A 57,273-nucleotide genomic window follows, 5' to 3' on the forward strand; every position below is an offset into this window, starting at 1 on the left:
GATCCCGAACTCCTGCTCGTACTGCCGCGCGAGGCCCTCGCTCACGGTGGTGACAGAATCCGCCCGTGTGACGTGACGCCGCACGACCCATCGCACGATCGGAGCGATACGGCGATTCCACGCCGCCACTTCTTCGCGCTGTCGCGTCGAGTACTCGTGCAGATCCGCATGAAGGCCGATGCGGGCGACCTTGCGTCCGATCGGCACCGTCTCGTAGTCGTTCGCGAGGACGACATCGAATGAGCGCCCGCGCAGGGCTCGGTTCGTCCACCTGACCGCTTCGGTCGTCCAGTAGGCGAGGCCGCGAAGGCGGGCCCGGACGAACACGGCGTTCCGAGCACTCGCCCGTGCGTCGTCCGGGATGCGGATGTGCTCGACGACCCCCTCCGGGCGGTCACCGTATGCGCACGTCGTGACGTCGAAGTCGTCCCGCAGGAGCGCGACCTGCTTCAGCACCCGGGCGTCCGAGACGATCGGCGTGAAGCTGAGGATCAGGAGGCTGGGCCGCCCGCCCGGGCGATGAGCCGAAGGCTCCCCGCTCACGTGGTCGACTCGCTCACGGGGCGTCCACCGCCACCGACGAACCGGCGCGCGCTGACTCGAGGGCCGCCTCGACGACGGCGAGCGTGCGGAGGCCCTGCGCCATCGTGACGACGTCGCTCGGCTCGCCGAGCACGGCGTCGCGGAACGCCTCGTGCTCGACACGCAGCGGCTCACGCTTGGGGAACGCGTAGCGGATGACGTCCCCCTCGGAGACACCGCGGAAGACCTTCATGGACTCCCACTCGAGGGGCACGGTGCCGTTGGAGTGGAACGTGAGGTCGCCCGTCGAAGTATCGGCGACGAACGCACCCTTCTCACCCGTCACGACGGTGACGCGCTCCTTCATCGGGCTGAGCCAGTTGACGAGGTGGTTGACGATCACGCCCGATGCGAGGCGGCCCGTGACGGCGATCATGTCCTCGTACTCGCGGCCGCTCTTGAACGTCGTCTGAGCGAACACGTTGACGTAGTCGCTCTGCGCGACCCACGCCGTCAGGTCGATGTCGTGGGATGCGAGATCCTTCGACACGCCGACGTCGGCGATCCGCGACGGGAAGGGGCCCTGCCGCCGTGTCTGGATCTGATAGACGGATCCGAGTTCGCCCGCCTCGAGGCGACGGCGGAGTTCCTGGAGAGCGGGGTTGAAGCGCTCGATGTGGCCGACCGCACCCACGAGCCCCGCGGCGTCGAACGCTGCGACCATGCGCTCCCCCGCCTCGACGGTGTCGGCGATCGGCTTCTCGACGAGCGTGTGGACGCCCGCGCTCGCGAGCTTGAGCGCAGCGTCCTCGTGGTAACGAGTCGGCACCGCGACGACCGCGATGTCGACGCCCTCGGCGATGAGCGCATCGATGTCGGGAAGGATGCTGAGCTCGCCCGCGACGCCGTGCGGATCGCCACCGGGATCGGCGATCGCGACCAGTTCGACGCCATCGAGCTCGCGAAGGACGCGAGCGTGATGGCGACCCATCATCCCGACGCCGAGAAGCCCTGCACGCAACGTCATCAGGCACCCGCTCCCGCGACCGCGTTCACGGCCGCGACGATGCGGTCGAGGTCGACCTGCGTGAGCGACGGGTGCACGGGAAGAGACACGACCTCGCGCGCCGCGACCTCGGTCAGCGGAAGATCGAGGCCCGGCGCATACGGAGCGAGCGACGGCAGCCTGTGGTTGGGGATCGGGTAGTACACGCCGCTGCCGACCTGGTGCTCGTCCTTCAGTGCCTTCACGAATCCGTCACGGTCGTCCGCGACCCGGATCGTGTACTGGTGGTAGACGTGGACGGCGCCCTGGGCGACCGGCGGGACGACGACACCGGAGAGGTTCGCGTCGAGGAACGCGGCGTTCGCCTGACGACGGGCGGTCCAGGCATCCACCTTCGTCAGCTGGACGCGGCCGATCGCCGCGTGGATGTCGGTCATGCGTGCGTTGAAGCCGACGACCTCGTTCTCGTACTGGCGTTCCATGCCCTGGTTGCGCAGGAGCTTGACCCTGCGTGCGAGTTCGGGTGTCGCGACGGTCACCATGCCGCCCTCACCGCTGGTCATGTTCTTGGTCGGATAGAGCGAGAACATCGCGAAGTCGCCCCACGTGCCCACCGGCCGCCCGTCCAGCGCGGCGCCGTGCGCCTGCGCCGCGTCCTCGTAGAGCGCAACGCCGCGCTTCTCGGCGATTGCCGACAGCTCGCGCAGGCGCGCGGGGTGCCCGTAGAGGTGGACGGGGAGGATGCCGCGGGTCTTCGACGTGATCGCGGCTTCGACCGCGACCGGGTCGAGCGTGAAGGTCTCGGGCTCGATGTCGACGAAGACCGGGGTCGCTCCCGTCAACGCGACCGAGTTTCCCGTCGCCGCGAACGTGAACGAGGGCACGATGACCTCGTCGCCGGGGCCGACGCCGGCGGCGAGCAGCCCGAGGTGGAGTCCTGACGTGCCGGAGTTCACGGCGACCGTCGGGCGACCCTGCACGAAGTGCTCGGCGAACTCGCTCTCGAAGGCGGCGACCTCGGGGCCTTGCGCGACCATCCCGCTGCGAAGGACCGCGTCGACGGCGGCGCGCTCGTCGTCACCGATGATGGGCTTGGCGGGGGGGATGAACTCCAGAGTCACGGAGCAACCTCTCTCAACAGTCCGTCGACCTCTTCGTAGGAGTCGTCGGAGACGGGGCAGTACCAGCGACCGTCGCGCTCGGTCAGCGGGTGGCCGGAGCGGCCGACCCATCCGATCCTGCGCGCAGGCACGCCGGCGACGAGTGCGTGGGCGGGCACGTCCTTGACCACGACGGCGCCGGCCGCGACGGTCGCCCACTCGCCGATGGTCACGGGGGCGACGCAGGTGGCGCGCGCGCCGATGGATGCGCCGCGCTCGATCGTCACGCCGACCGGCTCCCAGTCGTGCGCGCTCTTGAGCGTGCCGTCGGGGTTGATCGCACGCGGATACGTGTCGTTCGTCAGAACGACGGCGGGGCCGATGAAGACGCCGTCTCCAAGCTTGGCGGGCTCGTAGACGAGTGCGTAGTTCTGGACCTTGCAGTTGTCGCCCATGACGACGCCGGTGCCGATGTACGCCCCCCGCCCGATCACGCAGTTCTCGCCGAGGACGGCGTCCTCGCGCACCTGGGCGAGGTGCCAGATCGAGCTGCCGGCACCGATCGCAGCCGAGGGAGAGACATCCGCGGTATCGACGATGCGGACATCAGAAGAGTGGGACACGTCAGGGCTCCTTGCGCAGGCGGATCTCTGCCGCACGCGGTGAGAAGTCTATCGGGGGCTCGGCTGTGCGCCTGCCGAGGAAGGTCAGCGGGTTCGACCGCGCGAGCGCGACTCGCCGATCTGATGCAGGATCGCTGCGCACCGCCGGGCGACGGCCGCAGCCGACACGTTCCGTCGCGCCCAGTCGGCGATGCGCGATCTGGTCGCGTCGTCGGGATCGGCGGCGGTGGCTTCCACGAGTGCGTCGGCGACGGCTGCGGCGTCGTACTCCCGACTCCAGCCGAGTCGCTCCTGCGCGATGAGGGAACGGACGGGGTCCGGACCTGCGTACAGCACGGGGGTCCCGACGGACATGGCCGAGTACGCCTTGGTGGGAACGGCGAAGTCGTAGCCGATGCGCGGCCGCAGCGCGCACAGCGCGACGCGCGCGGCGCGGAGGCGACGGGCCGCACGCGCCGCAGGCTCGGACGGCGCGAACGTGACGAGATCTGCGACCCCGAGATCGTCGGCGAGCGCCTGCAACAGCGCCCATTCACCGCCTTGACCGATGAAGTCGATGCGTACGTCATGGCCGGCCGCGCGTGCGAGGGCGAGCGCCTCGACGAAGATCGTCGCCCCATGCCATTCGCTCGCTGTGCCGACGTACACCGCATGCGCGAGACCCGGCAGGGGCGTCGATTCGGGGTCGAAGACGGTCTCGTCGACGCCGTGCCCGACGACCTCCGTGTGCGCTCGGGGAGCGAGTCGCGCGATCTCCTCCGCGACGCCGTCGGACACGGCGAGGCAGACGGCGGCGCCCTCCATCGCGAATCGCTCCATCCGGCGCACGACCCGCAGAACGAGGTCGGAGGCGCCCGTCGACGCGGCAGCGAGAGACCAGACGTCCGCTGCGTAGTAGACGTAGGGCGTGCGGCGCAGAGCGCAGGCGATGCGCTGGAAGAAGCCCGTCGTGGGCGGCGGTTCGACGACCACGACGTCGGAGCGCGGCGAAAGCAGCGTGCGGAAGAACGCCGGCGCATCGAAGCTCAGGTACGGCAGATAGCCACGCACGTACCCGGCGCGATCTCGTAGCACCGGCCAGCGTGACACGCGGACCCGTGGAGCGGTCGACACGGCCATGTCGCGGGGCGGTCGGACCGTTCTCACCAGGACGTCGTCGCCCTGCGCCGCGAGTTCGTCTGCGAGCACGCCGAGACGCTGCGAGGCGGCAGCAGGCTCGGGCGCGAAGATGCGCGAGACGATGGTGATCCGCATGACCACTCGATCCTAGGCGGCGGGCCCGTCGAGCCCCCCATCCGAGCCGGACCAGGGCGTCGCGGGCCGACGCCTGACACGCCGAGGATTCCCAGGCCCTGGCCCCTAGACTGTAGGGGTTTGTCCCCCGCAGACCCGGAGCCACCCCTTGACCCAGTCCTCAGATCTGTTCGCGAACGTGCCGCGGACGGAGTTCGAGACCCCCGGCCGCAGCCGTGGGCTGCTCGACGCCCTCCGGTGGCACTATCTGCTCCGGCTGCTCGTGCGCACCGGCGTCACGACGCGATACCGCAACTCGGTTCTGGGATGGACGTGGTCGTACGTGCGGCCGGCCGCGCAGTTCCTCGTCTTCTGGGTCGTCCTCGGGCTCTTCCTCAATCTCGAGCGCGGCATCCCGAACTACGCGATCTACCTGTTCTCCGGCATCGTGGTCATCAACCTGTTCAGCGAGGCCTACAAGAACGCGACGACCTCGATCGTGGGCAATGCCGCACTCGTGCGCAAGGTGTATCTGCCCCGACAGCTCTTCGCCGTCTCGGCGGTGTTCGTCGCCTTCGTCCACTTCCTCCCGCAGGTCGGACTGCTCCTGGTGGTGTGTCTGTTCCTCGGCTGGATCACCCACATCTCGCTGCTGTCGATCCTTGCGGTGATCGCCGCGATCGTGATCGTCCTGATTTTCGCACTGGGACTCGGCCTGCTCTTCGGGGCCATGAACGTGCGCTACCGCGACGCCGAGAACGTCGTGGAGCTGCTTCTCCTCCTCGCCACCTGGGCATCTCCCGTCCTCTACTACTGGACGATGGTGCGCGACGCATTGGAGACGCTGGGCTGGCCGGCGTGGGTGCTCGAGATCTACCTCCTCAACCCGATCACGCAGGCGGTGGAGCTCTTCCACTACGCCTTCTGGTATCCGGTCACGACGGCGGATCTGCCTCTGCCTCCCGATCTCGCGATGAACACGCTGTGGACGCTGTTGATCGCGCTCGTCACGCTCTTCATCGGGCAATCGGTCTTCCGCCGCCTCGAGGGAAGGTTCGCCCAGGATCTATGAGCACCGTCACCGACCGCCCCAGCATCATCGTCAAGGAGGTCCGAAAGGACTTCACGCTCAACCACGCGTTCTCCCTCAAGGACACCGTCGTCTCGTGGGTGCGCCGTCGCAAGACCACGAGCACCTTCGAAGCGCTCAAGGGCGTCGATCTCGTGATCGGCGAAGGCGAGTCCGTCGCGATCCTCGGGCTGAACGGGTCGGGCAAGTCGACGCTGTTGAAACTCGTGTCCGGCGTCATGCAGCCCGACGCCGGAGAAGTGCTCACCCGCGGTCGCGTGGCAGGTCTGATCGAGGTCGGGGCAGGCTTCCACCCCGAATTGTCTGGTCGTGAGAACGTCTTCCTGAACGCGGCGATCCTGGGCATGAGCCGCAAGGAGATCGAAGCACGGTACGACGAGATCGTCGCCTTCAGCGAGATCGAACCGTTCATCGACCAAGAGGTCAAGCACTACTCCTCCGGCATGTTCATGCGGCTCGCCTTCGCGGTGGCGATCCACGTCGAACTTGACGTCCTGCTCGTCGACGAGATCCTCTCCGTGGGCGATGCGCCCTTCCGCGAGAAATGCCGCGTCAAGTTCGAAGAGCTGATCGCGGCGCGCAAGACCCTCGTCGTCGTGAGTCACGATCTGGACATGGTTCGGGAGCTCTGCACCCGCGGCATCGTGATCAGCAAGGGCGAAGTCGTCTTCGACGGCGACATCCTCGAGGCGACTGCCCTCGTGGACAGCTGACATGGGCGGCTGGTTGTCCGCATCCGGCGCGATCGCGGTCGCCGTCGCCATACTGCTGCTGCCCGGCCTGCTCTTCGGACTTGCGTTGCGCCTGCGGGGGCTCGCGCTCTGGGCGCTCGCGCCCGCAGCATCGATCGTCATCCTGACCGGCGTCTCGCTCCTCACGGGGCTCGCGGGCATCCCCTGGCGGCCGTGGGTCGCAGTGACCGGCGCCGTCGTCGTGGCGGCGATCGCCTTCGCCGTGTGCCGTGTGCTGCGCCTCGGGCGTGTACCTGTCGAAGCGAAGACAGGATCGGCATTGGTGTGGACCGGCATCGCCATCGGCGCGGCTCTGACGACGGCCCGCATCGGGCTGTACATCGGAGCCCCGGACGCGATCTCCCAGACGAACGACGCCAGCTTCCACTTGAGCGCGCTCCGCTTCGCCGTCGAGACGGGGCTCGCTTCGCCGCTCCAGCTGGCCGAGGTCATCGGTGCGTCGACGTTCTACCCGTCTGCGTGGCATGTGGTGGCCGCTCTCGTCGCACAGGTGGCGATGGTCCCGGTAGAGGTCGCCGCGAACGTGACGAGTCTCGCGATCGTGGCGATCGCCTGGCCGCTCGGCATCGGGTACCTCGCACGGGCGACCGCAGGACCGGTCGCCGGTGCCGTCGCAGCCGCGCTCTCCACAGCACTGACCGCCTATCCGCTGGTCATGATCCAGTGGGGGGTCCTCTACCCTCAGCTGCTCGCTGTCGCCCTTCTCCCGGCGGCGCTCGCGTGCCTCGTGGATCGCAAGGGCCTCTTCGGGGGGCACGGCTCACGCGGAGGAAGGATCACGCGTGTCGTCGTACTCTCGGCGATCGGCCCTGCCGCGATCGCGCTCGCCCAGCCCTCGGTCCTCCTCGCGTGGTGCGCGGGTGCGCTCGCGCTCGCGATCTGGCAGGTGATCGCCGTCGCGAAGGCTCTCGCGCCCCGTGGGCGTGCGCTCGCGGTGGCCGGCCTCGTCGTCGCCGCAGCGGCCACAGCCCTCCTGTGGTGGTTCTTCGGCCGGTCGGTGGGCGTGGGCTGGCCGCCGACGACCGGCAAGGCGACCGCCGTGCTCGAGGTGCTGACGGGCGGGATGCTGGGCTACCCCTGGGCAGTCGGGGTCAGCATCCTCGCCCTGATCGGAATCACGGCATCGCTGCGGCGAAGAGAGCTGCGCTGGATCGCGACGCTGTGGGCGCTGCTGGCCCTCCTTTACGTCGTCGCGGCTGCGATCGGCAGTCCGGCATTGCGCGGCCTGCTCGTCGGCCCGTGGTACGAAGACCCCTACCGGCTCGCTGCGCTCCTCCCCGTCGCGGTCCTCCCCCTCGCCGGAGCGGGGGCGGCGGTGCTGGTCTCGTGGGCTACCCGAGCCATCGGCGCGCGGAGAGCGACCGCGCAGTGGACCGCGATCGCTGTGGTCGGCGCGATCGGGGTGGTATCCGTGGCGGTCGCGCCGCAGATCGCACGGCGTGACGTCTTCGCCCACCGGATCGATCCCAACCTCTACAGCACGACCGCGGAGTCGTTCCTGTCGGTCGACGAACTGACGCTGCTTCGCCGGCTCGACGTGATCCTGCCCGCCGACGCGGTGATCATCGGCAATCCCAGCACCGGCATGGCCTTCGGATACTCCGTGAGCGGCATGAACGTCATTCCGCGCACGTGGACACCGCCATCGGGAGCGGCCTACGCGACGCTCTGGACGTCATTGCGCGATGTCGAGGACGACCCCGCGGTGTGTTCGGCCCTCGAGCACTTCGGGGCGCGATACGTGTTGGACTTCGGGGCCGGGGAGGTGTACCCGGGTCGATGGATCATGCCGGGATTCACAGGCCTCGCCGGTCAGCCCGGATTCGAGCTCGTCGATCAGGAGGGCGAGGCGTCGCTCTGGCGCGTGACCGCCTGCGACTGATCGTCGGCGGTCGCATCCTGCGAACGCGGAACATCCACCCGATGCGCCCGCGCGTCGGCTTCGAGCAGGGCGATCTTGCGTGCGAGAAGCGTGAGCTGACGCTGCAGCGCGAGGTTGCGGCGATACTGCGTGAACACGATGATCAGGAACACGATCACGAGTGCGTACAGCAGGAGGTCCGTCCCGCGGCCGACGCCCACGAGCCGCGCCACCCACGACAGCCACTGCGGGAACAGCACCGACAGGATGGCGGCGATCACGAAGAGCGCGAAGATCATCCGCCGCACCGCGAGATGGCTGTCGCTGCCCGTGCGGCGCATGACGAAGTAGCCGAGGACGATGATCGCCAGGATCAGCAGAATCTGGATCCACATCAGCGGACCACCAGATCGACGAGGATGTTCACGGAGTTGAGCAGGCTCTGACCCTTCGCCTTCGAATAATCGGTGTAGAGGAGCTCCACCGGATACTCCCCCGACGGCAGATGAGTGCGCGCCAATTGCAGGACGATCTCGGTCGCATGCGCCATGCGGTCCTGGGCAAGATGGACGCGTGCCGCCGCGTCCCGCCGGATCACTCTCAGCCCGTTGTGCGCGTCTGTGAGGCGCGTCCCCGTCGTCATGTTCGTCACCCAGACGGCGGTCTTCAGCACGGCCGCCTTCGCCCAACCGGGCTTCGTCCGGTCATCGAGGAAGCGCGAGCCGTACACGACCGCGAGGTCGTCCCGCCGCGCGAGCTCGAGCATCCCGGCTGCGTCCTCGATCCGATGCTGCCCGTCCGCGTCGAACGTGACGATGTACTCGCAGGTCTCCTGCGCCAGCGCGTACTCGATGCCCGTCTGCAGGGCGGCACCCTGCCCCAGGTTGAACGGGTGGCTGACGAGAGTCGCGCCGGCTGCCTGCGCTGCCGCCCCGGATCCGTCGGTCGATCCGTCATCGACGCACACGACGTGCATGAACGACTGCCGCAGTTCGGACACGACACCGCCGATGACGGACGCCTCGTTGTAGAGCGGGATGACGACGTACGCCGTCGGATCGGCGCCGGGGCCCGATACCGCGCGCGACGTGTTGCTCACGCTTCTATTGTGTCAGGTGCGGGAAGGAGTCGCGTGTGGTCCGCGTCCCGGCGGATCAGCCGATCCAGGTCATGCCGCGCCACCCCGTGCCGATCTGCTTCGAACCAGACCAGCCACCTCGTCCGTTGCCCGAATAGAGCAGAAGTGCGCCGGTCGTCGAGCGCGCGAGGACGTCGGTGCCGCCCGTGCCGTCGAAGTCGCCGGGACTCAGCAAGAGCGACAGCGCAGACCACTTCGTGCCTATCCGGGTCGCCGTACGCCATTGACCGGCCCCGTTCGTCGGATAGATCCACAGATCGCCTGCCGTCGTGCGGGCGACGAGGTCGGGCGCCTTGTCGCCATCGAAGTCACCCGCATAGAAGAGCGAGTCGATCGCCCCCCATCGCGTTCCGATGATCTGGGCGTCTGCGGCGAATCCGCCCGCACCGTTGCCCCGGTAGAGCAGGAGATCGCCGTTGGACGAGCGCGCGATGACGTCTATTCGTCGATCGCCGTCGAAGTCGATGCCGCTCGTGACGAGATCGAGCCCCGCCCACCCGCGCCCGATCTGCACGGGCGCCCGGAATGTGCCGTCGCCGTTTCCGGCATGCAGTTCGAAGACGCCCGCAGAGGTGATGCGACCGATATCGGGGATGCCGTCGCCCGAGAAGTCACCCATGGTCAGCGTTCGTGAACCGACACCCCACTGGGCATTCACGACCGTGCTGCCCAGCCACCCACCGCTTCCGGAGCCGCGGTAGAGCACGAGCGCGCCGCCTGACGTGAGTCCGAGCACATCCGGCGCGAGGTCGCCGTCGAGGTCGCCTGCACCGGCGGGGAAGACTCGAACTCCGTTCGGGAGGCCGCCCGATCCCGCAACCCCGACCATGCCCGCCCAGCCGGTGCCCACGCGGACTCCGGGCTTGATCGCGCCGTTGCCGGCCCCTCGGTACATCCACAGTTCGCCGCTCGTGGTGCGCGCCAGGACGTCAGGGATTCCGTCGCCGGTGAAGTCCCCGGGGCTGAACACCGTGGTCATCTTGCCCCAGCCCGTGCCGATGCGCATCGAAGAGCTGAAGCCCCCGCGCCCGTTGCCGAAGAACACCATGAGCTCGGACGCCGCGTTGCGGGTGAGGACATCGGGGAAGCCGTCGCGGTTGAGATCGACCCCGCCCGCGACGAGCGACATCCCCGCCCAGCCCTTCGCGACCAGGACCGGCGCCATGAAGCGACCCGCCGTGGTCCCCCGCCAGAGGAAGAGACGTCCCGAGGGGGCGATGGTGAAGACGTCCGGGATGCCGTCGCCCGAGAAATCGCCGGCCGCCACGACATGCCCTGCCGTGGACCAGTCGACATCCAGCCGCCTCGGCGTGCCGTAGAGCTTGCCGCCATCGCTCGACTGAAGCCACGCGACCCCGGCCGCGTCGATGCTGATCAGATCCCGGCGCCCGTCACCGTCGAGGTCGCCCACCGGGACGATCTGCTTCGTCCCGGCCGGGAGCGTCGTAAGGACGACCGGGTTGCCGAATCGACCGCCCAGGCCGTAGGGATAGCCGCGGACCGTGCCGTCGGCCGAAAGCGCCGTGACGAACTCGGAGCCGTCGATCGAACTCAGCTCCGGCACCTGTCCCGATCCGAACCAGTCCGTGAAGTACTGATAGAAGTTGCGGTTGCCGTACGACGAGCACGCGTTGTTCGCGGCGGCGTAGCCGGCCGCGAGGGCGGCGGCGTTCGGCTGGTACGGCGTGTAGTAGTACAGGTTGGCGGTCGCCTGGTTCTGGATGTAGACCGGCGTGGAGCCGCAGGCCACATTCGGGTGATAGCGAACGTTCCAGGTCTTGCCGGGCGCGTACCACGTGAAGTACTGGCTCGTGCCGGGAGGGTTGGCGTACCGCTTGAACTGCCAGGCCGCGCCGAAGACCTGGTTGAAGAAGCCGTAGTACCTCGTGTCGCAGGCTGCCGTGTCGGGACATCCCTGCCCCATCGCGATCGTGTACCGCGATGTGCTCGGCCAGGTGTGGGTGACGAGCGACTGCTCCTTCTGCAGGGTCGCCAGGATGACCTGCGGATTGATCCCGCAGGCCTGGGCCACCTTGAAGATGATCGTCGAAGCGCGCTCGCGGACTCCGCCGCTGTAGGCCCCGCACATCGCGTCGGCGACGGTCGTGCGCGAGGTGTCGAACCAGTCCTTGAGGCACACGTACCCCGACTGGCAGGACGGGACCTTCCCGACGAGGAAAGCCTGGATCTGCGCCTCGGACATCGAGTTCCTGTCGAAGAACACGGCGTCGCTGATGATGTTGCCGGGCTGGAACTTGGAGAGGTCGGCCGTCTTCACCGGGCCCGAGACGGCCGTGGGCTCCGATGCGACCGACGGCGGCGCGATGAGCCCCGACAGGAGGATGGCGAGCACGCCGAGCACAGCCGCGAGTCGGGTCATGCGAACACGCGGCACGCCCCCCGACGCCTGCCTCATGTGACCAGTGTTGCTGAAGTGACGCGTGAAGTCCAAGATCCTCGCCGAAAACATGCGTGTCGATTACAGCTCAGCGTGGAGCTGCCACACCCGATCGGCCGCTTCGCGCCACGAGAACGCGCGCCCGCGATCGGCCGCGAGCACTCCCAGACGACCGGCGGACTCGGCCGAGGAGAGCCCCTCCGAGAGCGCAGCCCCGAGCTCTTCCGAAGAAGAACCCAGCGCTCCCCCGTCGAGCACGACCTCGCGGTTGACCGCGGTGTCGGCGGCGAAGACGGGGACGCCGAGCGCGAGCGCCTCGACGATGCGCCACGGGAACGCCGTGCGCCGCGATGGTGCGACGAGGGCGACGGCGGCACCGAACGCGGCCCCGCGATCCGGAGCGTCGAGAGCCCCCCTCACGTGCAGACGATGCTCCGGGATGCCGGCGGCCGACGCGAGATCGGCGACGGCCGGCTCATGCCCGTCCTCGACGTCGATCACGACGACGGGCAGATCCAGAGACGACGCCGCCACGGCGGAGAGGCCCGTCGCGAGGTCGTCCGTCGGCATCGGTCCGGCCGCGACGAGGACGAACCCCTCGGGCAGATCGAGGCCCCGTCGGCGTCCCACTTCGTCGGTCGGAACGGCGAAGCCGATCGGCGCGGCGCCCGCGATGACGCGGATCCGTTCGCCGAGCTTCGGTGCGATCTCGCCGAGGCGCGACGCGTGGGCGTGCGTCGGCACGACGACCGCGTCGGCGTGCTTGAGAGCGCGCTTGAGCATCGCCTTCTGCCACGTCGCGACACCGCGGGGCAGCTCGTCGGGCGCCTCCCAGGCGCGGAGGTCCCACACGGTCACGACGGTCTGATCGTTGTCGTGCACGCGGTCGTGGCGCACGAGGGGCGCGAACAGCGACGGAGAGTGGATCATGCCTCCGCCGATCCCCGTCGGCGCACCGAGCTGCAGCGCGGTCGCGAGCTCGCGCCGCGCGAAGGCCGTCCGCCGCACATCGGCGAGGCCCGCGACATCCATCTCCGCTGTTCCGGCCGGCACGATCGCGTCGACTTCGCAGCCCGAGGGCGCGGCGATCACGAGGGCACGGGCGAGGTCGCGGGATGCCTCGGCCAGCGCCGCATCGGCGGGATTCGGGTCGAGCACGACCCTGAGCGTCGCCACCATGCGTCAGCCCGCCGGAGTGGGCGTCGGGGTGGGCGGATGCAGCGCCGTCTGCACGAGCTCGCGCACGTAGGCCCAGTCGGCGTCCTCCTGATCGATCCCGTTCGCCGGCACGAGCTCGATCGCCGTGACCGGCTGCTCCTTGGCCTTGACGCCGAGTTCGGCGAGGTAGGGCACGAGAGACTGCGGCAGATCGGTCTGGATGAGGTTCGCGCCCGCCGCGAAGACCTCCTGGAAGCGCGTGAGCACGACCTGAGGGGTGAACTGCGCGAGGATCGCCTGCTGCAGGATGCGCTGGCGCTCCATGCGGTCGAAGTCGCTGGTGGTGTACCGCGACCGCGCGTACCACTGGGCGGTGTCGCCGTCCATGTGCTGGGGGCCCGCCTCGATCCAGCCGATCGCCCAGTCATCGGCGGGCTGGCCCTGGTATGCCGGTCCCCAGCCCTTCGGGAGCCGCTCCGTGACGGTGACGTCGACGCCGCCCAGCGAGTCGACGAGCGCCGCAAAGCCGTGCATGTCGAGGAAGACGTAGTACGGGATCTGGATGCCGAGGATGCCCTCCGCGGCATCCTTCGTCGCCTCGATCGCGGGCTCGGAGCCGTTCGCGACCGCATCCGGGTAGAGCGCGTTGCCGTCCTGGCAGACCTCGACCTCGGTGCGCAGCTGATTGATGCCGCTCCCCCAGCCGCAGTTCGGGTCGGCGTGGCTCTCGTGCCCGTTCGGGTACTTGTCCAGCATCGGACCTTCCGCGAACGGGAAATGCGCGAGGTCGCGCGGGATGCCGGTGATCGTGGTGCGTCCCGTATCGGCGTTGATCGACACGACCGAGATGCTGTCGAAGCGCATGGAGTCACGGCCCTCGCCCGAGTCCGCGCCGAGCAGCAGGATGTTGTAATAGCCGTCCGACGGGGGCACCGACGGGCCGCTCGCTCCGAAGATCGCGCCGAGCGTGTCGCGCGCTGCGCCGGTGAGATTCGCGGCGTAGGCGGCCGACCCCGTCGAGACGACCAGGAGCACGACGGCGAGCCCGAGGATGCCGAACCGGGAGCCGGTGCCGGTCTTGACGAGCCGCACGAGGCGCAGCGTGTCGATCGTGAGGACGGCCCACAGCACCGCATAGGCGATCAGGAGCCCCTGCGCGAGCAGCAGCGGCAGAGGCCGAAGGAGCGAGAGGAAGTCGGGGATCCAGGCTCCCGTGGCGAAGCCCAGGAGCGCCGTCGGCGCAAGGAGGGCGCTCAGCAGCAGGATCACGGCGACGACCCACATCGTCAGGGTCGCGCCGAGACCGATGCGGCCCAGACGCCGATTGCCCGCGACCGCCTGCGCGGAGCCCGGGATCAGGAAGTTCAAGAGGACGAGCCACCACCCGCGCCGCGACATGAACGCGCGGGACCGGGTGTCGGGATGCCGGAACGGCCGCTCGTTCACGAGCTGCATCCCGCGATCGGCCGGCGACGGCACCCGCGCGGGGGCCATCACGCTCACAGGGAATCCTTCAGCCGGAGGTTCTTCTCCTCGACCTGGGCCTCGAGATCCGCAGCGTACGACTCGACGGCGTCGGCGAGGGCGGCATCCGACGATCCGAGGATCCGCGCAGCGAGCAGGCCCGCGTTCTTCGCACCGTTGATCGAGACGGTCGCGACCGGGATGCCGGCGGGCATCTGCACGATGCTCAGGAGCGAGTCGAGCCCGTCGAGCGTCGCGAGCTGGACGGGCACGCCGATGACGGGAAGCGCGGTGACCGACGCGAGCATGCCGGGAAGGTGCGCGGCGCCGCCGGCCCCCGCGATGACGACGCGGATGCCGCGTGACCGTGCTTCGCGGCCGTAGCGGATGAGCTTGTCGGGCGTGCGGTGGGCCGAGACGACCTCGACCTCGTGCGGTACGCCGAAGTCGGTGAGCACCTGCGAGGCGTCGCTCATGACCCGCCAATCCGAGTCGGAGCCCATCACGACCCCGACGAGGGGCGCGTCGGAGGAATGCAGCGGCGGCGTCACCTGATCAGGGTAGGCCGCGCGGCTGGAAGAACCCCGCAACGGCGCGCTAGTCGAGGAAGAGGGATGCCGCCGCCCGCGCCTCGTACGCGACGTCGTCGAGGTCGGCTCCGGCGACGTTGACATGGCCGACCTTGCGGCCCGGGCGGGGTGCCTTGCCGTACGTGTGCACCTTCGCCGACGGGTGGCCGGCGAGTGCCGCGGGGATGCGCGCCTCGAGCGGCCCTTCGGCGGGACCGCCGAGGATGTTGACCATGACCGTCCACGGCTCGCGCGAGGCGGTGTCACCCAGCGGCAGATCCAGCACCGCGCGCAGATGCTGCTCGAACTGGCCCGTGACCGCGCCGTCCTGGCTCCAGTGGCCGCTGTTGTGCGGCCGCATGGCGAGTTCGTTGATGAGCAGGCGCTCGTCGGTCGTCTCGAACAGCTCGACCGCGAGCATGCCGGTCACCCCGAGGCCTTCCGCGATCGCGAGGCCGATGCCCTCCGCGACCTCGACGAGCCGCTCACCCGCGTGCGGAGCGGGCGCGATGACCTCGGCGCACACTCCGCCGCGCTGCACCGTCTCGACCACGGGGTACGCGCGCATCTGCCCGGACGGGCGTCGTGCGACCTGCTGCGCGAGCTCGCGCGAGAAGTCCACGAGCTCCTCGACCAGCAACGCGCCGCCGCGAGCGTCCTCGGCCAGTGCGGCGAACCAGTCCTCGGCCTCGGTCGCGGCCGACACGACCCTCACGCCCTTGCCGTCGTATCCACCCCGAGGGGTCTTCACGACGGCACGACCGCCGTGGGCGTCGAGGAAGACCTGCAGCTCCTCGGGCGTCGAGACGGCCGCCCAGTCGGGCTGCGGCATCCCGAGCTCCTCGAGGCGCGCGCGCATGACCAGCTTGTCCTGCGCGACGGCGAGCGCTCCCGGTCCCGGGTGCACACGGACCCCGGCCTCGACGAGGGCGGCCAGGACGTCCTGCGGGACGTGCTCATGGTCGAATGTGATGACGTCGACGTCCCGCGCGAAGGCGAGCACGGTGTCGGCATCGCGGTAGTCGCCGACGGCCGAAGCGGCGAGGGCTGCCGACATCCCCTCCTCTTCGGCGAGCACACGCAGCTCGATGCCGAGCTCCGTGGCGGGGGCGATCATCATGCGGGCCAGTTGCCCGCCGCCGACGACTCCGATGCGCAAGGTCATGGCATCCATCATCCCAAACCGGGAGCTGCGGCTATGACGTCGGCAGGGGCGGGGGCGGCGGAAGCGGCGGCTGCGCGTCGCGGTGCGCGAGGATCTGGTTGACCTCGACCTGGTCGATGAGCGCTTCGTGCACGAGGCCGACGCTGGGCACGTTCGCTAGGCGCAGCGGTGCGTCGACGCCGTTCGAGAGCACGAGCGTGCCGGTGCCCCACATGCGCTGCAGGATGCCGCGGCGCAGTTCGATCGTGTAGCCGCGCACGTGCCCGAGCTCGCGCCGACGCGTGGCGAAGATGCCGGAGCGCTCGATCACGCGGCGCGTCGTGATCGTGTACACGTGCGTCCACCACGAGAGGAACGGGATCAGCACGAGGAGGAGGACGATGACGGATGCCGCGGCCACCAGCATCCAGTTCTCGAAGCCGCTCGGCAGATTGCCGTAGAAGTACCCGACGGCGCCGGCGACGGCGATGAGCACGAACGCGCACCACGAGAGCCTGCGCGCGTGACCGCGGAATCGCGCGACGCGGAGCTCCTGCGTCGGTGCTCCCGGCGCCGGGAGCACCGGTCGCCCGCCGTAGCTCGTGGGCTGGCTCATGCTCCCATTGTGGGGTGCCGCACCGACGAACCCGGGTGCGACGTCCCGGTTCGTCACGGAACGGACGTCGACGCGCGTCTCAGCGCACGTGCACGACGTCGCCCGCCGAGACGGCGGTCTCGTTGCCCAGGGGCTCCACCACGACGAGGCGGCCGTCCTCGTCGAGGCGCTGCGCACGCCCTGCGAGCAGCTCGCCGCCGGGCAGGTGCACGACCACGTCGTGCCCGAGCGTCGAGCACAGCGCTTCGATCTCGCCGCGAACCCCGGCGACGCTCGCGTTGCCGATGGCCTCGGCGAGTGCCGAGAGCTGCTCGTCGAGCGCCGTCAGGTAGTCGGCGACGAGGCGGTCCTCGTCCGCCTCGAGACCCGCGGCGGCGAAGGAGGTCGCCGTGTCGACGGGGAGGTCGGCAGCCGTCATCGAGGTGTTGACGCCGGCGCCGATGACGACGGAATCCGGATGCCCGGGCACCACCTCGGCGAGGATGCCGCACAGCTTCTTGCCGTCGAGCAGCACGTCGTTCGGCCACTTGAGCGTCGCCGAATGCCCCGTCCCGCGCAGCTGCCCCGAGATGGCCCGCGTCATGGCGGCACCGGCGATGAGCGGGATCCATCCCCGCGCCGCGTACGCGATCCGGGGCACGCGAACGAGCGTCGAGACGGCGATCGCCGTCCCGGCGGGCGCGACCCACGTGCGGTCGAGCCGCCCGCGGCCCGCGCGCTGATCGGTCGTCAGCAGCACGGAGAGATGGGGCCAGGCATCCGGTGCCTCGGTCGCGTGCCGCACGACGTCGGCGTTCGTCGAGTCGGTCGTCTCCGCGACCTGCACGCGCGGACTCACTGCCGCCGTGAGCGGGTACCCCTCTGCGGGAATCGTCATGGCCACACGCTACCCGTCATGCCGCAGCGGACAGGGGATGCCGCGGGCCTTTGTGCGATCCCTCCAACCCGGGAAGGAGCCCCGTGGATAGGGTGGAATCCGTGACCGACCAGCCCGATCTCTTCACGACCGCCGGCAAGATCGCCGACCTCCGCGCGCGCTACCAGGAGGCGGTCCTCGACGCCGAGGCCGCCGCGCAGACCAAGCAGCACGCGAAGGGCAAGGGCACGGCGCGCGAACGCATCGAGCTGCTCGTCGACCCGGGCAGCTTCGTTGAGCTCGACGAGTACGTGCGCCACCGCACGACCGCCTTCGGCATGGACCGCTCCCGCCCCTACGGCGACTCCGTCGTCACCGGCCACGGCACGATCCACGGCCGCACCGTCGCGGTGTACGCGCAGGACTTCTCGACGTTCGGCGGCTCGCTCGGCGAGGTCGCCGGCGACAAGATCATCAAGGTCATGGAGTTCGCCCTGCGCAGCGGCATCCCGATCGTGGGCATCCTCGATTCGGGCGGCGCGCGCATCCAGGAGGGCGTCGTCGCGCTCGGCAAGTACGGCGAGATCTTCCGCCTCAACACCCGCGCGTCGGGCGTGATCCCGCAGATCTCGATCATCATGGGACCGGCGGCCGGCGGCGCGGTGTACTCCCCCGCCCTCACCGACTTCGTCGTCATGGTCGACAAGACGAGCCAGATGTTCGTGACGGGGCCCGACGTCATCAAGACCGTCACCGGCGAGGACGTCGGCATGGAGGAGCTCGGCGGTGCCTACACGCACAACACCCGGTCGGGTGTCGCGCACTACCTCGCCGAAGACGAGGACGACGCGATCGACTACGTCCGCACCCTGCTCGGGTTCCTCCCCGACAACAACCTCGCCGAGATCCCCGGCTACGAGCCGGTGTTCGAGTTCGAGACGACGGATGCCGACCGCGCGCTCAACACCGTCATCCCGGACTCCCCCAACCAGCCCTACGACATCCACGGCGTCATCCGGCATATCGTCGACTCCGAGGACTTCCTCGAGGTGCAGCCGCTGTTCGCCCCCAACATCGTCATCGGGTTCGGCCGCATCGAAGGCCGCAGCGTCGGGATCATCGCCAACCAGCCGTCGCAGATGGCGGGCACGCTCAACATCGAGGCGGGCGAGAAGGCGAGCCGCTTCGTGCGGTTCTGCGATGCCTTCTCGATCCCGATCGTGACGCTCGTCGACGTGCCCGGGTACCTTCCGGGAACCGATCAGGAGTGGACGGGCGTCATCCGCCGCGGCGCGAAGCTGCTCTACGCCTACGCCGAGGCGACCGTCCCGCTCGTGACCGTCATCCTGCGCAAGGCCTACGGCGGGGCTTACATCGTCATGGGCTCGAAGCAGCTCGGCGCCGACATCAATCTCGCCTGGCCGACCGCCGAGATCGCCGTCATGGGCGGCCAGGGCGCGGTCAACATCCTCTACCGCGGCGAGATCAAGAAGGCCGAGGAGGCCGGGGAGGATGTCGCGGCCGTGCGCACGCGCCTCGCGAACGAGTACACGTACAACGTCGCATCCCCCTTCCTCGCCGCCGAGCGCGGCGAGCTCGACGGCATCATCGAGCCGGCCCAGACGCGTGTCGCGATCGCCAAGGCGCTGCGCGCCCTGCGGGGCAAGCGGGCGACGCTGCCGCCCAAGAAGCACGGGAACATCCCGCTGTGAACCCCGACGAGCGACCTGTCGCGATCGAGGTCAAGCGCGGCGAGCCCACGCCCGAGGAGCTCGCGGCGCTCATCGCCGTGGTCACCGAGGCGTACAGCGGCGAGGCCGCCGCAGCCGTCGCCGAAGAGACCCCCGCGCGATCGGCGTGGTCGGTGTCGCAGCGGGCGCTGCGGGAGCCCCTCCGGCGCGAGCTCGGCTGGGTCCGCGGGTGACGGGCCTGTCCCCCGAAATACCTACAGACAGCCTTCGCACCGCGATCTGATACTGGATGTGCTGGAACGCATTCTGCGTTCGGTCGACCTGCACCGCCGCAAGACGGTGCCCAGGATCGGCCACGCGAGCGGTTTTCGGGTAATCGCTCGCGAGGCGAGGGGCCGGCGTCACGCCGCCCCTCGCCTCTCACCGTCTTCCGCTCTCGCGACCGGTCCCCCTCCCCCGCACCGGTCACGGGAGCGGTGCGCCGTTGCGAGGCGTCAGCCGGTCGGCCGGGCGATCTCGCGCCACAGGTCGACGGCATCCTCGTCCGAGAGTCCGCCGTCGGACTCCGAGCGACCGACCACGGTGACGGCCACGCTGTCGTGCGGCGCCGTGCGGATGTACAGCCGATCGGAGTCGGAGGTGCGAAGGGTGTCGGCGAGCTCGGCCCGGATGATGGCGAGGGACGCCTCGTCCATCCCGTCGAGCCCGCCCTCGTCGAGCACCGTGACGGTCGCGCCTCGGCGACGGGCCAGCTCGAGCTGCGCCCGGACGGCGTCGTCGAGCAGTCTCGGGCCGCGCAGCTCGTCGCGCAGGCGCCCCTCGGCGATGCGCGCCTCGAGTCGGTCGGCGTCGTCGAGCACGCCGCGGTTCGCCACGGTCCGCGTGAGGACGGGGCCGGCGATCGCGAGCGCCTCCTGGACCTGCACGCGCCGCTCGCGCTGACGCACGACCTGCGAGGCCTGCCACGCGGACGCCGCGGTCTGGAGGTTCGCGAGCTGCGACGTGTCGCGCGCGGCGCGGTCGAGCGAGAGCACGAGCAGCTGGGCGACGAACACCCACACGATCGACCCGATGAGTCCGAGGGCGAGGGCGTCGAGCCCCATCCACGCGATCGAGCCGACCACGAGCAGCACCGTCCCCGACCACGCCATCCACGGGCGACGACGCGCCATCACGATCGTCATGAGGGCGCCGATCCCGCCGAGATACCAGGTCGCGTACGACGCGGTGTAGGACCCGGGGCCGGCGGAGTACGAGATCGCGCTGGGCACGATCGCGGCCGTCACGATCGCGAGGATCCCCGCCGCACGGGGCAGCCGGGACTGCCGAGGCGTCGGATGCGCCTCGCGATCGGACTTGCGCGGCTGCCAGAACGTGCACAGCGTCGTGGCGACGAGGTACAGCGCGAAGGTGGCGAAGATGATGACGGGATACTGCGGCTCGTCATCCCCCCACGACAGACCGCGTGCCGCGAGGTACACCGCGAAGGCGACGGCGAGACCCGACAGGATGTTCCGAACGCTGATCATGCGTCCTCCAGGTAGGCGTCGCGTCGTGGGCGCCACTCGAGCCGCACCGTCGTCCCCTCGGCACCCGACTCGACCTCCGTCGAACCGCCGACGGCGGCGACGCGCGCGATGATGGATGCCCGGATGCCGAGGCGATCGTCGGGGACGGCGTCGAGGTCGAAGCCGCCGCCCGCGTCCCGCACCTCGATGTGGATGCGCTCGTCGTCGGCGTACAGCGAGGCCTCGAGGCCCACGCCTCCCGCGTGCTCGACGGCGTTCGCGACGGCCTGGGTCGCCGCCAGGACGAGCGCGCGGGAGATCCTCCCGGGCACGTCGAGGTCGCCCGAGCGGATCTCGACATGCACGGCGATCCTCGTTCCGAGCTCACGCGAGGCGGCCTCGATCGCCTCGGCGATGCTCTGCGCCGAGCGCACCTCGTCGCTGCCCTCGCCCGCATCCTGCTCCGTGTTGGCGAGCCGCGTCAGCGCCTCGCGCGCCATCGCGACCGCCAGCACGCGACCGCGCGGGGTGTCGGACCGCTCGGCGGCAATGAGCGCGGCCAGGACGCTGTCGTGCATGAGCGCCGCGACGGCGACGCGCTCCTGCTCGGCGGCATTGGCCGCGGCGGCGCGCGAGTAGGACTCGACGGCGCGCGCGCGGGTCTCGTCGACGCCGATCGCGACCGAGCGGAAGACCCAGGCGAGCGCCAGGAGGACGCCGCCGAAGATGAGCGAGAACGACACCTCGATGATGACGTAGTACCAGAGGTCGGTCGCGAAGCTGTCGGCGATGAGCCGCACGAGGCCGTAGAGCAGGGGGATGAGCATCGTCGCGGCGAGCTGGATCGGCAGAGGGAAGGCGAGCACCGCCGCGAGCGTCGCGATGTTGACGATGTGCCACGGCCAGGGCGCGATCGAGAGGTCGACCTCGGTCCCGGCGGCTGCCGTGGGCCACAGCGCGAGGACGCCGATGTAGCAGAAGACGAACAGACCAGCGGTGAAGCGCACGCCGCGACCGACGAAGCACGCGATGATCATGAGCGCCAGGGGCGCGAAGGCGGCGACGATCAGCGGCTCGTGCCAGCCCGCCTGTTCGATCGTCGAGCCGAGGGCGACGACGAGCGCCTGTGCGCCGAGCAGGAGCGATCCAGCGCCTGCGACGGCCGAGATGATGCGCTCGACGCGGAGCCGCGTGAAGGAGCCGATGCTTGCGCTCGCGTCGCGGGATTGCGGGATGTGACCCCACGCCTCGTCGAGGATCTCCTCGCTGTCGGTCACGGCATCCGCTCCGCGCCGGGATCGGATGCGGTGCCGGCGACGATGCCGTCCTCCATCGCGCGGCGCAGCAGATCGACCTTCGTCGGTGCGGGGCGCCCCACCTCGACGTATTTCACGCGGATGCGCGTGATGTTCTCCTTCGCGGTCGAGTAGGCGACGCCCAGACGATCGGCGACGACCTTGAGCGGCAGCCCTGCGGCGTACAGGCGCAGGACGTCGCGCTCCCTGGCCGACAGCTGCGCGTCGGCGAAGTCGCGGTCGCCGTCGACGGCACTGGCCCACTCGACGTTGTTGAGCGGCTCGCCCCGGGCCACCGTGCCGACCGCCTTGATGACGTCCGAGATCGGCGAGGCTTTGCTCACGACTCCCGCCGCGCCCGCCGACAGCGCCTCGCGCACGGCCGCGGGCCGATCGGCGACGGAATGGATGATGACGCTCGAGCCGTCTCGGATGAGCCGCGTGACGTTCTCGGTGACCGTCGTGCCGTCACCGAGCGTCAGATCGAGCACCACGACGTCCGCCGTCGGCGCCCGGCTGAAGGAGCGCCACTGGAGGTATTCGCTGACGCCGCTGCCGGAGAACACCACTTCGGTGCCGGGCACGCGCGCGCACCACGCCTCGATCCCGAGCCGGACGGACTCGTGATCGTCGATGAGAGCGACCCTCGTCATGCGCTCCACCCTAGCTTCGGCGCGTCCGCGCGTCTCAGCGTCGCGACCGCCTCGACGTGATGCGAGTTCGGGAAGATGTCCAGGGCGCGAACGCCCACGGTGTCGTAGCCGACGTCGCGGAAGGTCGCCAGGTCGCGCGCGAGCGCCACGGGATCGCACGCGACGTAGACGACGGTCTCGGGACCGAGATCGGCCACCGCCTCGACCACGACGCGTCCGGCCCCGGCGCGCGGCGGGTCCAGCAGAACGACCCCGTGCGAGAGTCGCTCGCGCTGGGCGAGGGATGCTTCGGCGGCGAGCCGCGTCACCCAGCGGTCGACGCGCCCGGTCTCGGCGCGCGCACCGACCCACTCCGCGAGATTCCCGCCCGCGTGCTCGGTCGCGCGCGGATCGGACTCGACGCTCGTGACACGGGCCGTCGGCCCCGCGAGTTCCGCCAGCGTCGCGCCGAACAGCCCGACGCCGCCGTAGAGGTCCAGGTGCCAGCCGTCGGGGTCGACGGCCGGTCCGTCCGGGCGGGCGGCGCGCACGGCGCTCGCCACGGTGTCGGTCAGAGAGTGCGCGGCCAGGCGATGCACCTGCCAGAAGCCGCCGGCGTCGACGCGGAAGTCCCGGCCCCCCACCGTCTCGATCACGACTTCGCGTCCGGGGTCCTTGCCGTCGCGACGGCCCCCGTCGGGCCGGCGCAGCACGCGGACGCTGCCGTCCGCCGGCTGCACGAGGTCGATGCGGCCGGGTTCACCGCGCGTGATCGCGAGGGCCGCGTCGGCGACCTCGGCGGACGCGAGCGGGAGGTCGTCGACGGGGATGACGGTATGGCTGCGTGCCGCGTAGGGGCCGACGCGCCCCTCCTCGTCGACGTGGAGGGAGACGCGCGTGCGCCAGCCGGTGCCGTCGCCCGTCTCCTCGGCGAGGATCCGTCCGTCCGGCGCGACGATCGGCGCCGCGGATTCGAGCGTGAAAGCGGGCGCCGACATGCCTCCGAAGCGCTGGAGCGCGTCGGCCAGCACCTCGACCTTGAGGGATCGCTGGCGCTGCAGATCGATGTGCCCGAAGTCCGCGCCCCCCGGGCGGAGCTCCGGAGGCACATCGACATCCGCCTGGCGCCACACGTGCGGACGGCGATCGGGCGAGGCATCCAGCACCTCGAGCACATCGCCGCGCCAGAACGACTTCTTCTTCACGTCGGTGAGCCGCACGCGCACGCGCTCGCCCGGGATCGCATCGGGCACGAAGACGACCCGTCCTTCGTGACGGCCGACGAAGACGCCGCCGTGGGCGACACCCGTGACATCGAGGTCGATCAGGGTGCCGGCATCCATTCCCCCAGTCTCCCATCGCGACGGGTCGCCGACCCGCCGTTCCGTGTCCGCCTTTCGGGGGACACGGAACGGCGGTCTAGCGTGGACGCATGCGCGTCTGCCTCGCCTCGACCTCGCCCGCCCGGCTCATGCTGCTGCGTCAGTTCGGCATCCGCCCCCTCACGATCGCACCCCACGTCGACGAAGAGGGCGTCGTCGCCGCCGTCGAGTCCGCCGAGGGGCGCGCGCTGGCTCCCGATGAGCACGTCCTGCTGCTGGCACGGCGCAAGGCCGCGGCCGTCGTCTCGCGGCTGGCCGACGACATGCCCGATTTCGACGGCATCGTCATCGGCGGCGACTCGATGTTCGAACTCGACGGGCAGGTGCTCGGCAAGCCCCACACTCCCGACAACGCCGTCGCGCGGTGGCACGCGATGCGGGGGCGCACGGGGGTGCTGCACTCGGGCCACGCCGTCGCGCACGTCTCACCGGGCACGCCCGCCCGCGAGGTGCACGCGGTGGCGCAGGCATCCGTCTCGTTCGTGGCGGACGTGACGGATGCCGAGATCGAGGCCTACGTCGCGACCGGCGAGCCGCTGCAGGTCGCGGGTGCGTTCACCGTCGACAGCCTGGGAGGTGCGTTCATCGATCGGGTCGAGGGCGACCCGTCGACGGTCGTCGGCATGTCCGTCTCGACGCTGCGCGCCCTCGTGCGCGAACTCGGCGTCGAGTGGACGAGCCTGTGGGGCCTCGAAGATCAGGACGCGCCTCCGTCTTTGTCGTAGGAAGCCCACGTTTCCTGTCGGTTCTTGTGCGAACCGGTCAAAGGGTGCGGGCGGCCGCTCACTAGGCTGGCATTCATGCCTTCGACGCCCTCGTCCCCGATCACCAAGGTCCTCGTCGCCAATCGGGGCGAGATCGCCGTGCGGATCGTCCGCGCCGCGCGGGATGCCGGCAAGGCCTCGGTCGCCGTCTACGCCGATCAGGACCGCGATGCGATGCACGCCCGCCTCGCCGACGAGGCCTACGCCCTCGAGGGCTCCACCAGCGCCGACACCTACCTGTCGATCGAGAAGATCCTCTCGGTCGCCCGCCGCTCTGGCGCCGACGCCGTGCATCCGGGCTACGGATTCCTCGCCGAGAACGCCGACTTCGCCCGCGCCGTGATCGGAGCCGGACTCACCTGGATCGGTCCGTCGCCCGAGGCGATCGAGGCGCTCGGCGACAAGGTCACGGCCCGCCACGTCGCCGAGAAGGTCGGCGCGCCCCTCGCCCCCGGCACTCCCGGCCCCGTCGACGGGGCCGACGAGGTCGTCGCCTTCGCGCAGGAGTTCGGGCTGCCGATCGCGATCAAGGCCGCCTACGGCGGCGGCGGCCGCGGCCTCAAGGTCGCACGCGAGCTCGACGAGATCCCCGAGCTGTTCGAGTCCGCGACGCGCGAGGCCATCGGCGCCTTCGGCCGCGGCGAGTGCTTCGTCGAGAAGTACCTCGACAAGCCGCGCCACGTCGAGACGCAGTGCCTGGCGGATGCCGCGGGCACCGTCGTCGTCGTCTCGACCCGCGACTGCTCGCTGCAGCGTCGGCACCAGAAGCTCGTCGAAGAGGCTCCGGCGCCGTTCCTGACCGACGAGCAGAACCGGATCCTCTACGAGTCCTCGAAGGCGATCCTGAAAGAGGTCGGATACGTCGGCGCGGGCACGTGCGAGTTCCTCATCGGCGCCGACGGCACGATCTCGTTCCTCGAGGTCAACACGCGCCTGCAGGTGGAGCACCCCGTCTCCGAGGAGGTGACGGGCCTGGACCTCGTGCGCGAGCAGTTCCGTCTCGCCGAGGGCGAGGAGATCGGCTACGACGACCCGAAGCCCGACGGCCACTCGATCGAGTTCCGCATCAACGGGGAGGACCCGGGGCGCGGGTTCCTGCCGCAGCCCGGTCCGATCCGCGTCTTCAAGACGTTCGGCGGGCCCGGCATCCGTCTCGACTCCGGCGTCACGGCGGGCGACAGCGTGTCGGGTGCGTTCGACTCGCTCCTCGCGAAGATCATCGTGACGGGCCGCGACCGCGCCGAGGCGCTCGAGCGCTCGCGCCGCGCGCTCGACGAGTTCGAGGTCGCGGGGCTGCCGACGGTGCTCCCCTTCCACCGCGCCGTCGTGCGCGACCCTGCGTTCACCGCCGAGGACGGCCGCTTCGGCGTCTTCACGCGCTGGATCGAGACCGAGTTCGTGAACGACATCCCGCCGTGGGACGGCGAACTCGATGCGCCCAAGGCGGACGAGCCGCGTCACACCGTCGTGGTCGAGGTCGGCGGCAAGCGCCTCGAGGTGAGCCTTCCCGATCGCATCGTCGCTGCGCCCGGCGCGATCGGCCGCCCCGCGGCTGTGCCCCCGTCGCGACGCTCGCACGAGACGACCGTCATGGCTGGGGCGTCCGGCGACGCCGTGAAAGCGCCCATGCAGGCGACGATCGTCAAGGTCGCCGTCGAGGAGGGCCAGCAGGTCGTCAAGGGCGATCTCGTGATCGTGCTCGAGGCCATGAAGATGGAGCAGCCCATCCAGGCCCACAAGGACGGCACGATCGGCGCGATCAACGCCGCGGCCGGCACGACGGTCTCGGCCGGTCACCAGCTGCTCACGATCGTCTGACGCCCGCGCGCATCCGCTCGCATCCGCTCGCGCGAGCGCGCCACCTGCTGGCGAGCGCGCCCGATTCGAACTGGCGCGCTCGTCGGAAAGTGCAGCGAATCGATGGAGACGCTCGAGGACGTCGAGCAGCAGTCGGCGCGCGGGGCGGCGGTACCTCAGGCCCCGTAGATCGTGTGGTCCACGACGTGCATCGCGCGTGCCGCGTCGGTGATGCTGCCCGAGAGCGACGGGTAGACCGCGAAGACGCGCGACATCTGATCCACCGTGAGGCGGCGCTCGACGGCGATGGCGATGGGATAGATGAGCTCGGATGCCCGGGGCCCGACGATCACGCCGCCGACGACGCTGCCCGAGCCCTGGCGGGCGATGAGCTTGACGAAGCCGTCCTTGATGCCCATCATCTTCGCCCGCGGGTTCGCCGCCAGCGGGAGCTTGTGGACGACGGCCGCGATCAGGCCCTCTTCGATGTCCTTCTCCTGCCAGCCGATCGTCGCGATCTCGGGAGCCGTGAAGATGTTCGACGTGATGCGGCGACGCTCGAGCGGGATGACGACGTCGCCGAGGGCGTGGAAGACCGCCGTGCGGCCCTGCATCGATGCGACCGACGCGAGCGGCACGAACGTCGTGCAGTCCCCGGCGGCGTAGATGTTGGGGACCGACGTACGGGCGACGCGGTTGACCTGGATGTGACCCGACTCGGTCATCTGGATGCCGGCCTGCTCGAGACCGATGCCCGCCGTGTTGGGGATCGAGCCGACCGCCATGAGGCAGTGGCTGCCATCGATCGTGCGACCGTCCGAGAGCGTGACGACCACGCCCGACCCGGTGTTCTCGACCTTGTCGGCACGCGACTTGGCCAGCAGCGTCATCCCGCCGCGCTTGAAGACGCGCTCGATGACGGCCGCGGCATCCGCATCCTCACCGGGGAGCACCTGGTCACGGCTCGAGACGAGCGTCACCTTCGAGCCGAGGTTCATGTACGCCCCGGCGAACTCGGCGCCGGTGACGCCCGACCCCACCACGATGAGGTGCTCGGGGAGCGCCCGCATGTCGTAGAGCTGGGTCCAGGTCAGGATGCGGTCGCCGTCGGGCTTGGCGCTGTCGAGCTCGCGGGGCGACGCGCCCACCGAGACCACCAGCGTGTCGGCCTCGATGCGGTCGAAGTCGGTGCCGCCGGGGCCCGTCGAGACGACGACCGCGTTCTCGCCCTCGAGGCGGCCGTGACCCGAGATGATCTTGACGCCCGCCTCGACGAGGGAGGCCCGCATGTCGTCGGACTGCTGGCGCGCGAGCGAGAGGAGCCGCTTGTTCACGGCGGTCAGATTGATCGCGATCTCGGGCTTGAGGGGCTTGCCGTCTGCGGTCTTGGCGAACAGCTGCACGCCGAGGTCGCTCGCGCCCTTGATCGCGACGGCCGCATCGGCGGTCGCGATGAGCGTCTTGGAGGGCACGACGTCGGTGATGACGGCGGAGCCGCCGACTCCGGCCCGCTCGACGAGGGTCACTTCGGCCCCGAGCTGCGCCGCGGCGATCGCCGCTTCATAGCCGCCGGGGCCGCCACCGAGGATCGCGACGGACTGCGTGCGCTCGAAGCTCAAGGACATGCATCCATTCTCCCCTGTGACCGGGCTGCGACACGACACTCCCGCGGAACGGGAACTCTGGCCCCGGCGGGCGCGCGTTCCTAGACTCGGGGCATGTCAGAGACCACCAACCCCCTCGACGACCCCACCGCGGACCCGTTCGCGATCGCCGCCGAGGCCGCGGAAGACATCGCCCGCCTGACGGGCGTCGACCGCCACGACATCGCCCTCACGCTCGGAAGCGGGTGGGGCAAGGCCGCAGAGCTCATCGGCGAGACGATGGCCGTCATCCCCGCGACCGAGGTCACGGGGTTCAGCAAGCCCGCGCTCGAGGGCCACGTCGGAACGCTCCGCAGCGTCCGCACGCCCAAGGGCCGCAACGTGCTCGTGATCGGCGCGCGTACGCACTTCTACGAGGGCCACGGCGCGCGCCGCGTCGTGCACAGCGTGCGCACCGCCGCCGCGACCGGTGCCCGGACGATGGTGCTCACGAACGGCGCCGGAGGCATCCGCCACACGTGGAAGCCCGGCACGCCGGTCCTCATCAGCGACCACATCAACCTCACCGCCGCGTCCCCGCTCGAGGGGGCGACGTTCATCGACCTCACCGACCTCTACTCGCTGCGCCTGCGCGATCTCGCGCGGCAGATCGATCCGACGCTCGACGAAGGCGTGTACTGCCAGTTCCGCGGTCCGCAGTACGAGACCCCTGCCGAGGTGCAGATGGCCAAGGCGATCGGCGGTCACATCGTGGGCATGTCGACGGCGCTCGAGGCGATCGCCGCGCGCCAGGCCGGCATGGAGATCCTCGGCATGTCGCTCATCACCAACATGGCCGCCGGCATCCAGACCACCCCCCTGAGCCACCAGGAGGTCATCGACGCCGGTCGCGAGGCCGAGCCGGTGATCTCTTCGCTGCTCGCCCGCGTGATCGGCGCGTTGTGAACGGGGCGGACGCCGTCGACGAGACGGCGGGGACGGATGCCGCGCCCGGAGCATCCGAAGACGTCCTCGCGCGTGCGCGGGCGTGGCTCGCCCAGGACCCGGACGGCGAGACGCGCGCCGAGCTGCGCGACGTGATCGACCGGGCCGAAGCGGGCGACGCCGGCGCCGCCCTCGACCTCGCGGACCGCTTCGCCGGTCGCCTCGCGTTCGGCACGGCCGGACTGCGCGGTCGCCTCGGCGCCGGCAGCAACCGCATGAACCGCGTGCTCGTGGGTCAGGCGGCCGCCGGCTTCGCGGCATACCTGCTCGAGAAGAACGAGGGCGACGACCCGCCCACCGTCGTGATCGGATACGACGGCCGGCGCAACTCCGACGTCTTCGCGACGGACTCGGCCGAGATCTTCGCGGGCGCGGGGCTGCGCGCGATCCTGCTCCCCCGGCTCCTGCCGACGCCGGTACTGGCGTTCGCCGTGCGCCGGCTCGGTGCCGACGCGGGAGTCATGGTGACGGCATCCCACAATCCGCCCGACGACAACGGGTACAAGGTCTACCTCGGCGGTGCCGCCGACGGCGCGCAGATCGTCTCGCCGGCCGATGCAGAGATCGCGGCGCACATCGAGCGCGTCGCCGCGGTCGGAGACCTCGCCGCGCTGCCCCGATCGCTCGGCTACGAGCGTGCCGCGGAATCCGTCGTCGAGGACTACGTGGCCGCGACCGCCGCCGTCGCACCCGCGCCGTCGGGCGCGGAGGGGCTGCGGTGGGTGTACACCGCGATGCACGGCGTCGGAGGCGACACGCTCGCGCGCATCCTCGAGGTCGCCGGCTACCCGCAGCCCGTGAACGTCGAGGCTCAGATCGCTCCCGACGGCCGGTTCCCGACGGTGTCGTTCCCGAACCCCGAAGAGCCCGGTGCGATGGACCTCGCGTTCGAGACCGCGCGTGCCGCCGACGCCGAGCTCATCATCGCGAACGACCCCGACGCGGACCGCCTGGCCGTGGCGATTCCGGATGCGTCGGCAGAAGGCGGCTGGCGCCGCCTCACGGGCAATCAGGTCGGCCTGCTGCTCGGCTGGCGCGCCGCCCGCCTCGCCTCGCCAGGCGACGGAGCGTCGCTCGCATGCTCGCTCGTGTCGTCGCCGGGCCTCGGCGCCGTGGCGGAGCACTACGGTCTCGACTTCCACACGACGCTCACCGGCTTCAAGTGGATCTCGCGCGCGCCGGGCATGGTGTTCGGCTTCGAAGAGGCGCTCGGCTACCTCGTCAACCCCGAGACGGTGCGGGACAAGGACGGTATCTCGGCGGCGGTCGCGATGCTCGGTCTCGTCACGGAAGCCCGGGGCCGGGGTGCCACGCTCGCCGACCTCCTCGCGGAGTTCGACGAGACGTTCGGCGCCTTCGCGAGCGACCAGATCTCGGTGCGCGTCGAAGACCTGTCCGACATCGGGCGCATCATGGCGGCGCTGCGGGCGCAGCATCCCGCATCCATCGGCGACGTCGCGGTCGAGAAGGTCGACGACCTCCTCGACGGCGTCGACGGGTTCCCTCCGGGTGACGTCCTGCGGTTCTGGCTCGAGGGCGGATCGCGGGTCATCGTGCGACCGAGCGGGACCGAGCCCAAGCTCAAGCTCTACCTCGACGTGCGCGGCGACTCCCCCGCCGATGCGCAGGAACGCATCGCAGCGCTGTCGGCGGGCGCCCGCGCGCTGCTCGATTCGATCGGCTGACACGGCTCGGCTCGCTCGATCGCGGCGGACGGCGAGCCGCCGTAGGCTCGGGGAATGCTGCTCACGGAACCCGTCGTCCTCGAGAACGCGTGGGTGCGCCTCGAACCGCTGACCGCCGATCACTCCGCCGACCTGGCCGAGGCATCCATCGGCCTCGAGCACGCCTGGTACACGTCGGTGCCCACTCCTTCCCGCGCGGCGGCGGATGTCGCACAGCGCCTCGCCTGGGTCGCCGAGGGCCACATGAACGCGTGGGCAGTGCGTCGGCTCGACACCGGTCGCGTCATCGGCACCACGACGTTCTGCAACATCGACCAGTCCAACCGGCACGTCGAGATCGGCCACACGTGGATCGGCGTCGAGGCTCAGCGCACGGCGGTGAACACGGCATCCAAGCTCCTCCTCCTCGGCCACGCCTTCGAGGCGTGCGAGGCGATCGCGGTCGAGTTCCGCACGCACTGGCACAATCGCCAGTCGCGCGCCGCGATCGCACGCCTCGGCGCGAAGCAGGACGGCGTGCTGCGCAACCACCGTCTCGGCCCCGACGGCACGCTGCGCGACACCGTGGTCTTCTCGATCCTTCCTTCAGAGTGGCCCGCCGTGCGCCTCGGCCTGCAGGAGCGCCTCGCCCGCGGCTGACTCCCCGGACCTGTTCGTGTGCCTCATGTCACGGGGTGGTTTCTGAGGCGAACGAGTGATGGTTCCGGATGCCGCAGAGCGACCGGGTCAGCCGTCGATGACCGCGACGAGCTCGTCCAGGAAGCCGGCGAAGTCCGACGAGCGGCGCACGATGCGCTGCACGCTCTCGCGCTCGCTGAAGACCTCGACGAACTGCTCGAAGACGGTCTGGAACGCCTCGCGGTCGCTCTCGCTGAACGCGACGAGCGCGACGACCTGCACGCGCCCCTCGCCCCACGGGATCGAGGGATCGGCGATGCCGATCGCGATCGAGGTGCGCGACGCCGTCATGCCGATCGCGTGCGGCACGGCGAGCGCATCGGTGAAGGCGGTGGACGACAGCTCCTCGCGCTGGATCGCGCGCTCGACGTAGTCGTCGTCGATGACGCCCTGCGCGATGAGCAGCGAGCCCAGGCGACGGATGACGTCGTCTGTCGACTGTCCGTCGAGCCCGCGCACGAACGCGTCGGGCGAGAAGTACCGCTCGAGCTCTTCGCGCAGACGCGCGAGCCGGCGCGCCCGCCTGATGCGGCCGGCCGCGGCCTGCACGCGCTCGACGTCGGCATCGGTGAGGAACGGCTGGATGCGCACGAAGTTGTCGCCCGGCACCGCCGGCTCGATCGTGGTCAGCACGAGGTCCGTGTCGATGGACGACCAGTCCGGGTCGACGCGGGTCTCGACGCCGACGACCTCGATCGCCTGCCCGAGCGAGCGGTCGACCGACGAGCGCAGCAGCTCGTGCAGCTCGTAGTACCCGGGGCAGACGATCGTCGCCGTGAGCAGCTGGTCGGCGCGGCGGCTGCGCTCCAGGCGACCGCCGACGTGCATCGCGATGTAGGCGATCTCGTCGTCGAGCAGCGGGATGCCGAGCCGCTCCTGCAGGCCCGAGGCGATGAACACGGCGACCTCGAAGATCATGGGATACGTCGACTTGAGCGACCGCGTCAGCGGATTGCGCGACCACGCCTGCTCGCGCGAGCGATGCAGCAGGTTCTGCACGTGCAGGGCGAGGCGCAGCATGAAGTCCTCGTGGGCGATGTCGACGAGGAACTCGGATGCCGCCTGCCCCACGACATCGCGGACGGCCGATTCGACCTCGGGCTCGAGGCGCGACCGCGCGTGGTCGGAGGGCGTGTCGGTGCCCGGAGCGACGATGCGCGTCAGCACGAGCGTCGCGAGGTGCTGCAGATCACCGCCCCCGAGGCGCACCTCGAGGTACTGCTCCGACAGCGATGCGATGATCGCCGCGACCTCCTGCTGGGCGGCCGTGGGCTCTGCCGGGAATCCGCCCTCGAGGCCGCGATCGCGCGACACGCGGTCGGCCGCGATCGCGATGTGCATGACCACATCGGCGATGCCGATCTCGTTCACGAAGTAGCCGAGCGCGCCGAGCCGCGTGACGAGGTCGTTCTTGAACGGGCCGAAGGCGCGAGCGCCGACCGAGCCTTCGCCGAGGGTGCGGCGCAGCGCCTCGAGGTCGAAGGACCCGGCATCCATCTCATCGTGGGCGAGACGCGACAGGAGCCGTCGCTGCGCCATCTCGGTGCCCCGCAGACGCGCCTGCGAGGCGGAGCGCTCCAGCGTGAGCTCCGTCCCGCCCAGCAGGCTGCGCACGCGTGCGAGATCGGCGTCGAGGGTCGCGGGGCTCACGTGCAGCTCGTCGGCGGTCTCGAAGACGTCGATGCCGTCGGGAGCGTCGAGCAGGCGGCGCACGAGAGTGTGGAGGCGATCGCGGGGCGCGTCGGCGCCGGCCGTGACCCGCAGCGCAGCAGCGGCATCCGGACCCGAGCGATAGCCCTGCGGGCCCGATTCGATCGCCGACCCCTGCGGCACACGCGCGTTGACCGCCGTGACGTAGGACCGGATGCTGCGCGGAGTGACCCCGAGGCTGTCCGCGAGACTCGCCGCCGTCGCCCAGTCGCCATCGCGCGCGAGGAGGCCCAGAAGGCGATCCTGTCTCGCTCTCGTCACGGCACTCCTCGTTCCCTGCCAGTCAACCATGCATGCCCGGAGCCCGGGCCGCGGTTTCCGCCCCTGCGGAAGAAGGTGTGGTTGTCGGCTCTCAGCGTTTTCACAAGAATGGCGAAGAAGGAGGCGGATCGATGAGGATCCTGGTGGTCTGCGGAGCGGGTGCGTCCAGCACGTTCGTCGCGCAGCGCGTGCGCCATGCGGCACACGATATCGGGCTGACGCACTACACCGCCTTCGCCGGCACCGAGCTGTCGCTCCCGATCGACCTCGATGCCGCGGACGTCGTCCTCGTCGGCCCTCACCTTGCTCACGCGCTCACGCGCATCGAGCACGATGCGGCTCCCCGGGGCACGGCGGTCGTGCTGCTGCCGTCCGACATCTTCACCGATCTCGACGGCTCCCGGACGCTGCAACTCGTCCGCGACGCGGTCGGAGACGCCGGGGGGATCTCTCCGGCCGCGGGCAGCGACCGGCTCCACTGACATCGAAGAATCCGCACGACACGCAACGAAGAGAAAGGAACAGGCCTTGCCCACTCTCACCCGGACTGTCCGGATCGGCTCCTCCCATGGCCTGCACGCCCGCCCCGCGAAGCTGTTCGCACAAGCGGCGAAGGAGTCCGGCATCCCCGTCACCCTCGCCAAGGACGCCGGGAGCCCCGTCAACGCGGCGAGCATCCTCGGCGTCATCGCGCTCGGCATCGAGCAGGGCGACTACGTGACCCTCACGGCCGACGGCGACAGCGCCGAGGCCGTCCTCGACCAGCTGGCCGAGCTGCTGACCACCGACCACGATGCGGAGGGAGCATCGTGACCGAACTCCGTGGAGTCGGAATCGGCCTCGGCGTCGCCCAGGGTCCGGTCGCGCGCATGGCCGAGCCGCTGCCGGCGCCGGCGGATGCGCCCAGCACGCTGAGCGGCGACGAAGAGACGGCGCGGGCGCGGGATGCCGTGGCCGCCGTCGCCCGCGAGCTCGAGGCCCGCGGCGCCCAGGCGGGCGGTGCGGCACAGGACGTGCTCGAGGCGCAGGCCATGATGGCCGAGGACCCGTCGCTCGAGTCCGAGATCGACACCCGCATCGCGGCCGGCAAGACGGCGGAGTTCGCCGTGCACGACGCGTTCGCCTCGTTCCGCGATCAGCTCGTCGCGATGGGCGGCTACCTCGGCGAGCGCGCCGCCGACCTCGACGATGTCGCGCAGCGCGTCATCGCGCGGCTGCGCGGCCTGCCGGCACCCGGCGTGCCCGATCCCGGGCATCCCTTCGTCCTCGTCGCGAAGGACCTCGCGCCCGCCGACACCGCCCTGCTCGACCTCGACAAGGTGCTCGCCCTCATCACGACCGAGGGCGGACCGACGTCGCACACGGCGATCCTCGCGCGCGAGAAGTCGATCGTCGCGGTCGTCGGAACCGCCGGCGCGAAGGACCTCGCCGACGGCGCCGTCGTGATCGTGGATGCCGCGAAGGGCGTCGTCACGACGGATCCCAGCGCGGAGGAGCTCTCGCAGGCGCAGCACCGGGCCGATGCCCGACGGGATGCCTCGTCCGCCCCGATCACCGACGGCGCGCTCGCCGACGGCACACCCGTGCCGCTGCTCGCGAACCTCGGCAAGCCCGAGGGCGCGGCCGAAGCGGTCGAGCTCGGCGCCGAGGGCGTGGGGCTGTTCCGCACCGAGTTCCTGTTCCTCTCGTCCAGCCAGGCGCCGACCGTGGAGCAGCAGCGCGAGGCGTACACCAAGCTCCTGGCGGCCTTCCCCGGCAAGAAGGTCGTCGTGCGCGTGCTCGATGCGGGCGCCGACAAGCCCCTCGCGTTCCTCAACGACGCGCACGAGGAGAACCCGGCGCTCGGGCTGCGCGGCATCCGCGCCCTGCGCGCGAGCGAGGACATCCTGCGCGAGCAGCTGACCGCGCTGGCCGAGGCCGACAAGGCGACGCAGGCCGACCTGTGGGTCATGGCGCCGATGGTCGCGACGGTGGAGGAGACGGAGTACTTCGTCGACATCGCCCGCGACTACGGCATCAAGACCGCGGGCGTCATGGTCGAGGTGCCCTCCTCGGCGCTTCTGGCCGACCGCGTGCTCGCCTACGCCGACTTCGCCTCGATCGGCACGAACGACCTGACGCAGTACACGCTCGCGGCGGACCGCCTGCTCGGCTCGGTCGCGTCGTTCCAGGACCCGTGGCATCCCGCCGTCCTGCGCCTCATCCGCGAGGTCGGCGACGCCGGGCGCGTCAACGGCAAGCCGGTCGGCATCTGCGGCGAGGCGGCGGCGGATCCGCTCCTCGCGGTCGTGCTCGTCGGACTCGGCGCCACGTCGCTCTCGATGGCCCCCACGGCGCTCGCCGACGTGCGGGCGACGCTGCTCCAGCACTCCCTCGACGATGCACGAGTCATCGCCGAGGCAGCCCTCGCCGCGAACGACGCGGCATCCGCAAGAACCGCGGCCCAGGATGCCGCGACCCGATCGAAGGAGACACAGTCATGACAACGGCGTCAGCGCCCACCAAGGGCAACAGCAAGGCGCGAGTCGGAGTCCAGCGCTTCGGCACGTTCCTGTCCGGCATGATCATGCCGAACATCCCCGCGCTCATCGCATGGGGCATCTTCACGGCGTTCTTCATCGAGGTGGGGTGGACTCCCAACGCCGACCTCGCGACGATCGTCGGCCCGTTCATCCACTACCTGCTGCCGATCATCATCGCCTACACGGGCGGCAACATCGTCTACGGCGTCCGCGGCGGTGTCGTCGCCTCGATCGCCGTCATGGGCGCGATCGCCGGCTCCGACAAGCTGATCGCCGACTTCAACGCCACCCTCCCCGAGGGTGCGTCGCAGCTCGGCCAGGTGCACATGTTCATCGGCGCGATGATCATGGCGCCGCTCGCCGCGTACACGATGAAGTGGCTCGACAGCCTGTGGGAGGGCAAGATCAAGGCCGGCTTCGAGATGCTCGTGAACATGTTCTCGGCGGGCATCTGGGGCTTCGTGATGGCCGTCGTCGGGTTCTACCCGATCGCATGGCTCGTCAACGGCCTCATGACGGTGCTGAGCAACGCGGTCAACTGGCTCGTCGAGATGAACCTGCTTCCGCTCACGAGCATCCTGATCGAGCCGGCGAAGGTCCTCTTCCTCAACAACGCCATCAACCACGGCGTGCTCACGCCGCTCGGCATCCAGCAGGCGGCGGAGGACGGCTCGTCGATCCTCTTCCTGCTCGAGGCCAACCCCGGTCCGGGGCTGGGTCTGCTGCTCGCGTTCGCGATCTTCGGCCTCGGCGCGGCGCGCGCCTCGGCTCCCGGTGCGGCGCTCATCCAGTTCGTCGGCGGCATCCACGAGGTGTACTTCCCGTACGCGCTCATGAAGCCCGTCACGATCCTCGCGCTGATCGCGGGCGGCATGACCGGCGTCACGACCAACATGCTGCTGGGCGGCGCGCTGCGGGCTCCTGCGGCTCCGGGCAGCATCCTCGCGGTGCTCGCCCAGACGGCGACCGGCTCGTACGTCGCGGTCATCCTGTCGGTGGTCCTGTCGGCGGCCGTGACGTTCGTCATCGCGGCGATCATCCTGCGGGCATCGCGCAAGCGCGACCTCGCGGCGATGGCGGCCACGGACGACGCGTTCGGCGCGGCGATCACGCAGACCCAGGCGGCGAAGGGCAAGTCGTCCGACGCGCTGTCGAACCTGCGCGGCGGGGCCGCGACGCAGGCGGGCGGCGGCATCGAGCCGGCGACGATGACCGAGCGCGAGATCAAGAGCATCGTGTTCGCGTGCGACGCCGGCATGGGCTCGTCCGCGATGGGTGCGAGCGTGCTGCGCAACAAGATCAAGAAGGCGGGCATCGAGGACGTCACGGTCGTCAACAAGGCGATCGCGGCGCTCGACGGGTCGGCCGACCTGATCATCACGCAGAACCAGCTGACCGATCGCGCCCGGGCGCAGGCGCCCGACGCCGTGCACATCTCGGTCGACAACTTCATGAACTCGCCGCGGTACGACGAGGTCGTGGAGCTCGTGAAGGACCAGCACGAGAGCTGACGCGCAGACCGCTGCGGGGCCGGACGGCGGGAGGCCTCCGGCCCCGTGGCTTTTGCCGAAGCAGATCGGTACGTTCGAACAAGACGGATCCGCGTCATCCCGCGGACGACAGGAAGGCAGAATCATGGCACGCGAGGTCCTCAGCATCGGCCAGGTGCGCATCCACTCCGGCAGCGCGACGCGCGAGGAGGCGATGAAGGAGGCCGCCGACATCCTCGAGTCCGCGGGCGCCGTCACGAACGCCTACTTCGACGCGATGCAGCAGCGCGAGCAGACCGTCTCGACCTACATGGGCAACGAGCTCGCGATCCCGCACGGGACGAACGAGACGAAGCACACGATCCTCGACTCGGCCCTGTCGGTCGTCCGCTACGACGGCGGCGTGGACTGGGGCGGCGAGCCCGTCACCTTCGTCGTCGGCATCGCCGGCAAGGGCGACGAGCACCTCGAGATCCTGTCGCAGATCGCCATCCTCTTCTCGGACGAGGACGAGGTCGCCAAGCTCAAGCAGGCGGCGTCGCCCGAGGAGCTCTACGCCCTGGTCTCGGCTGCGGGCGTGTGATGAAGGCCGTCCACTTCGGCGCAGGCAACATCGGCCGCGGCTTCGTCGGGCTCCTTCTGCACGAGGGCGGCTACGAGCTGGTCTTCTCGGATGTCGCAGCTCCTCTCGTCGACGCGATCAACGACGTCTCGGAGTACACCGTCCACGAGGTGGGCGACGGCGGCAAGGACACCGTCGTCACCGGCTTCCGCGCGATCAACAGCGCCGAGCATCCCGATCAGGTGATCGAGGAGATCGCCGGCGCGAACGTCGTGACGACCGCGGTCGGCCCGACGATCCTCAAGTTCGTCGCACCGAACATCGTGGCGGCGCTCGCGCTGCGCGATCCGTCGTCCCCTCCGCTGCAGATCATGGCGTGCGAGAACGCGATCAACGCGACCGACCTGCTGCGCGACGAGATGAAGGCCGTCGCCGGCGAGGCGTGGGACGCCCTCACAGGGCGCGCCGTGTTCGCCAACACGGCCGTCGACCGGATCGTCCCGGCGCAGCCGCCCGGCGAGGGGGTGGATGTCACGGTCGAGCCGTTCTTCGAATGGGCCATCGAGCGGCCCCCGTTCGGCGACGACCCGCCGAACATCCCCGGCGCGCACTTCGTCGACGACCTCGCTCCGTACATCGAGCGCAAGCTCTTCACCGTCAACACCGGCCACGCGACGACGGCGTACTTCGGCGCGGCGGCCGGGATCGACACGATCGCGGGCTCCCTCGCCGATCCCGCTGTCGCCGAGGCCGTCGAGAAGGCGCTCGAAGAGACCTCCGCACTGCTCGTCGCGAAGCACGAGCTCGACCCCGTCGCACAGGCCGAGTACCGCGCGACGATCCTGCGGCGCTTCCGCAACGCGGCACTCCCCGACACCGTGTGGCGCGTCGGCCGCCAGCCCCTGCGCAAGCTGTCGCGCCACGAGAGGTTCGTGGGCCCCGCGGCTGAAGCCGCCGAACGCGGCCTGGAGGTCGACGGCCTCGTCGCGGCGATGGGCGCGGCGCTCGCGTTCGACGACGCCGAAGACCCTCAGTCCGTCGACCTGCAGCGGCAGATCCGGGAGATGGATGCCGCGAGCTTCACGGCATCCGTCACGGGCCTCGAACAGGACCACCCGCTCTTCGCGCGCGTGCAGAAGATCGTCGAGGACCGCCAGGCGGAGATCGCGTGAGCGAACGCGCGAGGGCGCCACGCTGGCGGCGCGTCCTCTGGTGGGTGCTCGGCTCGATCGGCGCGCTCGTGCTGGTGGCGGCGATCGGCATCGTCGTGTGGAGTCAGGTGGGCGTCATGGCCGCCGAGCCCGAGCCGCTCGCCGCGGTGCGCGCGGACGACCGCATCGTCATCACCGACGACTCCGGGGCGATCGTGCTCGCTCCCGCGTCGGGGGCCTCGGACGTCGGTCTCGTCTACATCCCGGGCGCGAAGGTCGACGCGTGGGCCTACGCCGCGAGGCTCTCGGGCGTCGTGGCAGAAGACGGGGTGACCGTCGTGATCACGAAGCCGTGGCTCAATCTCGCCTTCTTCGATCTGCGGCCCCTCGATGCGTTCACGTCGCTGGCGCCGAACGTCGACACGTGGATCGTCGGCGGACACTCGCTCGGCGGTGTGCGCGCGTGCCTGATGGCGACGGATGCCGACGCCCTCGCTCTCTTCGCGTCCTACTGCTCGAACGATCTGTCAGGCTCGGGACTGCCCGCGATCAGCATCTCGGGCTCGGAGGACGGCCTCTCCACACCGCAGAAGATCGAGGAGAACCGCCACCTGCTGCCCGCAGACGCCGAGTTCGTCGAGATCGACGGTGCGAGCCACGCCTCCTTCGGCGACTACGGCCCGCAGGCCGGCGATGGCACGCCCACGATCTCGGACGAGGAGATGACGGCGCAGCTGACCGAGCTGATCGGCGCGTTCGCGGCATCTCTGGGTGACTGAACGCGCTACCCGCGGCGCGTAGACTCTCCCGCCGTGACCCTCGCCGCAGCCTGCCTCGCCGCATTCGTCGCGGCCGTCATCCAGCGCATCACGGGGCTCGGTTTCGTGCTCGTGCTCCTCGGCCCGATCGTGCTCTTCTACGGTCCGCTCGAGGGGATCACGATCGGGGTGCTGCTCGCGCTCGTGGCATCGCTGAGCGCGGTGCCGCTCGTCTGGCGACAGGTCGAGTGGAAGCGCGCGTGGTGGCTCATCTGGCCGGGACTCATCGCGGCACCGTTCGCCGCGCTGCTCGTGCGGGTGCTGCCCGAGGCGGCGCTGCTGCTGCTCATCGCCGCGATGGCGTACTTCGCGCTCGTCGCCGGGTGGATCCCGGCGCTCGCGGCCGCGCTGCGCGGGCGATCGGGCGCCGTCGTCGCAGGGTCCGCCGCCGGCTTCATGCATGTCGCCAGCGGGCTCTCGGGCCCGCCGCTGGCCGCCTACGCCGTCGGCGACCAGTGGGAGCAGCGCCGCTTCGCCGCCAGCGTGCAGGTCATCTTCCTCGTGTTCTCGACAGTCTCGGTCCTGCTGCGCGGGCTGCCGGCATCCCCCATCGCCGACGTCTGGCTGCTCATCGCGGCGACCGTCGCCGGCATCCTCATCGGCACGCTCCTCACGCGCTTCGTGCCGCCGCGAATCGCCCGCATCGCCATGCTCTCGATCGCGTGGGCGGGGGCGACGGTGGTGCTCGTGCGCGGCATCCTGGCACTGTTGTCGTGACGATGCGGGATTCGAGTTAAGTCCCGCTAACATCGTCTGTCGTCAGGGTGGACGCCCGACACGAGGACGTGTGGAGAAGCATGGATCAGCAGCGCTACGCCATCATCGGGGCCGGCCCCTCCGGGCTGTCGGCCGCGCGCGCTCTCCAGAAGGCGGGCATCGCCTTCGACGGCTACGAGGCCTCGACGGGCGTCGGCGGCCTGTGGGACATCGAGAACCCCCGCTCTACGATGTACGAGTCCGCGCACCTCATCTCGTCGCGCACGACGACGGAGTTCGCCGAGTACCCCATGGACACGACGGCGGACTATCCGAGCCACAAGACCCTCATCCGCTACTTCCGCGACTTCGCCGATCACTTCGGCATCACCGGACTCTTCCGGTTCGCGACGAAGGTCACGGCGCTCGAACCCGTAGGAGAGGGGTGGATGCTGCGCGCCTCCGGCCCGGACGGCGACGTCGCTCAGCGCTATGACGGCGTCATCCTCGCCAACGGCACGCTGGCCGAGCCGAACGTGCCGACGTTCCGCGGCGAGTTCACCGGCGAGCTCATGCACACGTCGGCATACAAGTCCGCGACCCAGCTCACGGACAAGCGCGTGCTCATCATCGGCGCGGGGAACTCGGGATGCGACATCGCCGTCGATGCCGTGCACCACGCGGCATCCGTCGACATGAGCGTGCGGCGCGGCTACTACTTCGTGCCGCGATACCTCTTCGGCCGACCCTCCGACACCCTCAATCAGGGCAGGCCTCTGCCGGCGCGCATCAAGCAGTTCGTCGACAGGCGCGTGCTCCAGGCGTTCACCGGCGATCCCGTGCGATTCGGTTTCCCGAAGCCCGACTACAAGCTCTACGAGTCCCATCCCATCGTCAACACGCTCATCCTGAATCACCTCGGCCAGGGCGATCTGCAGATCCGGCCGGACATCGACCGGTTCGACGGTCGCGTCGTGCACTTCCGCGACGGATCGTCGGCCGAATACGACACGATCCTCCTCGCGACCGGCTACACGCTCGACTACCCGTTCGTCGCGCGGGACCAGCTGAACTGGACGGGGTGGTCGCCGAAGCTGTTCCTGAACGTCTTCCCGCCCTCGTTCAACGGGCTCTACGTCATGGGCATGATCGAGGCGTCCGGCATCGGCTGGCAGGGCCGCTACGAACAGGCCGAGCTCATCGCGGCCTACCTCTCCGCTCCCCCGGCGCAGCAGGCCGCGTTCCGCGAGCGCGTGAGGGTCGAGCCGTGGCCCGACCTCACCGGCGGATACAAGTACCTCGGGCTCGAGCGCATGTCGTACTACGTCAACAAGGACGCCTACCGGAGTGCCGTGAAGGAGGCCGCGGCAGGGCTCCGTCGTGACCCGTCCGAGCCTGCCCGGCGACGGCCGCCGAAGCGCTCGAAGAGGAGGATCGCCGCATGAACCCCGACGACATCGCCCTGAACTTCAACCCGGGCACGCTCGTGATCCTGAACGTCGTGCTGGGCCTCATCATGTTCGGGATCGCCCTCGACACGACACTCGACGACTTCAAGGCCGTCGCACGCAAGCCGAAGCCGTTCGTCATCGCGATCCTCGCGCAGCTCATCGTGCTGCCGGCCGTGACATTCGGTCTGACGCTCATCCTGCCCGTGACGCCGTCGATGGCTCTGGGCATGATCCTCGTGGCCTGCTGCCCACCGGGGAACATCTCGCAGGTGCTGACCCACCGCTCGGGCGGCAACGTCGCGCTGTCGGTCTCGATGACCGCCGTGTCCAACGTCGTCTACATCTTCGTGCTGCCCCTCAGCGTCGCGTTCTGGGGGTCGCTGCACCCCACCGCGAGCGGGCTGCTCGAGACCGTCGCGCTCAACCCGTGGACGATGCTGATCGACATCCTCCTGATCATCGGACTGCCCTTCGCGGCGGGCCTGTTCATCCGCAATCGCTTCCCCGCCTTCGCGACCAGGGTGCAGCCCTTCGTGAAGTGGTTCTCCCTGCTGGCGCTCGTCGGCTTCATCGTCGCCGCGCTCGCGGGCAACTGGGCCTTCTTCGTCGCCTTCCTGGGCATCATCGTGCTGGTCGTGACCGTGCACGACGCGGTCGCCCTGGCGATCGGCTACGGCACGGCGGTCGTCGGGGGCCTCGGCACCCGCGAGCGCAAGGCGATGACGTTCGAGGTCGGCATCCGCAACGCCGGCCTCGGACTCGGACTCGTCTTCACCTTCTTCGGCGGCCTCGGCGGCATGGCGATCGTCGCCGGCTGGTGGGGCATCTGGGACATCATCGCGGGGCTGCTCGTCGCCACCCTGTGGGCGCGGCACACGAGGAAGCGCACGGGGTCTTCGAAGGGGGATGCCTCGCGCCACGCGACGCCCGACGCGGCGGCGGCATCGTGACGCGCGTCCTCGTCACGGGCGGCGCCGGCTTCCTGGGCTCGCACGTCGTCGCGGCGCTCGTCGCCCGTGACGATGTCGATCTCGTCGTCGCGGGCGATGTGCGCGCACCGGAGCACCCCATCCAGGACGTCGTCTACGACGACTGCGACGTGACGCGCTCCGCAGGCCTCGTGCCGCTGATCGAGCGCCACGACATCGACGTCGTCGTGCATCTCGCGGCGATCGTCAACCCCGGGCTGGACCACGACCTCGAGTACCGCGTCGACGTCGGCGGATCGCGCAACGTGCTCGACGCCTGCCGCACGGCGGGGGTTCGGCGCCTCGTCGTCTCGTCGTCGGGCGCCGCCTACGGGTACCACCGGGACAATCCCGAGTGGCTCGTCGAGAGCGACCCCGTGCGCGGCAACGACGAGTTCGCGTACGCGAAGCACAAGCGGCTCGTCGAGGAGATGCTGGCGACGGCGCGCGAGACCGATCCGCAGCTCGAGCAGGTCGTGTTCCGCATCGGCACGATCCTCGGCCCGACGGTGCGGAATCAGATCACGGCCCTGTGGGACGGCCCCGCGATCCTCGCGATCGCGGGCTCGGATTCCCCCTTCGTCTTCGTATGGGTCGACGACGTCGCCGGAGCGATGGCCCGGGCCGCCACCGACGGCCCTCCGGGTGTCTACAACGTCGCGGGCGACGGGCGCGTCACGGTGCAGGAGCTCGCGAAGCGCCTCGGCAAGCCCCGCGTCACGGTTCCCGCGGGGCTGCTCGCGCTCGGTCTGCGCATCGGGCGCGCGCTGCGGCTCACGGTCCACGGACCCGAGCAGGTCGGCTTCCTGCGCTACCGCCCGGTGCTCGACAACGCAGCGCTCACGCGCGACTTCGGCTTCACGCCGGCCAAGACCTCCGCCGAGGCGTTCGAGGCGTATCTCGCGACGCACCCCGGCGTCGCGCGATCCTGACTCAGAGCCCCTGCCAGTCGGGCTTGTGGGCGAGGGCGTAGCGGTAGTAGTCGCTGAGCTTCAGGTTCGCCGCGGCGGCCTCGTCGACGATCACGGTGGCGTGACGGTGCAGCTGCACCGCCGAACCCGGACTGCTGGAGGTGACGGGCCCCTCGAGCGCGGCGGCGACGGCCTCCGCCTTCGCGTCGCCGAAGGCCAGCAGGAACACGTGACGCGCCTCGAGGATCGTCCCGATCCCCTGCGTGATGCAGTGCACCGGCACGTCGTCGGGCGAGTCGAAGAAGCGCGCGTTGTCGATGCGGGTGGGCTCCGTGAGCGTCTTGACGCGGGTGCGGGATGCCAGCGAGCTGCCGGGCTCGTTGAACCCGATGTGCCCCGTCCGACCGATGCCGAGGATCTGCAGGTCGACTCCGCCGGCTGCGGCGATGGCCTTCTCGTAGTCGTCCCCCGCCGTCTGGATGCTCGACGCGTTGTCGCCGGGGACGAGCACGCGGGCGGGATCGAGTCCCAGCGGCTCGACGACCTCGCGCGTGATGACCGCCCGATAGCTCTCGGGGTGACCGGCGGGCAGACCGACGTACTCGTCGAGCGCGAACCCGCGCACACGCGAGACATCCATGCCCTCGTCCGCGACGATGCGGGCGAGCGCCTCGTAGACGCGCAACGGCGTCGATCCCGTCGCGAGGCCGAGCACGGCATCCGGCTTCGCGGCGATGAGGTCGGCGATGGCCCGCGCGACGATCGCGCCGGCCTCCTGCTGGTCCTTCACGATGAGCACTTCGGCCATGGTTCCTCCGTCGTTCAAGGCTCGCGGGCGAACACGCCCCGGTACATCTTCGCGAAGGGCGCTCATCCCCGCCAATCGGGCGCTCGTCGACCCGATCGGGCCGACGCACGCCGTCAGCGGTCGAAGCCCTCGGCGATCAGCTCGATGAGCTCCTCGCGCTCCTCGACCGCGAGGAACGCCCCCGCAGCGGCGTTGAGCTGGAAGGCCTCGAAGTCGTCGAGGGTGTACTCGAACGTCTCGGCGAGCAGCGCGAGCTCGCGCGTCAGCGACGTGCGGCTCATCGTGCGGTTGTCGACGTTCACCGTGACCGAGAAGCCGAGCTGATAGAGCAGATCGAAGGGGTGGTCCTCGAGCGTCGTCCCCCACTGCGCGATCGCACCGGTCTGGAGGTTCGACGACGGCGAGAGCTCGAGCGGGATCTCGCGATCGCGCACCCACCGCGCGAGGTCGCCGAACTTGACGTAGACCTCGTCGGCCCCGCTCGAGACGACCTCGAGGTCCTCGGCGATGCGCACGCCGTGTCCGAGCCGGAGGGCGCGTCCGTCGATGAGCGCCCCGCGGATCGAGTCGAGACCCGCCGCCTCGCCGGCGTGCACCGTCACCGGGAAGAACTCCGACGCGAGGAAGTCGAACGCCGCCCGATGGTTGCCCGCCGGGAACCCGTCCTCGGGTCCGGCGATGTCGAACCCGACGGCGCCGCGATTGCGCCACGCGACGGCGAGCTCGGCGATCTCGAGCGAGCGATCGGTGTGACGCATCGCGGTGATGAGCTGGCCGACCCGGATGTCGGTGCCGGCGCGCTCCGCGGCATCCTCCCCCTGCTCGATGCCGTCCTGCACGGCCGCGACGACCTCCTCGAGCGACAGTCCGCGTGCCAGATGCTGCTCGGGCGCCCAGCGCACTTCGCCGTAGATCACGCCGTCGGCGGCGAGGTCCTCGACGAACTCTCTCGCGACGCGCGTGAGCCCCTCGCGCGTCTGCATGACCGCCGTCGTGAGGTCGAACGTCTTCAGGTACTCGACGAGCGAGCCGGAATCGCTCTTCTCGGCGAACCAGTCCGCGAGGTCGTCGGCATCCGACTCGGGCAGGTCCAGCCCGATCGCATCCCCCAGTTCGATGATCGTCGCAGGCCGCACGCCCCCGTCGAGGTGGTCGTGCAGCGAGACCTTGGGGAGTCCCCGGATCGAGAGTCCCTGCAGGTCGGCATCGCCGTGCTGGTCGATGGGCATGGTGTGCTCCTTCGTGGGGGTCAGGCGGTGATGCGCTCGAGGACGAGGGGGGCGGATGCCGGAGCCTCCGCACCGATGTCCCACGACCCCTCGAGGGCGTCGAGGGCACGCTCGAACCGCGTGTCATCGTGCCCGAGCAAGGTGAACACGGGCTGACCGGCGCGGACCGCGTCGCCCGGCTTCACGAGCAGGTCGATGCCCGCCGCGTGCATGACCGGATCCTGGGCGCGAGCACGCCCGGCACCCAGCCGCCAGGCGGCGATGCCGAACGGCAGCGCCTCCATGCGCGTCACGAAGCCGTCGGCGGGCGCCGTGACGGTGTGCGTCTCATGCGGCTGCGGCAGCGCGGCATCCGGGTCGCCGTCCTGCGCCCGGATCATGGCGCGCCAGGTGTCCATCGCGCGGCCGTCCTTCAGCGCCTCCTCGACGTCGGCGTCGGGGCGTCCCGCGAGCGTCAGCATCTCGCGCGCGAGCGCGACCGTGAGCTCGACGACATCGGCAGGGCCGCCTCCGGCCAGCACCTCGACAGACTCGCGCACTTCGTTGGCGTTGCCGATCGCGAGCCCCAGGGGCGTGTTCATGTCGGTGAGGAGCGCCGTCGTCGACACACCCGAATCGGTTCCCAGGGCGACCATCGTGCGGGCGAGCTCGCGCGCACGGTCGACGTCGCGCATGAAGGCGCCGGATCCGAACTTGACGTCGAGCACGAGCGAATCGGTTCCCTCGGCGATCTTCTTCGACATGATGCTGGATGCGATGAGCGGGATCGCCTCGACCGTGCCCGTCACATCGCGCAGAGCGTAGAGCTTCTTGTCTGCCGGGGCGAGCCCCGAGCCCGCGGCGCAGATGACGGCGCCGACATCGCGCAGCTGGGCGAACATCTCGTCGTTCGAGAGGGCCGCACGCCATCCCGGGATCGACTCGAGCTTGTCGAGCGTGCCGCCCGTGTGGCCGAGCCCGCGACCCGAGAGCTGCGGCACGGCGACGCCGAAGGCGGCCACGAGCGGCGCGAGCGGGAGGGTGATCTTGTCGCCGACGCCTCCGGTCGAGTGCTTGTCGACCGTCGGCTTTCCGAGGCCGGCGAAGCTCATGCGCTCGCCCGAGGCGATCATCGCTTCGGTCATGACGCGGATCTCGTCGCGCGTCATCCCGTTGAGCAGCACCGCCATCGCGAACGCCGCCATCTGCGAGTCCGCTACGTAGCCGCGGGTGTACGCATCGACCATCCAGCGCAGAGCGTCTTCCGGAACGGCTCCCCCGTCGCGCTTGGCGCGGATCACATCGACGGCGTCATGGGGCTCGACGTCCGTCATCGCAGGGCCCGTCCGAGATCGGGCGCCGTCATCGCGCGGCCTCTTCGAGGTCGCGCGGGCCCCAGGCGTCCGGCAGCACTTCGTCGATCGTGCGGATGCCCGAGACCGTCTCGAGCAGCATCCCGGGCACGGCGTGCTCGAAGAGCAGCTGCCGGCATCGACCGCACGGCATGATCGTGTGGCCGTCGTTGTTGACGCACACGAAGGCGACGAGCTGGCCGCCTCCCGACATGTGCAGCTCGGACACCAGCCCGCACTCGGCGCACAGCGTCACGCCGTACGACGCGTTCTCGACGTTGCAGCCCTGCACGATGCGGCCGTCCGATACGAGCGCCGCGGCGCCGACCTTGTAACGCGAGTACGGCGCGTAGGCGCGGTGCATCGCCTCCGTGGCGGCCGTCCGCAGCTCGTCCCAGTCGATGTCGGTCACGGATGCCTCATCCCTTTATGTATGGTTTGCCGGCCGCTGCGGGCCCGCGGATCTGACCGGCGAAGCCTGCGACCGCGAGGATCGTCACGACGTACGGCAGCATCGCCATGAACTCGCTCGGAATCGGCGTCTGCAGGACCGACAGCAGATTGCGGAGGTTCGTGGCGAAGCCGAACAGCAGCGCCGCGAGCGTCGCGCGGATCGGGTCCCAGCGGCCGAAGATGACGGCCGCGAGGGCGATGAAGCCGAGACCCGCGGTCATGTCCTTCGTGAAGGCCGGCACCGAGACGAGCGTGAAGTACGCACCGCCGATGCCGGCGATCGCACCCGCGAGCGAGACGTTCCAGAACCGCGACGAGTTGACCTTGATGCCGACCGTGTCGGCCGCCTGCGGGTGCTCGCCCACGGCGCGCAGGCGCAGACCCCACCGGGTGCGGTAGAGCCCCCAGGCCACGACGGCGACGGTCGCGTACATGAGGTACCCGATGAAGGTCTGGTTGAACAGGACGGGTCCGATGATCGGGATGTCGCCGAGGAGCGGGATCTTCAGCCGCTCGAAGGTGACCGCTCGGTTGAGCGTGGCTTCGTTCGGCACGAGGAGCGCGCCGTACAGGAAGCCCGTGAGCCCCGCGACGAGCACGTTCAGCACGACACCGACGATGACCTGGTCCACGAGGTACTTGATCGAGAACGCCGCGAGCACGAACGCGACGAGGACGCCGCCGGCCATCGCGCCGACGAGGCCGACGAACGGGTTGTTGGTGATGCTCGAGAGCACGGCGCCAGTGAACGCGCCGAAGAGGAACTGACCCTCGATCGCGACGTTGACGACGCCGACCCGCTCGCCGATGACGCCGCCGAGCGCGCCGAAGATGAGCGGGATCGACAGCGACACCGCGCCGAACAGCAGACCCGTGACCGGGACCAGGCCGTCGGCGGCCGCCCAGACGAGGAACGCGAAGATCGCGAGCAGGCCGTAGACGATCGCGAGCCACATGCCGGGCTTGCGATAGCTGTACGCCTGCCACACGGCGAAGATCGTCAGCACGAGGAGCACGGCCCAGACGATCCAGCTCGTCGCGGCGGTCGGCACCGACACGACGGGGAGCGTGAAGGACGAACTGGCGTCGCCGAGTCGGAAGCTCGATTCGCCCGAGCGCGGCGAGAACAGGAAGAGCAGCGCGAGGAGGACCGTGACGATCCCCAGCGTGATCGAGAGCTTCCACGAGCGCACCTTGACGGTGGCGAGGTGCGGGATGCCCGAGACATCAGCCGCTGCGAGAGCGGTCATGACATCACCGCCTTCTTCGCGGCCTTGGCTCTCGCCTTGGCCGCCTTCTCGGCGTCGGTCTTCGGCAGGAAGAAGATCGTGCGGATGAGCGGCGGCGCCGCGATGAACAGCACGATGAGCGACTGCACGACCAGCACGATGTCGACGGGGATGCCCTGCGACGCCTGCATCGTGAACGAGCCGGCCTTGAGCGCGCCGAACAGCAGACCGGCCGCGAACACGCCCCACGCGCGGCTGCGGCCGAGCAGGGCGACCGTGATGGCGTCGAAGCCGATGCCGGCGTCGATCGTGCTGTCGAAGCCCGTCGTCACGGCGCCCTGGATCTGGTTCATGCCGGCGAGGCCCGCGAGGCCACCGGCGAACAGCATCGCGTAGATGTACATGCGCTGCACCGAGATCCCCGATGCCCGTGCGGCGTGCGGGTTCTCACCCACGGCGCGGAGGCGGAACCCCAGGCTCGACCGCTCGATGAGCCACCAGACGAAGACCGTCGCGCCGATGACGATGACGAATCCCCAGTCCAGCAGCGGGAAGCGCGGGCCGAAGAGCTCCGGGAACTGCGCGTTCGCCGGAGTCGGCGCCGAGATGGGCTGGCCGCCTGCGGGCCGCTGCAGCACGCCGGGCGTGCGCACCATCCACTGCACGAGGTAGATCGCGACGTAGTTGAGCATGATCGTCAGGATCACCTCGTGTGCGCCCGTGCGCGCCTTCAGGAGCCCCACGATGCAGCCCCAGATCGCACCGCCCGCGATGCCCGCCGCGAGCGTGACGGGGATCTGCAGGAACATCGGCAGGTTCAGGTTGAACGTCAGCAGCGCTGCCACGGCGCACCCGATCAGGATCTGGCCGCGGGCGCCGATGTTGAACAGGCCCACCCGGAACGCCAGACCCACGCCGAGGCCGGCCGCGATGAGCGGAGCCGCGAAGCCGAGGGTGTTCGTCAGCGGACGGATCTGGGTGAGGAAGTCGTCGGCGCGTGCATTGAAGATCGACCCGCGGAAGAGCGCCTCGTAGCCGCCGTAGACCGAGTTCCAGATGGCCACGAACGTGTCGCCGGGGCGGCTGAAGAAGTAGACGGATGCCGCCTGCACCTCTTTGTTGGTCGCCGCCATCAGGATGCCGCCGACGATGACCGCCGCGACGATCGCGAGAAGCGTCGTCACCCAGTTGCTGCGCAGCAGCTCCTTGAGGAAGACGTTCTGCCTCGGCGCCGGGGCGAAGTCGTCGGCACCGGGCGTCGGTGCGGCCTCGCCGCCCGTGAGGGGGCCCGAGACCGGCGGCAGCTGCTCGGGCGGCAGGCCCTTCAGAGGCTCTCCGGCACCTGGTGTCTGACCGCTCACGCCGCCGCCTCCTCGGGCTTCTCGCCGGCCATCAGCAGGCCGAGCACATCTCGGGGGGTGTCGCCGGGGACGATGCCGACGATGCCGCCGCGGTACATCACCGCGATCCGGTCGGCGAGGGCTGAGACCTCGTCCAGTTCGGTCGAGACGACAACGACCGGGATGCCGGCATCCCGCGTCTCGATGATGCGCTTGTGGATGAACTCGATCGAGCCGACGTCGACGCCGCGTGTCGGCTGCGCCGCAACGAGCAGCTTGAGCTCGCGGCTCATCTCGCGGGCGATCACGACCTTCTGCTGGTTGCCGCCCGACAGGGTGCCGGCCGGGACCTGGGACCCCTGCGTGCGGATGTCGTACTCGGTGATCCGCGCCTTCGCGAAATCGTCGAGCGCGGCCCGGCGGATGGTTCCGCCGCGGACGAACTCGGGGTCGGACGAGCGGTCGAGGATCAGGTTCTCGGCGACGCTGAAGCCGCCCACCAGGCCGTCCTCGGTGCGGTCCTCGGGCACGAATCCGACGCCCTCGTCGAGGATGCCGCGCACCGACTTGCCGACCAGCTCGCGCCCGTCGAGCGAGATCGAACCGGTGACCCGCTCGGCGAGACCGACGATCGCCTCGACGAGCTCGGTCTGGCCGTTGCCCTGCACGCCCGCGACGGCGAGGACCTCGCCCGGGCGGACCTCGAAGTTCACGTCGTCGACGACGACGGTGCCGTCGGGCGCGATGACGCGCAGATCGCTCACGACGAGGCCGCCCTCGCCCAGCTTCGGCGCGTCCTTGTGCACCGTCAGCTCGACCGCGCGACCCACCATGAGCGACGCGAGCTCGGTGTTGGATGCTGTCGGGGATGCCTCGCCCACGACCTTGCCGAGACGGATGACGGTGATGCGGTCCGCGACCTCGCGGACTTCGCGGAGCTTGTGGGTGATGAAGACGATCGACGTGCCCTCATCGCGGAGCTGGCGCATGATGGCCATCAGCTCGTCGGTCTCCTGCGGGGTGAGCACCGCGGTCGGCTCGTCGAAGACGAGCACCTTCGCTTCGCGCGAGAGCGCCTTGATGATCTCGACGCGCTGCTGGACGCCGACCGGGAGGTCGCCCACGAGAGCGTCGGGATCCACTTCGAACCCGAACCGCTTGGCGACGTCGCGCACGTGCTGGCGAGCCTTCGGAAGGTCGAGGGCGCCGAGCGCCTTCGTGTCCTCGTGTCCGAGCATGACGTTCTCGGCGACCGTGAAGACGGGGATCAGCATGAAGTGCTGATGCACCATGCCGATCCCGGCGGCCATGGCATCGCCCGGGCCGCGGAAGTGCTGGACGACGTCGTCCATCAGGATCTCGCCCTCGTCGGCCTGATACAGGCCGTAGAGGACGTTCATCAGGGTGGACTTGCCGGCGCCGTTCTCGCCCAGGAGGGCGTGGATCTCACCCGGTTCGACCACGAGATCGATGTGGTCGTTCGCGACGAGAGTCCCGAACCGCTTCGTGATCCCACGGAGCTCGAGCTTCATAGATGCACCTTATCTAGTGACGCGCGCGGCCAGGAAGGACCGCGCCCGGAAGACCGCGGCCGGGTGGATGAGTCATCCACCCGGCCGCGGCACGGTACTGCGAATCGATTACGGCGAGCTGGGCGAGGTGACCTCGAGCTCACCCGAGATGATCTGCTCCTGCAGCGCCGCGAGCTCGTCGGTCAGACCGGCGGGCAGCTGCGACTCGAAGGAGCCGAAGCCCGACAGGCCGACGCCCTCGTTCTCGAGCGTGCCGACGTACGGCGTGACGTCGAAGTCGCCGGCGGACGCCTGCATCGTCGCGTCGTAGACGGCCTGGTCGATGCGCTTCATGATCGAGAAGAGCACCAGATCGGCGACCGACGGGTCGGCGACCGCGAGGTCGGAGTCGACACCGATCAGCAGGCTGCTCGAGCTGGTCTCGGTGATCGCCGCCGCGGCGCTCTGGTAGATCGGGCCGCCGACCGGCAGGAGCACGTCGACACCCTGGTCGAGCACACCCTGCATGGCCTGCTTCGAGTCGTCGTTCGCGTCGAAGTTGTTCGTGAACGAACCCTCCTGCGTGGCGACGTCCCAGCCGACCGTGGCGACCGACGCGCCCTTGTCCTCGTTGTACTTCGCGACGCCGTCGATGAAGCCGTCCATGAAGATCGTCACCGGCGGGATCTTGATGCCGCCGACCGTGCCGACCTTGTTGACGCCGGCCTCGGCCGACCATGCCGCGGCGGCGTAGCCACCGAGGTACGCGGCCTGGACCGTGTCGAACATGAGGGGCTTGATGTTGGGCGCGTCGGTGACGCCGTCGCCCTTGGGCGAACCGTCGTCGTTCGTGGCGCCCTCGTTGTCGGCGAAGTCGTCGATGAGCGCGTAGTCGATGTCGGGGTTCGCGAGCGCCGAGGCGATCGTGTCGGCCGAGAGCTTGAAGCCGACCGCGACGATGAAGTCGCAGCCCTCGGCGACGAGGTTCTCGAGGTTCGACGCGTAGTCGTTGGCGCTGCGCGACTCGACCTCGACGGGTGTGACGCCGAGCTCGTCCGCCGCCCTCTCCATGCCCTCGAGGGCCGACTGGTTGAACGACTTGTCGTTGAAGCCGCCGTCGTCGGAGACGAGGCAGGGAACGAAGTCGAGCGCTTCGGGCGCGTCCGACCCGTCGCCGCCGGTCTCGGGTGCTGCGCCGCAGCCCGCGAGGACGAGGGCGAAGGCTGCTGCTGCTGCGGCTGCTCCGACGAGCTTCTTGGTGCGTGAGATGGTCAACTCAGGCCTCCACATCCATGGCCCCGCGTCTCTCACGGGGACGCTAAACGTTACCGAGTGTGACGCGGGGGTTGCATGCTCCGCGAACCCGGAATCGGCAATGGTTACAAAGACGCAACAACCTCGTCATCCCTCGCCTCAGAGCACGTCGCCCCGGCCCGTGAGCTTCAGGGCGTCGACGACGCCCTTGACACGCTGCGCGTGCTCGGTCGAGGTCACCAGGAGCGCATCCTCGGTGTCGACGATCACGATGTCCTTGACGCCGATGACGCTGATGACCCGCGGCGTGTGGCTCACGACGATGCCGCTCGCGGCATCCGCCAGCACGCGCGCGTTCGATCCCAGGATCGCCAGGTTCTCCTTGCGGCCACCGGAGTTGAGCTTCGACAGGCTGGCGAAGTCGCCCACGTCGTCCCAGTCGAAGTGGCCCGGGACGACCGCGAGCCGCCCCTTGGCGGCGGCGGGCTCCGCGACGGCGTAGTCGATCGCGATCTTCGTGAGGGTCGGCCACACGCGGTCGACGACCGGACCACGGGCATCCCGATCGTCCCACGCGTCGGCCAGCTCCATGAGCCCCGCGTGCAGCTCGGGCTGGTTCGCCTCGATCTCGGCGAGCAGCACGTCCGCGCGCGAGATGAACATGCCGGCGTTCCACAGATACGACCGCGCCATGAGGTACTCGGTCGCGGTCTCGAGGTCGGGCTTCTCGACGAAGTGCTCGACGAGCGCCGCTTCGGGCGCGCCGTCGATGATGAGCCCCTCGCCCTTCTTGATGTACCCGAAGCCGACCGAGGGCTCGGAGGGCTGGATGCCGATCGTCGCGATGTAGCCCGCGCGTGCCGTCGCGACGGCCTGGCGCACCGCCCAGTCGAACAGGTGCGGCACCCGGATGACGTGGTCGGCGGCGAAGGAGCCGATGATGACGTCGGGCTCGCGGCGCACGAGGATCGCGGCGGCGAGACCGATCGCCGCTGTCGAGTCGCGCGGCTCCGACTCGAGGAAGACGTTCTTGTCGGGGATGCCGGGCAGCTCGCCCTCGACCGCCGCACGGTGCGCCCGACCCGTGACGACGGCGATCCGATCGGCGCCGGTGAGCGGCTCGAGGCGGTCCCACGTGCCGCGCAGGAGCGTGTGCCCGGAGCCCGTGAGATCGTGCAGGAACTTGGGCGCATCGGCTCGCGACAGCGGCCACAGACGGCTGCCGATGCCGCCCGCCGGGATCACGGCGTAGAAATCCTCGATCGTCTCGGTCATGCCCTCAGGCTATCGGGGAGGTCCCGCAGGACCAGTTATCTCGACATCGAGACAACTTAGGTGCACCTAATCGCCGGTGTCCCGCGGTCGGCGTTAGGATCGAGCCAGCGCCAGCGTGACGCCGGTGACCCGAATCCGCATCAGGCGGGTCATCTTGGGGGGCATTCTTCGTCCCCGCTTCATGATCGAGTCAGGGAGGACGGCCGTGTCGGCACCAGCCCGCGTGACACCGTCAGTTTCAGAGACGACGTCCAAAGTCCCCCGCGGCACGCTGTACCGCGGCAACGAAGGCATGTGGTCGTGGGTTCTGCACCGCATCACCGGCGTCGCGATCTTCTTCTTCCTGCTGGTGCACGTGCTCGACACGGCCCTCATCAGGGTCTCGCCCGAGGCGTACGACGCCGTCATCGGCACCTACAAGAACCCGATCATGGCGCTGGGCGAGGTCGTGCTCGTCGCCGCCATCGCCTATCACGCGTACAACGGGCTGCGCATCATCGCCGTCGACCTCTGGCCGTGGGCCACGCGCCACCAGCGCCAGCTGTGGTGGGGCGTCCTGGGCATCTGGGCGGTGACGATGGCCGGTTTCGCGCCGCGTCACCTCATGCTCGCGTTCGCACCCGCCACGGGAGGGGGGCACTGATGACCGCCATCGCCGATCCCCGATCGCCGCACGTCGCCGTCCGCCGCAAGGGACCCAACCTCGAGAAGTGGGGCTGGATCTACATGCGCGTCTCGGGCGTGCTGCTGGTCGTCCTCATCTTCGGGCACCTCTTCGTCAACCTCATGCTCGGCGAGGGCATCCACGGCATCGACTTCGCGTTCGTCGCGGGCAAGTACGCCACGCCGTTCTGGCAGTGGTGGGACTTCCTCATGCTGGTGCTCGCGCTGGTCCACGGCGCGAACGGCATGCGCACGATCGTGAACGACTACGTCACGCACGACCGCACACGCCGCGTCCTCGTCTGGGCGCTGTGGCTCGCCGCCGGGTTCCTCATCGTCCTCGGATCGCTCGTGATCTGGACCTTCGACCCCTGCCTCGGCTTCGACCCGTCGACGGCCTCCGACACCATGATCTCCATCTGCTCGTAGTTCGGGCATCCCCGACCGACGACTCCTGAAAGCACCCTCTGTGAGCACCCAGACAACCGACAGCTACGTCAAGGACGGCGTCCACTACCACGAGTTCGACATCGTCATCGTGGGTGCCGGCGGCGCCGGCATGCGCGCCGCGATCGAGGCGGGTCCCGGAGCCCGCACGGCCGTCATCACGAAGCTCTACCCCACGCGCTCCCACACGGGCGCCGCGCAGGGCGGCATGGCCGCGGCGCTCGCGAACGTCGAAGAGGACTCGTGGGAGTGGCACACCTTCGACACCGTCAAGGGCGGCGACTACCTCGTCGACCAGGACGCCGCCGAGATCCTCGCGAAAGAGGCGATCGACGCGGTCATCGATCTCGAGAACATGGGCCTGCCGTTCAACCGCACCCCCGAAGGCAAGATCGACCAGCGGCGCTTCGGCGGCCACACGGCCGACCACGGCAAGACGCCGGTCCGCCGCGCGTGCTACGCCGCGGACCGCACGGGCCACATGATCCTGCAGACGCTCTTCCAGAACTGCGTCAAGCTCGGCATCAACTTCTTCAACGAGTTCTACGTCCTCGACCTCATCACGGTCGACAAGGAGGACGGGTCGAAGGAGATCGCGGGCGTCGTGGCCTACGAGCTGGCGACCGGCGACCTCCACGTCTTCCACTCGAAGGCCGTGATCTTCGCCACGGGCGGTTTCGGCAAGATCTTCAAGACGACCTCCAACGCCCACACGCTCACGGGCGACGGCGTGGGGATCATCTGGCGCAAGGGACTCCCCCTCGAGGACATGGAGTTCTTCCAGTTCCACCCGACAGGACTCGCCGGGCTCGGCATCCTGCTCACCGAGGGCGCCCGCGGCGAGGGCGCGATCCTCCGCAACGTCAGCGGCGAGCGCTTCATGGAACGTTACGCACCCACCATCAAGGACCTCGCCCCGCGCGACATCGTGAGCCGCTGCATGGTGCAGGAGGTGGCCGAGGGCCGGGGTGCCGGCCCGCACCGCGACTACGTGCTGCTCGACTGCACCCACCTCGGCGCCGAGGTGCTCGAGACGAAGCTCCCCGACATCACCGAATTCGCCCGCACGTACCTCGGCGTCGACCCCGTCGTCGAGCCCGTCCCGGTGATGCCCACCGCGCACTACGCGATGGGCGGCATCCCCACCAACAACGACGCGCAGGTGCTGAGCGACAACACCACGGTCGTGCCGGGGCTCTACGCAGCCGGCGAGTGCGCGTGCGTCTCGGTGCACGGCTCGAACCGCCTGGGCACCAACTCGCTCCTCGACATCAACGTCTTCGGCAAGCGCGCCGGCAAGAACGCCGTGCAGTACGTCCAGACGGCCGAGTTCGTTCCGCTGCCCGAGGATCCCGCCAAGGAGGTCCGCGAGCTCATCGAGGGTCTGCGTGCCAACCAGGGCACCGAGCGCATCGCCGTGCTGCGCAAGAAGCTGCAGGACGAGATGGACCGCAAGGCCCAGGTGTTCCGCACCGACGAATCCCTCGGCGAGGTGCTCGACGTCATCGAGGAGCTCCGCGAGCGCTACAAGAACATCCACGTCGACGACAAGGGCAAGCGGTTCAACACCGACCTGCTCGAGGCGGTCGAGCTCGGATTCCTCCTCGACATCGCCGAGGTCGTCGTCGTGACGGCGCGCAACC

Annotated in this window: 53 protein-coding genes (2 of these 53 only partly in view); 24 read left to right on the top strand and 29 right to left on the bottom strand. The window is 69.9% G+C overall.

The genetic code is table 11. From position 1 onward, the window contains the following. The 5 genes from ACTIFV_RS04400 to ACTIFV_RS04420 form a co-directional block, all read right to left on the bottom strand. Positions 1–543, bottom strand: partial view of a glycosyltransferase gene (locus tag ACTIFV_RS04400; protein WP_439591558.1) — the beginning only. Its footprint begins 627 nt before the window's first position; only the first 543 of its 1,170 coding nucleotides appear in the window; it begins with the start codon at positions 541–543; the stop codon falls past the left edge of the window. 13 nt (positions 544–556) lie between these two features. Beyond that, positions 557–1,552, bottom strand: a complete 996-nt coding sequence (locus tag ACTIFV_RS04405) for a Gfo/Idh/MocA family oxidoreductase (protein ID WP_439591838.1) — start codon at positions 1,550–1,552, stop codon at positions 557–559. Beyond that, positions 1,549–2,649 (bottom strand): DegT/DnrJ/EryC1/StrS family aminotransferase, encoded by a 1,101-nt coding sequence (locus tag ACTIFV_RS04410; RefSeq protein ID WP_439591559.1) that lies wholly within the window; start codon positions 2,647–2,649, stop codon positions 1,549–1,551. Before ACTIFV_RS04410 ends, ACTIFV_RS04405 begins: the two co-directional genes overlap by 4 nt. Further along, complete coding sequence (locus ACTIFV_RS04415) at positions 2,646–3,251, bottom strand: acyltransferase (RefSeq protein ID WP_439591560.1); 606 nt, start codon at positions 3,249–3,251, stop codon at positions 2,646–2,648. The genes ACTIFV_RS04410 and ACTIFV_RS04415 overlap by 4 nt, the downstream gene beginning before the upstream one ends. A gap of 84 nt (positions 3,252–3,335) precedes the next feature. Beyond that, on the bottom strand, positions 3,336–4,505 hold the full coding sequence (locus tag ACTIFV_RS04420; protein WP_439591561.1) for a glycosyltransferase: 1,170 nt from the start codon (positions 4,503–4,505) through the stop codon (positions 3,336–3,338). Between the two features lie 148 nt (positions 4,506–4,653). Here ACTIFV_RS04420 and ACTIFV_RS04425 point away from each other — a divergent pair, with 148 nt between their 5' ends. The 3 genes from ACTIFV_RS04425 to ACTIFV_RS04435 are packed head-to-tail and all read left to right on the top strand — an operon-like array spanning position 4,654 to position 8,208. After that, a complete protein-coding gene (locus tag ACTIFV_RS04425; RefSeq protein ID WP_439591562.1) occupies positions 4,654–5,556 on the top strand; it encodes an ABC transporter permease in 903 nt (300 codons plus the stop codon). Then, positions 5,553–6,287 carry an ABC transporter ATP-binding protein gene (locus ACTIFV_RS04430; protein ID WP_439591563.1) on the top strand — a complete coding sequence of 245 codons (735 nt, stop codon included), beginning with the start codon at positions 5,553–5,555 and terminating at the stop codon, positions 6,285–6,287. The genes ACTIFV_RS04425 and ACTIFV_RS04430 overlap by 4 nt, the downstream gene beginning before the upstream one ends. A gap of 1 nt (position 6,288) precedes the next feature. Then, entirely contained in the window at positions 6,289–8,208 is a 1,920-nt protein-coding gene (locus ACTIFV_RS04435; RefSeq protein WP_439591564.1) for a DUF6541 family protein, read from the top strand. Here ACTIFV_RS04435 and ACTIFV_RS04440 read toward each other — a convergent pair. The 9 genes from ACTIFV_RS04440 to ACTIFV_RS04480 all read right to left on the bottom strand — a co-directional run bounded on the left by ACTIFV_RS04440 (position 8,163) and on the right by ACTIFV_RS04480 (position 17,551). After that, entirely contained in the window at positions 8,163–8,582 is a 420-nt protein-coding gene (locus tag ACTIFV_RS04440) for a DUF2304 domain-containing protein (protein ID WP_439591565.1), read from the bottom strand. The genes ACTIFV_RS04435 and ACTIFV_RS04440 overlap by 46 nt on opposite strands. After that, complete coding sequence (locus ACTIFV_RS04445) at positions 8,582–9,286, bottom strand: glycosyltransferase family 2 protein (protein ID WP_439591566.1); 705 nt, start codon at positions 9,284–9,286, stop codon at positions 8,582–8,584. The genes ACTIFV_RS04440 and ACTIFV_RS04445 overlap by 1 nt, the downstream gene beginning before the upstream one ends. A 55-nt stretch (positions 9,287–9,341) precedes the next feature. Then, positions 9,342–11,741 carry an FG-GAP repeat domain-containing protein gene (locus ACTIFV_RS04450; protein WP_439591567.1) on the bottom strand — a complete coding sequence of 800 codons (2,400 nt, stop codon included), beginning with the start codon at positions 11,739–11,741 and terminating at the stop codon, positions 9,342–9,344. A gap of 63 nt (positions 11,742–11,804) precedes the next feature. Further along, a complete protein-coding gene (locus ACTIFV_RS04455) occupies positions 11,805–12,902 on the bottom strand; it encodes a glycosyltransferase (protein ID WP_439591568.1) in 1,098 nt (365 codons plus the stop codon). A gap of 3 nt (positions 12,903–12,905) precedes the next feature. Then, positions 12,906–14,384, bottom strand: a complete 1,479-nt coding sequence (locus tag ACTIFV_RS04460) for an LCP family protein (RefSeq protein WP_439591569.1) — start codon at positions 14,382–14,384, stop codon at positions 12,906–12,908. After that, on the bottom strand, positions 14,381–14,848 hold the full coding sequence (gene purE / locus ACTIFV_RS04465; RefSeq protein WP_439591839.1) for a 5-(carboxyamino)imidazole ribonucleotide mutase: 468 nt from the start codon (positions 14,846–14,848) through the stop codon (positions 14,381–14,383). Before purE ends, ACTIFV_RS04460 begins: the two co-directional genes overlap by 4 nt. Positions 14,849–14,942: 94 nt before the next feature. After that, positions 14,943–16,079, bottom strand: coding sequence for a 5-(carboxyamino)imidazole ribonucleotide synthase (locus tag ACTIFV_RS04470; RefSeq protein ID WP_439591570.1), 1,137 nt, complete (start codon positions 16,077–16,079; stop codon positions 14,943–14,945). Positions 16,080–16,110: 31 nt separating this feature from the next. Further along, positions 16,111–16,674, bottom strand: coding sequence for a PH domain-containing protein (locus tag ACTIFV_RS04475; protein WP_439591571.1), 564 nt, complete (start codon positions 16,672–16,674; stop codon positions 16,111–16,113). A 79-nt stretch (positions 16,675–16,753) separates the two neighbouring features. Further along, positions 16,754–17,551, bottom strand: a complete 798-nt coding sequence (locus tag ACTIFV_RS04480; protein WP_439591572.1) for a biotin--[acetyl-CoA-carboxylase] ligase — start codon at positions 17,549–17,551, stop codon at positions 16,754–16,756. Between the two features lie 101 nt (positions 17,552–17,652). Between ACTIFV_RS04480 and ACTIFV_RS04485 the strand changes: the two genes are divergently transcribed. Together ACTIFV_RS04485 and ACTIFV_RS04490 are read left to right on the top strand one after the other, a co-directional pair. Continuing rightward, on the top strand, positions 17,653–19,242 hold the full coding sequence (locus tag ACTIFV_RS04485; protein ID WP_439591573.1) for an acyl-CoA carboxylase subunit beta: 1,590 nt from the start codon (positions 17,653–17,655) through the stop codon (positions 19,240–19,242). Next, positions 19,239–19,454, top strand: a complete 216-nt coding sequence (locus ACTIFV_RS04490) for an acyl-CoA carboxylase subunit epsilon (protein WP_439591574.1) — start codon at positions 19,239–19,241, stop codon at positions 19,452–19,454. Before ACTIFV_RS04485 ends, ACTIFV_RS04490 begins: the two co-directional genes overlap by 4 nt. 261 nt (positions 19,455–19,715) lie before the next feature. On the opposite strand, the gene ACTIFV_RS04495 is transcribed toward ACTIFV_RS04490, so the two are convergent. The 4 genes from ACTIFV_RS04495 to ACTIFV_RS04510 are packed head-to-tail and all read right to left on the bottom strand — an operon-like array spanning position 19,716 to position 23,999. Further along, positions 19,716–20,750: a hypothetical protein gene (locus tag ACTIFV_RS04495; protein ID WP_439591575.1), complete on the bottom strand. Its 1,035-nt coding sequence runs from the start codon at positions 20,748–20,750 to the stop codon at positions 19,716–19,718. Then, complete coding sequence (locus ACTIFV_RS04500) at positions 20,747–22,006, bottom strand: sensor histidine kinase (RefSeq protein WP_439591576.1); 1,260 nt, start codon at positions 22,004–22,006, stop codon at positions 20,747–20,749. Before ACTIFV_RS04500 ends, ACTIFV_RS04495 begins: the two co-directional genes overlap by 4 nt. Further along, positions 22,003–22,677: a response regulator gene (locus ACTIFV_RS04505; RefSeq protein ID WP_439591577.1), complete on the bottom strand. Its 675-nt coding sequence runs from the start codon at positions 22,675–22,677 to the stop codon at positions 22,003–22,005. Before ACTIFV_RS04505 ends, ACTIFV_RS04500 begins: the two co-directional genes overlap by 4 nt. Next, entirely contained in the window at positions 22,674–23,999 is a 1,326-nt protein-coding gene (locus ACTIFV_RS04510) for a class I SAM-dependent RNA methyltransferase (RefSeq protein ID WP_439591578.1), read from the bottom strand. The genes ACTIFV_RS04505 and ACTIFV_RS04510 overlap by 4 nt, the downstream gene beginning before the upstream one ends. Positions 24,000–24,088: 89 nt before the next feature. Between ACTIFV_RS04510 and ACTIFV_RS04515 the strand changes: the two genes are divergently transcribed. Together ACTIFV_RS04515 and ACTIFV_RS04520 are read left to right on the top strand one after the other, a co-directional pair. After that, a complete protein-coding gene (locus tag ACTIFV_RS04515) occupies positions 24,089–24,763 on the top strand; it encodes a Maf family protein (protein ID WP_439591579.1) in 675 nt (224 codons plus the stop codon). 75 nt (positions 24,764–24,838) lie between these two features. Beyond that, positions 24,839–26,620 (top strand): acetyl/propionyl/methylcrotonyl-CoA carboxylase subunit alpha, encoded by a 1,782-nt coding sequence (locus ACTIFV_RS04520; RefSeq protein ID WP_439591580.1) that lies wholly within the window; start codon positions 24,839–24,841, stop codon positions 26,618–26,620. Between the two features lie 155 nt (positions 26,621–26,775). On the opposite strand, the gene ACTIFV_RS04525 is transcribed toward ACTIFV_RS04520, so the two are convergent. Beyond that, positions 26,776–28,224: an NAD(P)H-quinone dehydrogenase gene (locus tag ACTIFV_RS04525; RefSeq protein WP_439591581.1), complete on the bottom strand. Its 1,449-nt coding sequence runs from the start codon at positions 28,222–28,224 to the stop codon at positions 26,776–26,778. A 93-nt stretch (positions 28,225–28,317) separates the two neighbouring features. Between ACTIFV_RS04525 and ACTIFV_RS04530 the strand changes: the two genes are divergently transcribed. The 3 genes from ACTIFV_RS04530 to ACTIFV_RS04540 are packed head-to-tail and all read left to right on the top strand — an operon-like array spanning position 28,318 to position 31,511. Further along, entirely contained in the window at positions 28,318–29,148 is an 831-nt protein-coding gene (locus ACTIFV_RS04530; RefSeq protein WP_439591582.1) for a purine-nucleoside phosphorylase, read from the top strand. Next, the gene (locus tag ACTIFV_RS04535; protein ID WP_439591583.1) at positions 29,145–30,872 is read left to right on the top strand and encodes a phospho-sugar mutase; all 1,728 of its coding nucleotides are present in this window, start codon (positions 29,145–29,147) and stop codon (positions 30,870–30,872) included. Before ACTIFV_RS04530 ends, ACTIFV_RS04535 begins: the two co-directional genes overlap by 4 nt. Positions 30,873–30,926: 54 nt before the next feature. After that, positions 30,927–31,511: a GNAT family N-acetyltransferase gene (locus tag ACTIFV_RS04540; protein ID WP_439591584.1), complete on the top strand. Its 585-nt coding sequence runs from the start codon at positions 30,927–30,929 to the stop codon at positions 31,509–31,511. 87 nt (positions 31,512–31,598) lie between these two features. On the opposite strand, the gene ACTIFV_RS04545 is transcribed toward ACTIFV_RS04540, so the two are convergent. Then, positions 31,599–33,521, bottom strand: a complete 1,923-nt coding sequence (locus tag ACTIFV_RS04545; RefSeq protein ID WP_439591585.1) for a BglG family transcription antiterminator — start codon at positions 33,519–33,521, stop codon at positions 31,599–31,601. A gap of 131 nt (positions 33,522–33,652) precedes the next feature. Here ACTIFV_RS04545 and ACTIFV_RS04550 point away from each other — a divergent pair, with 131 nt between their 5' ends. From ACTIFV_RS04550 to ACTIFV_RS04600, 11 genes are all read left to right on the top strand, one after another. After that, positions 33,653–34,003, top strand: coding sequence for a PTS sugar transporter subunit IIB (locus ACTIFV_RS04550; protein ID WP_439591586.1), 351 nt, complete (start codon positions 33,653–33,655; stop codon positions 34,001–34,003). Positions 34,004–34,049: 46 nt separating this feature from the next. Further along, complete coding sequence (locus tag ACTIFV_RS04555; RefSeq protein ID WP_439591587.1) at positions 34,050–34,334, top strand: HPr family phosphocarrier protein; 285 nt, start codon at positions 34,050–34,052, stop codon at positions 34,332–34,334. A 56-nt stretch (positions 34,335–34,390) separates the two neighbouring features. Then, the gene (ptsP, locus tag ACTIFV_RS04560) at positions 34,391–36,004 is read left to right on the top strand and encodes a phosphoenolpyruvate--protein phosphotransferase (protein ID WP_439591840.1); all 1,614 of its coding nucleotides are present in this window, start codon (positions 34,391–34,393) and stop codon (positions 36,002–36,004) included. Continuing rightward, the gene (locus ACTIFV_RS04565; protein WP_439591588.1) at positions 36,001–37,554 is read left to right on the top strand and encodes a PTS mannitol transporter subunit IICB; all 1,554 of its coding nucleotides are present in this window, start codon (positions 36,001–36,003) and stop codon (positions 37,552–37,554) included. The genes ptsP and ACTIFV_RS04565 overlap by 4 nt, the downstream gene beginning before the upstream one ends. 124 nt (positions 37,555–37,678) lie before the next feature. Beyond that, positions 37,679–38,116, top strand: a complete 438-nt coding sequence (locus ACTIFV_RS04570; protein WP_439591589.1) for a PTS sugar transporter subunit IIA — start codon at positions 37,679–37,681, stop codon at positions 38,114–38,116. Then, entirely contained in the window at positions 38,116–39,267 is a 1,152-nt protein-coding gene (locus tag ACTIFV_RS04575; protein WP_439591590.1) for a mannitol-1-phosphate 5-dehydrogenase, read from the top strand. Before ACTIFV_RS04570 ends, ACTIFV_RS04575 begins: the two co-directional genes overlap by 1 nt. Continuing rightward, complete coding sequence (locus ACTIFV_RS04580; protein WP_439591591.1) at positions 39,264–40,025, top strand: alpha/beta hydrolase; 762 nt, start codon at positions 39,264–39,266, stop codon at positions 40,023–40,025. The genes ACTIFV_RS04575 and ACTIFV_RS04580 overlap by 4 nt, the downstream gene beginning before the upstream one ends. Before the next feature lie 33 nt (positions 40,026–40,058). Further along, complete coding sequence (locus ACTIFV_RS04585) at positions 40,059–40,781, top strand: TSUP family transporter (RefSeq protein WP_439591592.1); 723 nt, start codon at positions 40,059–40,061, stop codon at positions 40,779–40,781. Positions 40,782–40,861: 80 nt separating this feature from the next. Continuing rightward, positions 40,862–42,205, top strand: a complete 1,344-nt coding sequence (locus ACTIFV_RS04590; protein WP_439591593.1) for a flavin-containing monooxygenase — start codon at positions 40,862–40,864, stop codon at positions 42,203–42,205. Then, positions 42,202–43,161 (top strand): bile acid:sodium symporter family protein, encoded by a 960-nt coding sequence (locus ACTIFV_RS04595; RefSeq protein ID WP_439591594.1) that lies wholly within the window; start codon positions 42,202–42,204, stop codon positions 43,159–43,161. The genes ACTIFV_RS04590 and ACTIFV_RS04595 overlap by 4 nt, the downstream gene beginning before the upstream one ends. Further along, positions 43,158–44,111: an SDR family oxidoreductase gene (locus tag ACTIFV_RS04600; RefSeq protein WP_439591595.1), complete on the top strand. Its 954-nt coding sequence runs from the start codon at positions 43,158–43,160 to the stop codon at positions 44,109–44,111. Before ACTIFV_RS04595 ends, ACTIFV_RS04600 begins: the two co-directional genes overlap by 4 nt. Before the next feature lies 1 nt (position 44,112). Here the strand turns inward: ACTIFV_RS04600 and nagB are convergent, their stop codons facing one another. The 9 genes from nagB to ACTIFV_RS04645 form a co-directional block, all read right to left on the bottom strand. Further along, positions 44,113–44,898, bottom strand: coding sequence for a glucosamine-6-phosphate deaminase (gene nagB, locus ACTIFV_RS04605; protein ID WP_439591596.1), 786 nt, complete (start codon positions 44,896–44,898; stop codon positions 44,113–44,115). A gap of 113 nt (positions 44,899–45,011) precedes the next feature. Further along, complete coding sequence (locus ACTIFV_RS04610) at positions 45,012–46,127, bottom strand: adenosine deaminase (RefSeq protein ID WP_439591597.1); 1,116 nt, start codon at positions 46,125–46,127, stop codon at positions 45,012–45,014. Between the two features lie 20 nt (positions 46,128–46,147). Next, complete coding sequence (locus ACTIFV_RS04615; protein ID WP_439591598.1) at positions 46,148–47,440, bottom strand: thymidine phosphorylase; 1,293 nt, start codon at positions 47,438–47,440, stop codon at positions 46,148–46,150. Positions 47,441–47,468: 28 nt separating this feature from the next. Next, the gene (locus tag ACTIFV_RS04620; protein ID WP_439591599.1) at positions 47,469–47,870 is read right to left on the bottom strand and encodes a cytidine deaminase; all 402 of its coding nucleotides are present in this window, start codon (positions 47,868–47,870) and stop codon (positions 47,469–47,471) included. Between the two features lie 7 nt (positions 47,871–47,877). Next, positions 47,878–49,161: an ABC transporter permease gene (locus ACTIFV_RS04625; protein ID WP_439591600.1), complete on the bottom strand. Its 1,284-nt coding sequence runs from the start codon at positions 49,159–49,161 to the stop codon at positions 47,878–47,880. Further along, on the bottom strand, positions 49,158–50,501 hold the full coding sequence (locus ACTIFV_RS04630; RefSeq protein ID WP_439591601.1) for an ABC transporter permease: 1,344 nt from the start codon (positions 50,499–50,501) through the stop codon (positions 49,158–49,160). The genes ACTIFV_RS04625 and ACTIFV_RS04630 overlap by 4 nt, the downstream gene beginning before the upstream one ends. Then, on the bottom strand, positions 50,498–52,012 hold the full coding sequence (locus ACTIFV_RS04635; RefSeq protein ID WP_439591602.1) for an ABC transporter ATP-binding protein: 1,515 nt from the start codon (positions 52,010–52,012) through the stop codon (positions 50,498–50,500). The genes ACTIFV_RS04630 and ACTIFV_RS04635 overlap by 4 nt, the downstream gene beginning before the upstream one ends. Before the next feature lie 108 nt (positions 52,013–52,120). Further along, complete coding sequence (locus tag ACTIFV_RS04640; RefSeq protein ID WP_439591603.1) at positions 52,121–53,266, bottom strand: BMP family lipoprotein; 1,146 nt, start codon at positions 53,264–53,266, stop codon at positions 52,121–52,123. Positions 53,267–53,404: 138 nt separating this feature from the next. Further along, positions 53,405–54,520: a mannose-1-phosphate guanylyltransferase gene (locus ACTIFV_RS04645; protein WP_439591604.1), complete on the bottom strand. Its 1,116-nt coding sequence runs from the start codon at positions 54,518–54,520 to the stop codon at positions 53,405–53,407. Positions 54,521–54,725: 205 nt separating this feature from the next. Here ACTIFV_RS04645 and sdhC point away from each other — a divergent pair, with 205 nt between their 5' ends. The 3 genes in view from sdhC to sdhA are tightly spaced (at most 40 nt apart) and all read left to right on the top strand, a layout consistent with a single transcriptional unit that may run on beyond the window. Then, positions 54,726–55,163 (top strand): succinate dehydrogenase, cytochrome b556 subunit, encoded by a 438-nt coding sequence (gene sdhC, locus ACTIFV_RS04650; protein WP_439591605.1) that lies wholly within the window; start codon positions 54,726–54,728, stop codon positions 55,161–55,163. After that, positions 55,163–55,612 (top strand): succinate dehydrogenase hydrophobic membrane anchor subunit, encoded by a 450-nt coding sequence (locus ACTIFV_RS04655; protein WP_439591606.1) that lies wholly within the window; start codon positions 55,163–55,165, stop codon positions 55,610–55,612. The genes sdhC and ACTIFV_RS04655 overlap by 1 nt, the downstream gene beginning before the upstream one ends. A 40-nt stretch (positions 55,613–55,652) precedes the next feature. After that, a protein-coding gene (sdhA, locus tag ACTIFV_RS04660; protein ID WP_439591607.1) for a succinate dehydrogenase flavoprotein subunit crosses the window boundary here: on the top strand, positions 55,653–57,273 show its 5' portion. The gene runs 206 nt beyond the window's last position; 1,621 of the gene's 1,827 nt are visible here — the first part of the coding sequence; it begins with the start codon at positions 55,653–55,655; its stop codon lies off the right edge, out of view.

The organism is Microbacterium sp., assembly GCF_051860965.1.
Lineage (GTDB): Bacteria > Actinomycetota > Actinomycetes > Actinomycetales > Microbacteriaceae > Microbacterium.

Bases quoted from the DNA above. Each gene is read 5' to 3' on its own strand.
- ACTIFV_RS04420 (WP_439591561.1), bottom strand. From the start codon at position 4,505: ATGCGGATCACCATCGTCTCGCGCATCTTCGCGCCCGAGCCTGCTGCC.
- ACTIFV_RS04430 (WP_439591563.1), top strand. From the start codon at position 5,553: ATGAGCACCGTCACCGACCGCCCCAGCATCATCGTCAAGGAGGTCCGA.
- ACTIFV_RS04435 (WP_439591564.1), top strand. From the start codon at position 6,289: ATGGGCGGCTGGTTGTCCGCATCCGGCGCGATCGCGGTCGCCGTCGCC.
- ACTIFV_RS04440 (WP_439591565.1), bottom strand. From the start codon at position 8,582: ATGTGGATCCAGATTCTGCTGATCCTGGCGATCATCGTCCTCGGCTAC.
- ACTIFV_RS04450 (WP_439591567.1), bottom strand. From the start codon at position 11,741: ATGAGGCAGGCGTCGGGGGGCGTGCCGCGTGTTCGCATGACCCGACTC.
- ACTIFV_RS04455 (WP_439591568.1), bottom strand. From the start codon at position 12,902: ATGGTGGCGACGCTCAGGGTCGTGCTCGACCCGAATCCCGCCGATGCG.
- purE (WP_439591839.1), bottom strand. From the start codon at position 14,848: ATGGGCTCCGACTCGGATTGGCGGGTCATGAGCGACGCCTCGCAGGTG.
- ACTIFV_RS04470 (WP_439591570.1), bottom strand. From the start codon at position 16,079: ATGACCTTGCGCATCGGAGTCGTCGGCGGCGGGCAACTGGCCCGCATG.
- ACTIFV_RS04475 (WP_439591571.1), bottom strand. From the start codon at position 16,674: ATGAGCCAGCCCACGAGCTACGGCGGGCGACCGGTGCTCCCGGCGCCG.
- ACTIFV_RS04480 (WP_439591572.1), bottom strand. From the start codon at position 17,551: ATGACGATTCCCGCAGAGGGGTACCCGCTCACGGCGGCAGTGAGTCCG.
- ACTIFV_RS04495 (WP_439591575.1), bottom strand. From the start codon at position 20,750: ATGATCAGCGTTCGGAACATCCTGTCGGGTCTCGCCGTCGCCTTCGCG.
- ACTIFV_RS04505 (WP_439591577.1), bottom strand. From the start codon at position 22,677: ATGACGAGGGTCGCTCTCATCGACGATCACGAGTCCGTCCGGCTCGGG.
- ACTIFV_RS04510 (WP_439591578.1), bottom strand. From the start codon at position 23,999: ATGGATGCCGGCACCCTGATCGACCTCGATGTCACGGGTGTCGCCCAC.
- ACTIFV_RS04515 (WP_439591579.1), top strand. From the start codon at position 24,089: ATGCGCGTCTGCCTCGCCTCGACCTCGCCCGCCCGGCTCATGCTGCTG.
- ACTIFV_RS04520 (WP_439591580.1), top strand. From the start codon at position 24,839: ATGCCTTCGACGCCCTCGTCCCCGATCACCAAGGTCCTCGTCGCCAAT.
- ACTIFV_RS04525 (WP_439591581.1), bottom strand. From the start codon at position 28,224: ATGTCCTTGAGCTTCGAGCGCACGCAGTCCGTCGCGATCCTCGGTGGC.
- ACTIFV_RS04530 (WP_439591582.1), top strand. From the start codon at position 28,318: ATGTCAGAGACCACCAACCCCCTCGACGACCCCACCGCGGACCCGTTC.
- ACTIFV_RS04540 (WP_439591584.1), top strand. From the start codon at position 30,927: ATGCTGCTCACGGAACCCGTCGTCCTCGAGAACGCGTGGGTGCGCCTC.
- ACTIFV_RS04550 (WP_439591586.1), top strand. From the start codon at position 33,653: ATGAGGATCCTGGTGGTCTGCGGAGCGGGTGCGTCCAGCACGTTCGTC.
- ptsP (WP_439591840.1), top strand. From the start codon at position 34,391: ATGGCCGAGCCGCTGCCGGCGCCGGCGGATGCGCCCAGCACGCTGAGC.
- ACTIFV_RS04565 (WP_439591588.1), top strand. From the start codon at position 36,001: ATGACAACGGCGTCAGCGCCCACCAAGGGCAACAGCAAGGCGCGAGTC.
- ACTIFV_RS04570 (WP_439591589.1), top strand. From the start codon at position 37,679: ATGGCACGCGAGGTCCTCAGCATCGGCCAGGTGCGCATCCACTCCGGC.
- ACTIFV_RS04575 (WP_439591590.1), top strand. From the start codon at position 38,116: ATGAAGGCCGTCCACTTCGGCGCAGGCAACATCGGCCGCGGCTTCGTC.
- ACTIFV_RS04590 (WP_439591593.1), top strand. From the start codon at position 40,862: ATGGATCAGCAGCGCTACGCCATCATCGGGGCCGGCCCCTCCGGGCTG.
- ACTIFV_RS04595 (WP_439591594.1), top strand. From the start codon at position 42,202: ATGAACCCCGACGACATCGCCCTGAACTTCAACCCGGGCACGCTCGTG.
- nagB (WP_439591596.1), bottom strand. From the start codon at position 44,898: ATGGCCGAAGTGCTCATCGTGAAGGACCAGCAGGAGGCCGGCGCGATC.
- ACTIFV_RS04610 (WP_439591597.1), bottom strand. From the start codon at position 46,127: ATGCCCATCGACCAGCACGGCGATGCCGACCTGCAGGGACTCTCGATC.
- ACTIFV_RS04615 (WP_439591598.1), bottom strand. From the start codon at position 47,440: ATGACGGACGTCGAGCCCCATGACGCCGTCGATGTGATCCGCGCCAAG.
- ACTIFV_RS04625 (WP_439591600.1), bottom strand. From the start codon at position 49,161: ATGACCGCTCTCGCAGCGGCTGATGTCTCGGGCATCCCGCACCTCGCC.
- ACTIFV_RS04635 (WP_439591602.1), bottom strand. From the start codon at position 52,012: ATGAAGCTCGAGCTCCGTGGGATCACGAAGCGGTTCGGGACTCTCGTC.
- ACTIFV_RS04645 (WP_439591604.1), bottom strand. From the start codon at position 54,520: ATGACCGAGACGATCGAGGATTTCTACGCCGTGATCCCGGCGGGCGGC.
- ACTIFV_RS04655 (WP_439591606.1), top strand. From the start codon at position 55,163: ATGACCGCCATCGCCGATCCCCGATCGCCGCACGTCGCCGTCCGCCGC.